Annotated in this window: 66 protein-coding genes and 1 pseudogene (1 of these 67 cut by a window edge); 23 read left to right on the top strand and 44 right to left on the bottom strand. The window is 40.8% G+C overall.

Annotated features, from left to right (window positions below; genetic code table 11):
* Window positions 1-106: 106 nt before the first annotated feature.
* Entirely contained in the window at window positions 107-457 is a 351-nt protein-coding gene (locus ACFPU1_RS10745; protein ID WP_385940919.1) for a YgzB family protein, read from the top strand.
* Window positions 458-483: 26 nt separating this feature from the next.
* On the opposite strand, the gene perR is transcribed toward ACFPU1_RS10745, so the two are convergent.
* The 4 genes from perR to bcp form a co-directional block, all read right to left on the bottom strand.
* Window positions 484-921, bottom strand: a complete 438-nt coding sequence (gene perR, locus ACFPU1_RS10740; RefSeq protein WP_054636803.1) for a peroxide-responsive transcriptional repressor PerR — start codon at window positions 919-921, stop codon at window positions 484-486.
* A 105-nt stretch (window positions 922-1,026) separates the two neighbouring features.
* On the bottom strand, window positions 1,027-1,332 hold the full coding sequence (locus ACFPU1_RS10735; protein WP_054636799.1) for a cyclic-di-AMP receptor: 306 nt from the start codon (window positions 1,330-1,332) through the stop codon (window positions 1,027-1,029).
* A 131-nt stretch (window positions 1,333-1,463) separates the two neighbouring features.
* Entirely contained in the window at window positions 1,464-2,414 is a 951-nt protein-coding gene (locus ACFPU1_RS10730) for a D-2-hydroxyacid dehydrogenase (protein WP_385940916.1), read from the bottom strand.
* A gap of 59 nt (window positions 2,415-2,473) precedes the next feature.
* Window positions 2,474-2,944, bottom strand: a complete 471-nt coding sequence (gene bcp, locus ACFPU1_RS10725) for a thioredoxin-dependent thiol peroxidase (RefSeq protein ID WP_054636797.1) — start codon at window positions 2,942-2,944, stop codon at window positions 2,474-2,476.
* A 127-nt stretch (window positions 2,945-3,071) separates the two neighbouring features.
* On the opposite strand from bcp, the gene ACFPU1_RS10720 reads away from it, so the two are divergent.
* The 3 genes from ACFPU1_RS10720 to ACFPU1_RS10710 all read left to right on the top strand — a co-directional run bounded on the left by ACFPU1_RS10720 (window position 3,072) and on the right by ACFPU1_RS10710 (window position 7,175).
* Window positions 3,072-4,367 carry a glutamate-1-semialdehyde 2,1-aminomutase gene (locus ACFPU1_RS10720; protein ID WP_385940913.1) on the top strand — a complete coding sequence of 432 codons (1,296 nt, stop codon included), beginning with the start codon at window positions 3,072-3,074 and terminating at the stop codon, window positions 4,365-4,367.
* 205 nt (window positions 4,368-4,572) lie between these two features.
* Window positions 4,573-5,901: a GTPase family protein gene (locus ACFPU1_RS10715; RefSeq protein WP_385940910.1), complete on the top strand. Its 1,329-nt coding sequence runs from the start codon at window positions 4,573-4,575 to the stop codon at window positions 5,899-5,901.
* Window positions 5,902-6,095: 194 nt separating this feature from the next.
* Window positions 6,096-7,175, top strand: coding sequence for an FUSC family protein (locus ACFPU1_RS10710; RefSeq protein ID WP_054636792.1), 1,080 nt, complete (start codon window positions 6,096-6,098; stop codon window positions 7,173-7,175).
* A gap of 127 nt (window positions 7,176-7,302) precedes the next feature.
* Here ACFPU1_RS10710 and ACFPU1_RS10705 read toward each other — a convergent pair whose 3' ends face one another.
* From ACFPU1_RS10705 to fabL, 5 genes and pseudogenes are all read right to left on the bottom strand, one after another.
* Complete coding sequence (locus ACFPU1_RS10705; RefSeq protein ID WP_054636791.1) at window positions 7,303-9,048, bottom strand: ABC transporter ATP-binding protein; 1,746 nt, start codon at window positions 9,046-9,048, stop codon at window positions 7,303-7,305.
* 322 nt (window positions 9,049-9,370) lie between these two features.
* Entirely contained in the window at window positions 9,371-9,898 is a 528-nt protein-coding gene (gene ntdP / locus ACFPU1_RS10700) for a nucleoside tri-diphosphate phosphatase (RefSeq protein ID WP_054636790.1), read from the bottom strand.
* 13 nt (window positions 9,899-9,911) lie between these two features.
* On the bottom strand, window positions 9,912-10,334 hold the full coding sequence (locus tag ACFPU1_RS10695; protein ID WP_157842893.1) for a DUF3939 domain-containing protein: 423 nt from the start codon (window positions 10,332-10,334) through the stop codon (window positions 9,912-9,914).
* Window positions 10,335-10,842: 508 nt separating this feature from the next.
* A pseudogene (locus ACFPU1_RS10690) lies at window positions 10,843-11,001 on the bottom strand (gamma-type small acid-soluble spore protein); the annotation flags it as partial.
* Between the two features lie 99 nt (window positions 11,002-11,100).
* The gene (fabL, locus tag ACFPU1_RS10685) at window positions 11,101-11,850 is read right to left on the bottom strand and encodes an enoyl-[acyl-carrier-protein] reductase FabL (RefSeq protein ID WP_054636787.1); all 750 of its coding nucleotides are present in this window, start codon (window positions 11,848-11,850) and stop codon (window positions 11,101-11,103) included.
* Window positions 11,851-11,937: 87 nt separating this feature from the next.
* Between fabL and ACFPU1_RS10680 the strand changes: the two genes are divergently transcribed.
* The 5 genes from ACFPU1_RS10680 to ACFPU1_RS10660 all read left to right on the top strand — a co-directional run bounded on the left by ACFPU1_RS10680 (window position 11,938) and on the right by ACFPU1_RS10660 (window position 15,354).
* The gene (locus ACFPU1_RS10680; protein ID WP_054636786.1) at window positions 11,938-12,162 is read left to right on the top strand and encodes a hypothetical protein; all 225 of its coding nucleotides are present in this window, start codon (window positions 11,938-11,940) and stop codon (window positions 12,160-12,162) included.
* 135 nt (window positions 12,163-12,297) lie between these two features.
* Window positions 12,298-13,449, top strand: coding sequence for an LL-diaminopimelate aminotransferase (locus ACFPU1_RS10675; protein WP_385940905.1), 1,152 nt, complete (start codon window positions 12,298-12,300; stop codon window positions 13,447-13,449).
* A gap of 55 nt (window positions 13,450-13,504) precedes the next feature.
* On the top strand, window positions 13,505-14,470 hold the full coding sequence (locus tag ACFPU1_RS10670; RefSeq protein WP_385940902.1) for an NADPH:quinone reductase: 966 nt from the start codon (window positions 13,505-13,507) through the stop codon (window positions 14,468-14,470).
* Between the two features lie 85 nt (window positions 14,471-14,555).
* Window positions 14,556-14,879 (top strand): hypothetical protein, encoded by a 324-nt coding sequence (locus ACFPU1_RS10665; protein WP_054636784.1) that lies wholly within the window; start codon window positions 14,556-14,558, stop codon window positions 14,877-14,879.
* Window positions 14,880-14,973: 94 nt separating this feature from the next.
* A complete protein-coding gene (locus ACFPU1_RS10660; RefSeq protein WP_100400749.1) occupies window positions 14,974-15,354 on the top strand; it encodes a hypothetical protein in 381 nt (126 codons plus the stop codon).
* 35 nt (window positions 15,355-15,389) lie between these two features.
* Here the strand turns inward: ACFPU1_RS10660 and ACFPU1_RS10655 are convergent, their stop codons facing one another.
* The 4 genes from ACFPU1_RS10655 to ACFPU1_RS10640 form a co-directional block, all read right to left on the bottom strand.
* A complete protein-coding gene (locus ACFPU1_RS10655; RefSeq protein WP_385940898.1) occupies window positions 15,390-17,003 on the bottom strand; it encodes a gamma-glutamyltransferase family protein in 1,614 nt (537 codons plus the stop codon).
* A gap of 71 nt (window positions 17,004-17,074) precedes the next feature.
* The gene (locus ACFPU1_RS10650; protein WP_385940895.1) at window positions 17,075-17,833 is read right to left on the bottom strand and encodes an SDR family NAD(P)-dependent oxidoreductase; all 759 of its coding nucleotides are present in this window, start codon (window positions 17,831-17,833) and stop codon (window positions 17,075-17,077) included.
* Window positions 17,830-18,915 (bottom strand): A/G-specific adenine glycosylase, encoded by a 1,086-nt coding sequence (mutY, locus tag ACFPU1_RS10645; RefSeq protein ID WP_385940892.1) that lies wholly within the window; start codon window positions 18,913-18,915, stop codon window positions 17,830-17,832. The genes ACFPU1_RS10650 and mutY overlap by 4 nt, the downstream gene beginning before the upstream one ends.
* 32 nt (window positions 18,916-18,947) lie before the next feature.
* Window positions 18,948-19,271, bottom strand: a complete 324-nt coding sequence (locus ACFPU1_RS10640; protein ID WP_385940889.1) for a hypothetical protein — start codon at window positions 19,269-19,271, stop codon at window positions 18,948-18,950.
* A 168-nt stretch (window positions 19,272-19,439) separates the two neighbouring features.
* Between ACFPU1_RS10640 and ACFPU1_RS10635 the strand changes: the two genes are divergently transcribed.
* On the top strand, window positions 19,440-20,426 hold the full coding sequence (locus ACFPU1_RS10635; RefSeq protein ID WP_385940886.1) for a metal-dependent hydrolase: 987 nt from the start codon (window positions 19,440-19,442) through the stop codon (window positions 20,424-20,426).
* A 14-nt stretch (window positions 20,427-20,440) separates the two neighbouring features.
* Here the strand turns inward: ACFPU1_RS10635 and ACFPU1_RS10630 are convergent, their stop codons facing one another.
* The gene (locus tag ACFPU1_RS10630) at window positions 20,441-20,707 is read right to left on the bottom strand and encodes a YfhJ family protein (protein WP_385940883.1); all 267 of its coding nucleotides are present in this window, start codon (window positions 20,705-20,707) and stop codon (window positions 20,441-20,443) included.
* Between the two features lie 152 nt (window positions 20,708-20,859).
* Between ACFPU1_RS10630 and sspK the strand changes: the two genes are divergently transcribed.
* Both sspK and ACFPU1_RS10620 read left to right on the top strand, forming a co-directional pair.
* Window positions 20,860-21,012 (top strand): small, acid-soluble spore protein K, encoded by a 153-nt coding sequence (gene sspK / locus ACFPU1_RS10625; protein ID WP_083465471.1) that lies wholly within the window; start codon window positions 20,860-20,862, stop codon window positions 21,010-21,012.
* Between the two features lie 16 nt (window positions 21,013-21,028).
* On the top strand, window positions 21,029-21,178 hold the full coding sequence (locus ACFPU1_RS10620; RefSeq protein ID WP_083465470.1) for a YpzG family protein: 150 nt from the start codon (window positions 21,029-21,031) through the stop codon (window positions 21,176-21,178).
* 54 nt (window positions 21,179-21,232) lie between these two features.
* Here ACFPU1_RS10620 and ACFPU1_RS10615 read toward each other — a convergent pair whose 3' ends face one another.
* Both ACFPU1_RS10615 and recX read right to left on the bottom strand, forming a co-directional pair.
* Window positions 21,233-21,544, bottom strand: a complete 312-nt coding sequence (locus tag ACFPU1_RS10615) for a YfhH family protein (protein ID WP_054636779.1) — start codon at window positions 21,542-21,544, stop codon at window positions 21,233-21,235.
* A 34-nt stretch (window positions 21,545-21,578) separates the two neighbouring features.
* Window positions 21,579-22,391, bottom strand: a complete 813-nt coding sequence (recX, locus tag ACFPU1_RS10610; protein ID WP_385940877.1) for a recombination regulator RecX — start codon at window positions 22,389-22,391, stop codon at window positions 21,579-21,581.
* A 180-nt stretch (window positions 22,392-22,571) separates the two neighbouring features.
* On the opposite strand from recX, the gene ACFPU1_RS10605 reads away from it, so the two are divergent.
* Entirely contained in the window at window positions 22,572-23,477 is a 906-nt protein-coding gene (locus ACFPU1_RS10605; protein WP_054636777.1) for a TIGR01777 family oxidoreductase, read from the top strand.
* 96 nt (window positions 23,478-23,573) lie between these two features.
* On the opposite strand, the gene ACFPU1_RS10600 is transcribed toward ACFPU1_RS10605, so the two are convergent.
* Window positions 23,574-24,980 (bottom strand): Glu/Leu/Phe/Val family dehydrogenase, encoded by a 1,407-nt coding sequence (locus tag ACFPU1_RS10600; RefSeq protein ID WP_385940874.1) that lies wholly within the window; start codon window positions 24,978-24,980, stop codon window positions 23,574-23,576.
* 838 nt (window positions 24,981-25,818) lie between these two features.
* Here ACFPU1_RS10600 and ectA point away from each other — a divergent pair.
* The 4 genes from ectA (at window position 25,819) to ACFPU1_RS10580 (ending at window position 28,548) form a co-directional block, all read left to right on the top strand.
* On the top strand, window positions 25,819-26,340 hold the full coding sequence (ectA, locus tag ACFPU1_RS10595) for a diaminobutyrate acetyltransferase (RefSeq protein WP_385940871.1): 522 nt from the start codon (window positions 25,819-25,821) through the stop codon (window positions 26,338-26,340).
* A gap of 69 nt (window positions 26,341-26,409) precedes the next feature.
* Window positions 26,410-27,690: a diaminobutyrate--2-oxoglutarate transaminase gene (ectB, locus tag ACFPU1_RS10590; protein ID WP_054636775.1), complete on the top strand. Its 1,281-nt coding sequence runs from the start codon at window positions 26,410-26,412 to the stop codon at window positions 27,688-27,690.
* 104 nt (window positions 27,691-27,794) lie between these two features.
* On the top strand, window positions 27,795-28,199 hold the full coding sequence (locus tag ACFPU1_RS10585; RefSeq protein ID WP_054636774.1) for an ectoine synthase: 405 nt from the start codon (window positions 27,795-27,797) through the stop codon (window positions 28,197-28,199).
* Window positions 28,200-28,335: 136 nt separating this feature from the next.
* Complete coding sequence (locus ACFPU1_RS10580) at window positions 28,336-28,548, top strand: PLDc N-terminal domain-containing protein (protein WP_054636773.1); 213 nt, start codon at window positions 28,336-28,338, stop codon at window positions 28,546-28,548.
* Between the two features lie 7 nt (window positions 28,549-28,555).
* Here ACFPU1_RS10580 and ACFPU1_RS10575 read toward each other — a convergent pair whose 3' ends face one another.
* The 6 genes from ACFPU1_RS10575 to ACFPU1_RS10550 all read right to left on the bottom strand — a co-directional run bounded on the left by ACFPU1_RS10575 (window position 28,556) and on the right by ACFPU1_RS10550 (window position 34,972).
* Window positions 28,556-29,182, bottom strand: coding sequence for a hypothetical protein (locus ACFPU1_RS10575; protein ID WP_385940867.1), 627 nt, complete (start codon window positions 29,180-29,182; stop codon window positions 28,556-28,558).
* Window positions 29,183-29,336: 154 nt separating this feature from the next.
* Window positions 29,337-30,458, bottom strand: coding sequence for an alanine dehydrogenase (gene ald, locus ACFPU1_RS10570; protein WP_385940864.1), 1,122 nt, complete (start codon window positions 30,456-30,458; stop codon window positions 29,337-29,339).
* 108 nt (window positions 30,459-30,566) lie between these two features.
* The gene (locus ACFPU1_RS10565; RefSeq protein WP_385940861.1) at window positions 30,567-31,820 is read right to left on the bottom strand and encodes a PucR family transcriptional regulator; all 1,254 of its coding nucleotides are present in this window, start codon (window positions 31,818-31,820) and stop codon (window positions 30,567-30,569) included.
* A 155-nt stretch (window positions 31,821-31,975) separates the two neighbouring features.
* A complete protein-coding gene (locus tag ACFPU1_RS10560; RefSeq protein ID WP_385940859.1) occupies window positions 31,976-32,695 on the bottom strand; it encodes an ATPase in 720 nt (239 codons plus the stop codon).
* Window positions 32,692-34,098: a 23S rRNA (uracil(1939)-C(5))-methyltransferase RlmD gene (rlmD, locus tag ACFPU1_RS10555; RefSeq protein ID WP_385940856.1), complete on the bottom strand. Its 1,407-nt coding sequence runs from the start codon at window positions 34,096-34,098 to the stop codon at window positions 32,692-32,694. Before rlmD ends, ACFPU1_RS10560 begins: the two co-directional genes overlap by 4 nt.
* A complete protein-coding gene (locus tag ACFPU1_RS10550) occupies window positions 34,091-34,972 on the bottom strand; it encodes a DNA-3-methyladenine glycosylase family protein (RefSeq protein WP_385940853.1) in 882 nt (293 codons plus the stop codon). Before ACFPU1_RS10550 ends, rlmD begins: the two co-directional genes overlap by 8 nt.
* Window positions 34,973-35,251: 279 nt before the next feature.
* Between ACFPU1_RS10550 and ACFPU1_RS10545 the strand changes: the two genes are divergently transcribed.
* Entirely contained in the window at window positions 35,252-35,614 is a 363-nt protein-coding gene (locus ACFPU1_RS10545) for a GAF domain-containing protein (protein ID WP_054636768.1), read from the top strand.
* Window positions 35,615-35,663: 49 nt separating this feature from the next.
* On the opposite strand, the gene ACFPU1_RS10540 is transcribed toward ACFPU1_RS10545, so the two are convergent.
* Together ACFPU1_RS10540 and pdaA are read right to left on the bottom strand one after the other, a co-directional pair.
* Window positions 35,664-36,050 (bottom strand): cbb3-type cytochrome c oxidase subunit I, encoded by a 387-nt coding sequence (locus ACFPU1_RS10540; RefSeq protein ID WP_232725387.1) that lies wholly within the window; start codon window positions 36,048-36,050, stop codon window positions 35,664-35,666.
* Window positions 36,051-36,144: 94 nt separating this feature from the next.
* Window positions 36,145-36,957 (bottom strand): delta-lactam-biosynthetic de-N-acetylase, encoded by an 813-nt coding sequence (pdaA, locus tag ACFPU1_RS10535; protein ID WP_385940848.1) that lies wholly within the window; start codon window positions 36,955-36,957, stop codon window positions 36,145-36,147.
* Between the two features lie 135 nt (window positions 36,958-37,092).
* Here pdaA and ACFPU1_RS10530 point away from each other — a divergent pair, with 135 nt between their 5' ends.
* The gene (locus ACFPU1_RS10530; protein ID WP_385940845.1) at window positions 37,093-37,371 is read left to right on the top strand and encodes a hypothetical protein; all 279 of its coding nucleotides are present in this window, start codon (window positions 37,093-37,095) and stop codon (window positions 37,369-37,371) included.
* A gap of 64 nt (window positions 37,372-37,435) precedes the next feature.
* Here ACFPU1_RS10530 and ACFPU1_RS10525 read toward each other — a convergent pair whose 3' ends face one another.
* Window positions 37,436-38,959 (bottom strand): fumarate hydratase, encoded by a 1,524-nt coding sequence (locus ACFPU1_RS10525; RefSeq protein WP_100400747.1) that lies wholly within the window; start codon window positions 38,957-38,959, stop codon window positions 37,436-37,438.
* 288 nt (window positions 38,960-39,247) lie between these two features.
* Here ACFPU1_RS10525 and ACFPU1_RS10520 point away from each other — a divergent pair, with 288 nt between their 5' ends.
* Window positions 39,248-40,780, top strand: coding sequence for an AbgT family transporter (locus ACFPU1_RS10520; RefSeq protein ID WP_385940842.1), 1,533 nt, complete (start codon window positions 39,248-39,250; stop codon window positions 40,778-40,780).
* Between the two features lie 107 nt (window positions 40,781-40,887).
* On the opposite strand, the gene ACFPU1_RS10515 is transcribed toward ACFPU1_RS10520, so the two are convergent.
* Complete coding sequence (locus ACFPU1_RS10515) at window positions 40,888-41,499, bottom strand: histidine phosphatase family protein (RefSeq protein WP_054636767.1); 612 nt, start codon at window positions 41,497-41,499, stop codon at window positions 40,888-40,890.
* Window positions 41,500-41,505: 6 nt separating this feature from the next.
* Complete coding sequence (locus tag ACFPU1_RS10510; protein ID WP_054636766.1) at window positions 41,506-41,691, bottom strand: SE1561 family protein; 186 nt, start codon at window positions 41,689-41,691, stop codon at window positions 41,506-41,508.
* Window positions 41,692-41,862: 171 nt separating this feature from the next.
* Here ACFPU1_RS10510 and yfkAB point away from each other — a divergent pair, with 171 nt between their 5' ends.
* Complete coding sequence (gene yfkAB, locus ACFPU1_RS10505) at window positions 41,863-42,984, top strand: radical SAM/CxCxxxxC motif protein YfkAB (protein WP_385940838.1); 1,122 nt, start codon at window positions 41,863-41,865, stop codon at window positions 42,982-42,984.
* A gap of 58 nt (window positions 42,985-43,042) precedes the next feature.
* Here yfkAB and ACFPU1_RS10500 read toward each other — a convergent pair whose 3' ends face one another.
* The 8 genes from ACFPU1_RS10500 to ACFPU1_RS10465 form a co-directional block, all read right to left on the bottom strand.
* Entirely contained in the window at window positions 43,043-43,834 is a 792-nt protein-coding gene (locus ACFPU1_RS10500; protein ID WP_054636765.1) for a YfkD family protein, read from the bottom strand.
* 174 nt (window positions 43,835-44,008) lie between these two features.
* On the bottom strand, window positions 44,009-45,316 hold the full coding sequence (locus ACFPU1_RS10495) for an MATE family efflux transporter (RefSeq protein ID WP_385940940.1): 1,308 nt from the start codon (window positions 45,314-45,316) through the stop codon (window positions 44,009-44,011).
* Between the two features lie 94 nt (window positions 45,317-45,410).
* Window positions 45,411-46,031, bottom strand: a complete 621-nt coding sequence (locus tag ACFPU1_RS10490; protein ID WP_385940835.1) for a YitT family protein — start codon at window positions 46,029-46,031, stop codon at window positions 45,411-45,413.
* The gene (locus ACFPU1_RS10485) at window positions 46,028-46,408 is read right to left on the bottom strand and encodes an OsmC family protein (RefSeq protein ID WP_054636763.1); all 381 of its coding nucleotides are present in this window, start codon (window positions 46,406-46,408) and stop codon (window positions 46,028-46,030) included. The genes ACFPU1_RS10490 and ACFPU1_RS10485 overlap by 4 nt, the downstream gene beginning before the upstream one ends.
* Window positions 46,409-46,641: 233 nt before the next feature.
* A complete protein-coding gene (locus ACFPU1_RS10480; protein WP_385940831.1) occupies window positions 46,642-47,442 on the bottom strand; it encodes a VLRF1 family aeRF1-type release factor in 801 nt (266 codons plus the stop codon).
* A gap of 210 nt (window positions 47,443-47,652) precedes the next feature.
* Window positions 47,653-48,117: a hypothetical protein gene (locus ACFPU1_RS10475; RefSeq protein WP_385940828.1), complete on the bottom strand. Its 465-nt coding sequence runs from the start codon at window positions 48,115-48,117 to the stop codon at window positions 47,653-47,655.
* Window positions 48,118-48,266: 149 nt separating this feature from the next.
* Window positions 48,267-49,244 (bottom strand): MBL fold metallo-hydrolase, encoded by a 978-nt coding sequence (locus tag ACFPU1_RS10470; protein WP_385940825.1) that lies wholly within the window; start codon window positions 49,242-49,244, stop codon window positions 48,267-48,269.
* A 129-nt stretch (window positions 49,245-49,373) separates the two neighbouring features.
* Window positions 49,374-49,520: a hypothetical protein gene (locus ACFPU1_RS10465; protein ID WP_198153516.1), complete on the bottom strand. Its 147-nt coding sequence runs from the start codon at window positions 49,518-49,520 to the stop codon at window positions 49,374-49,376.
* Between the two features lie 259 nt (window positions 49,521-49,779).
* Here ACFPU1_RS10465 and ACFPU1_RS10460 point away from each other — a divergent pair, with 259 nt between their 5' ends.
* A complete protein-coding gene (locus tag ACFPU1_RS10460) occupies window positions 49,780-49,947 on the top strand; it encodes an FbpB family small basic protein (RefSeq protein ID WP_385940820.1) in 168 nt (55 codons plus the stop codon).
* A gap of 316 nt (window positions 49,948-50,263) precedes the next feature.
* Here ACFPU1_RS10460 and ACFPU1_RS10455 read toward each other — a convergent pair whose 3' ends face one another.
* Both ACFPU1_RS10455 and ACFPU1_RS10450 read right to left on the bottom strand, forming a co-directional pair.
* Window positions 50,264-50,593 carry an SCP2 sterol-binding domain-containing protein gene (locus tag ACFPU1_RS10455; RefSeq protein WP_385940817.1) on the bottom strand — a complete coding sequence of 110 codons (330 nt, stop codon included), beginning with the start codon at window positions 50,591-50,593 and terminating at the stop codon, window positions 50,264-50,266.
* 64 nt (window positions 50,594-50,657) lie between these two features.
* A complete protein-coding gene (locus ACFPU1_RS10450) occupies window positions 50,658-51,581 on the bottom strand; it encodes an alpha/beta hydrolase (protein ID WP_385940814.1) in 924 nt (307 codons plus the stop codon).
* Window positions 51,582-51,721: 140 nt separating this feature from the next.
* On the opposite strand from ACFPU1_RS10450, the gene ACFPU1_RS10445 reads away from it, so the two are divergent.
* Window positions 51,722-51,865, top strand: coding sequence for an aspartyl-phosphate phosphatase Spo0E family protein (locus ACFPU1_RS10445; RefSeq protein WP_100398009.1), 144 nt, complete (start codon window positions 51,722-51,724; stop codon window positions 51,863-51,865).
* 98 nt (window positions 51,866-51,963) lie between these two features.
* Here the strand turns inward: ACFPU1_RS10445 and ACFPU1_RS10440 are convergent, their stop codons facing one another.
* The 6 genes from ACFPU1_RS10440 to ACFPU1_RS10415 form a co-directional block, all read right to left on the bottom strand.
* Window positions 51,964-52,398: a ferritin-like domain-containing protein gene (locus ACFPU1_RS10440; protein WP_054636756.1), complete on the bottom strand. Its 435-nt coding sequence runs from the start codon at window positions 52,396-52,398 to the stop codon at window positions 51,964-51,966.
* Between the two features lie 120 nt (window positions 52,399-52,518).
* Window positions 52,519-52,947, bottom strand: coding sequence for a peptide-methionine (R)-S-oxide reductase MsrB (gene msrB / locus ACFPU1_RS10435; RefSeq protein WP_385940811.1), 429 nt, complete (start codon window positions 52,945-52,947; stop codon window positions 52,519-52,521).
* Window positions 52,937-53,467, bottom strand: coding sequence for a peptide-methionine (S)-S-oxide reductase MsrA (gene msrA / locus ACFPU1_RS10430; RefSeq protein ID WP_385940808.1), 531 nt, complete (start codon window positions 53,465-53,467; stop codon window positions 52,937-52,939). The genes msrB and msrA overlap by 11 nt, the downstream gene beginning before the upstream one ends.
* 148 nt (window positions 53,468-53,615) lie before the next feature.
* Entirely contained in the window at window positions 53,616-54,131 is a 516-nt protein-coding gene (locus ACFPU1_RS10425; RefSeq protein ID WP_054636754.1) for a type 1 glutamine amidotransferase domain-containing protein, read from the bottom strand.
* Window positions 54,132-54,280: 149 nt separating this feature from the next.
* The gene (rnhA, locus tag ACFPU1_RS10420; RefSeq protein WP_385940805.1) at window positions 54,281-54,901 is read right to left on the bottom strand and encodes a ribonuclease H; all 621 of its coding nucleotides are present in this window, start codon (window positions 54,899-54,901) and stop codon (window positions 54,281-54,283) included.
* Window positions 54,902-54,915: 14 nt separating this feature from the next.
* Window positions 54,916-55,066, bottom strand: the final stretch of a protein-coding gene (locus ACFPU1_RS10415) for a hypothetical protein (protein ID WP_054636753.1). 245 nt of this gene lie beyond the right edge of the window; 151 of the gene's 396 nt are visible here — the last part of the coding sequence; the start codon falls outside the window, past its right edge; its stop codon occupies window positions 54,916-54,918.

Raw genomic sequence — 55,066 nt, 5'->3', positions numbered from 1 at the left:
ATTAATCCCTTTTTCGTTATAAAGGAATGTTTGCTGATCTGTCATGTTCTTGTCATTTCTCCCTTTCCCTGATTATGGTATACTAACTTTTCAGGAGGGTATAAATATGGCAGCAAAAACAACCAGTAAGATTAATAAGATAAGGACATTCGCTCTTGTTCTTGTCTTTGTAGGTATACTTGTGATGTATATTGGCATCTTCTTTCGTACCTCACCCGTTATTATGTCTGTAACAATGATCCTTGGTTTTATTTTTATCCTTGCAAGCAGCGGGGTGTACTTTTGGATTGGCATGATGTCCACCAAAACTGTAACAGTCCAATGCCCTAATTGCGGAAAGACCACAAAAATTCTAGGGCGCGTAGATGCCTGTATGTCTTGTAACGAACCATTAACCCTGGACGCAGAGCTTGAAGGCAAAGAATTCGATTTAAAATATAACAGAAAAAAAAGCTGAGCGCTTCCTACAAGCGCCCAGCTTTTTTAATGCTTCTTTTTCTCCAAACATTCATCACATGTACCATAAATCTCCATTCTATGGCTTTCAATCTGGAATCCTGTTACATGCTCAGCCAGAGTTTCCACTTCATCCAGCCCTGGATAATGAAAATCAACTATTTTTTCGCACTCTTCACAAATAACATGGTAATGTTCAGTGGTTACACAGTCAAACCGGCTGGAAGAGTCTCCATAAGTTAATTCCTTTACGATTCCTACATCTTTAAAGACACGAAGGTTATTATACACTGTAGCTACGCTCATATTTGGAAATTTACCTTCAAGAGCTTTATATATTTCGTCAGCTGTTGGGTGACTCATAGATTCAAATAAATATTCCAATATGGCATGACGTTGCGGGGTCATGCGAACCCTGGTAGTCTTTAATGCATTAACCGCTTGTTGAATGCGTTCAGTTGCCATCGTCATGCACCTCACTTCCATAAAGCAATTCTTTCTTAATAATGGTTATAATTTATTGTATAAGAGATAGACATTTATTGTCAACAAGTACGCTCCCCTTTTCTTCTATTTCCCATGCAATGAAGCAAGGAAATGTGCACCTTCTGAAGCATCGAGCAAAAAGGAGGTAAAGCGGTGGGAATCCGGAGAACTCCTGCCTTTTTTCTGTTCATAAGCTGTGCATATATTCTTCAAGGAAGATTTCAGCTCTTCAACTCCGCTGTCTCTTACTCCAAAGAGAAAGGTTGTGTTGCCACGTTTTAAAAATCCCCCGCTGCTTGATAATTCTGTCATTCGGTATCCTTTTTCCTTCATTTTTGTTTCAATCTCATCCCGGTAAAAACTTTCCACAATACAAATAAACAGTTTCAACAAGCATCCCCCCTAAAGCTTACACTCCTCATTTCACAATAACTACGTCTATATTATAACATTTCTAATTAGATGTTTTCCTACATTGTTATAATTATTATATAAGGAAGAGGCGCTGTTCGTAAGGCAGTTTAATACCCTTTAGACGTATCTACACTGTTAATATATTCTTCTCCTCCGGCAAGAAAGACTTCAAGATTTCTTTTAAAAATTTCCAGAGCCCGGGGATGGTATTGAGGCGAAATTCCCGAAAGATGCGGCGTCACTGTAACCTTTTCCATCTCCCAAAACGGATGATCTTCAGGAAGAGGTTCTTCCTTAAAAACGTCAAGGATAGCATGTGCAAGCTCTCCATTATCAAGCGCATGAATTAATTCCTCTTCCTTCACTGTACTGCCTCGTCCAATATTAATAAAAACGCCTGTTTCTTTCATTTTTTGAAAGAATGAACGGTCTGCCATGTTATGTGTTTCCTCTGTAGCCGGCAGAACAGAAACAACGTAATCCGACACCCTTAAAAGCTGGTCCAACTGGTGATCTGAATAGATATGATCCACATGTTCTACAGGACGTCCGCTGCGGTTATATCCCATAGTTTTCATACCAAACGCTTTCGCAAGCCTGGCTATTTCTCCGCCGATTGCTCCGGGACCCAGGATACCAATAGACTGCTGGTTGATCTCGGTCATTGTAACTTTTCGATCCCATCTTCTTCTTTCTTCATTTTCCCTTACAATAGAGGCTTGTCGTGCGTATTGAAGAATCATAGCCATCGTGTATTCTGCCATAGGCTTTTTATGTATCCCCCTGGCATTTGTAACCATAATACCTTTATCCTGAATCGCTTCAAAAGGCATGAGGTCCATTCCTGCTGAAATCACCATAATCCATTTAAGATTCTTTGCTTCTTTAATTTCCCTGGCAGTAAGATCTTCCCCATAGGTTATGAGTACATCTGCTTCCGGCAATGAAGACCTGGCTTCATCTATATTACCGAAAAAACGAAATTCTGCATGTTGAAAGGACTCTTCAAGATCCTCCCGCAATGCTGTTTTTATCTTTGCTGAAGAAACGATTCTCACGATGAAAATCCTCCTTGCCGATTTTTATCTTAAACTAGATGAGAATTTTTCATTCAATCTCACGCCAGATTTTCTTTAACGTAATTCAGCACTTCCTCAACATGCTCCTTGACTCTCACCTTTCGCCATTCTTTCACTATTTTCCCTTGTTTATCAATCACAAAGGTTGAACGTTCAATTCCCATGTATTCTTTACCAAAATTCTTTTTTAACTTCCAGACTTCATATGCTTCCGCGGCCTTTTTGTCTTCATCAGCTAAAAGTAAAAAGGATAGTCCGTGCTTTTCAATAAATTTCTTGTGCCTCTCCATAGGATCCGGACTAATTCCAAGGACTACAGTATCTGTCTTGTCAAATTCTTCACTGAAGTCTCTAAAGTCACAGGCTTGTGTGGTGCATCCCGGTGTCATGTCTTTAGGGTAAAAATATAACACTACATTCTTCCCTTGAAATTCTGAAAGAGAAACGGTTTCTCCATTACTTGCCGGAAGAGAAAAATCCGGTGCCTGCTGCCCTTCTTTTACAGTCATGATCACATTCCCCCTGTTTCATTTTCTTACGTATTAGAGTAACCAAAGCAAGGAAATTTCACAACTTAAAAGGCCCCCTGCCTTTTATGCTAGAATGTACAAAGAGTATACATAAGGAGTGACATAAATGAATTTCACTAACTCAGAAAACCTATATAAAGAAGCCTGCGAACATATTGTCGGCGGGGTAAACAGCCCCTCTCGTTCTTTTAAAGGTGTTGGCGGCGGCATACCTGTATTTATGGAAAAAGGAAAAGGAGCTTATTTTTATGATGTGGACGGAAACCGGTACATAGATTATTTAGGCGCCTACGGACCTATTATTACCGGACACGCTCACCCTCACATCACGCAAGCCATCACAAAGGCCGCCGAAAACGGGACTTTATACGGGACACCTACAAAGCTTGAAAACCAGTTTGCCAAAATGCTTAAAGAGGCGATTCCTTCTCTTGAAAAAGTACGTTTTGTAAATTCGGGAACAGAGGCAGTCATGACCACGATAAGGGTTGCCAGAGCCTATACAGGAAGAGATAAGATTATTAAGTTTGCAGGATGCTACCACGGGCATTCTGACCTGGTGCTTGTTGCTGCCGGCTCCGGTCCTTCTACTCTGGGTTCACCTGATTCGGCGGGTGTGACAAAGAACATTGCAGAAGAAGTGATCACAGTTCCTTTTAACGATATCGAAGCTTACAAAGAGGCTTTACAGCACTGGGGAGACGAGATCGCGGCTGTGCTTGTAGAGCCAATCGTCGGCAACTTTGGAATTGTTGAACCGAAAGAAGGCTTTCTTCAACAGGTAAATGACCTCACTCACGAAGCAGGGGGGCTCGTTATCTATGATGAAGTTATAACCGCCTTCCGTTTCATGTACGGGGGAGCTCAAAATTATCTTGGAATAGAACCGGACATGACAGCTATGGGCAAAATTATCGGCGGCGGGCTTCCTATCGGGGCATACGGCGGTCGTGTTGATATTATGGAGGAAGTAGCACCACTTGGACCGGCTTATCAGGCTGGGACCATGTCTGGAAACCCGGCTTCTATGAGCGCTGGTATTGCCTGCTTAGAGGTACTCCGCGAGGAGGGAATTTACGAGCGGCTCGACAAGCTTGGCTCCCTGTTGGAAGAAGGGATTCTAAAGGCGGCTGAAAAGCACAATATATCTATACAAATTAACCGGTTAAAGGGCGCCTTAACGGTGTATTTCACAGACAAAAAAGTAACAAACTATGAAGGTGCAGAAAACAGCGACGGGGAATTGTTTGCTTCCTTCTTCAAAGCATTACTCAACCAGGGCATAAACCTTGCACCATCAAAGTATGAAGCATGGTTCCTGACAACAGAACATACAAAAGAGGATATAGAAGAAACAATAGCAGCGGTAGATCAAGCTTTTGAAAAACTCTCTGCCCTATGAGAGCAATCTATTCTTTAATCTTTGCTGCTCTGCCCTCCTAAGCAGAGCAGTTTTTTTTGTAACGTAAATGAAAGTCCTTTAAATATGCTTTCAAGTATCCTTTTAGGGTTGGTTGCCCCTCATCCTCTTTTTTCCTAATAGAACAATACATATTTCTTACCTAAAAAGGGAAAGGGTAAGGAGCATTCTAAAAAGGAGGAGAAATATGCCCTCTATTGAAAGAGAAAATTTAGAACAGCCCATTGAGCTGATTAAAGAAAAATTAATGCCCAGGCTTCCCGGGCCTTTACGTAATAAAGTAGACGAAGAAGTATATCGGCTGGAAGAGCTTTTTCTGCGCTCACGCCCTCCCAGGTTTGCAGTTGTAGGCCGGAGAGGGTCAGGAAAATCGACGCTGCTAAATGCGGTATTCAGTTCCCCAGTAGCAGAGATCGGATCCGTTAAAGCTCAGACAGGCCAAGGAAGCTGGCATATGTACCATCATGAAGAGAAGGATTCAGAAATGGAGGTCCTCGATACAAGAGGGCTTGGGGAAGGATCTGCCCCTGTGGAAGGCGTGCAGGAGGAAGATGCACTCGAAGAAGTCAAATACTCTCTTTTAGAAAAATATCCAGATGCCTTTCTCTTTTTAGTAAAAGCAAAAGAAGTAGACGCAAGAATCCAAGAGGATATTGCCCAGCTGGAAGAGCTAAGAAACTTTGTCCATGCCCATCATGATTACTCTCCCCCTATTATTGGGATTGTAACTCAGGTCGATGAATTAGACCCTATATATGATGCTGAACCTCCTTTCGGTGAAGAAAAGGAAGAACATATCCAAGAGGCTGTAACTCATTTAGACAATCATCTAAAAAACTCCCTTCCACAGATTGCGGGCACCATTCCGGTATGCGCCTATCTTGCCTTTAAGGATGAAGAGATAGTATATGACCGGCGATGGAATATAGATCTGCTGCTTGATTTTTTATTGGATCATTTACCTGACAGCACTTGGATGTCCTGGGCAAAAATTACCCAGGCAGCTGAAATCCAAAAAAAAATTGCTCGTTCTATAGGCAAAAGTGCCTCTGCACTGACTGGTGGAATAGGAGCACAGCCTATCCCCTGGGGGGACCTCCCTATCATAACCAGCATTCAGATATCTATGATTTCTGCAATCGCTTATGTTTCTGGAAGGGATTTAAGCAGAAAAACAATTGTTGAATTCCTGACAGCAATCGGTGTAAATATCGGTTCAGCTTTAGCACTCCGTCAAATGGCCCGCTCCCTGAGTAAATACGTCTTTCCTGCTGTAGGACATGCTATTTCCGGGACCATTGCTGCTACCGCAACGTGGGGTCTTTGCCAGGCTTCAATAGCTTACTTTATTGAAAACAAAAGTGCAGAAGAAGCCAAAGAAATTTACGAACAAGGAAATGCAGAAGCTGTAAAGGAACAAATCGATGAAAACATTGAAAACGAAATGGCCGAGGAAGAAATTGATTATCATGGACTTGAGGAAGACAATGAGCAAGATATAGCTGAAGAACAATAAATGTAAAAGGAGGGTTTCGTTAATAATGTTAGCGGAGCCCTTTGTTAGTGGCTCTTTGTCTTCTTTCCCTCCTTTTTTGTTCTTGATGAAACCTTCCAAAAGGTGTATAGTACCGAATTGGACATAACTGCTGCAAAGAAATCTTTATCTACAATATGGTTTTTAAACCACCAAGAAAGGACTCGTTACACTAGATGAAACTAGGGGCAAGAATTTTCAAGACAGGTCTGGCCATTGTTCTCGCTCTATATACAGCCTCCTGGCTGGGGCTTGAGCCGGCAATGTACGGAGCACTTGCTGCCACATTTGCGATTCAGCCTTCTATTTACAGGACGTATCAAACAATTCTCGATCAGGTGCAAGGAAATATAATTGGTGCCGTTCTTGCTGTGGCTTTTGCCATGACCTTTGGCCATGAACCAGTGATTATCGGTGTCACTGTTGTAGTTGCGATTGCTATCCTGATTAAGCTAAAACTGGATGAATCAACTATCCCTCTTGCACTTGTCACAATTATTATTATTATGGGGAATCCGACAGATGATTTTATTGCCTTTGCCGCTTCTAGATTCTTCCTTATTATGGTAGGGGTTTTTGCTGCCTTTATAGTAAATTTATTGTTTATTCCGCCTAAGTATGAAACACGCCTTTATCGAAAGCTTGTGTACAACACAGAAGAAGTTATTCGCTGGATCCGCCTGGTTACAAGACATGAAACCAACCAGCAGTCGTTAAAGAAAGACATCCCAAGAATTAACGAAAATATCATTAAAATGGATAACCTCTATCTTTTATACAAAGAAGAAAGAACATACTTTACCAAAAGCAAGCTCGGAAAAGCAAGAAAGATTGTGCTTTTTAAACAAATGCTTTTCACCTTGAAAAAATCATTTATGATTCTTCGGACACTCGATAAATATGGAAATGACCTTCAACACATGCCCGATCGGCTTCAAAAACTGGTAAGAGACCAGCTCGACCACTTAACAAATTACCACGACCGGATTCTTTTGCGGTATGTCGGCAAAGTCAATACAAAGCTCACTGATGAGATGGCTGAGGAAGTAGACGAAGGAAAAGAGTCACTTACTGATTTATTTATGGATTTATATGATCACCATGAGATTAATCGTGATGAGTGGCTCCACATTCTCCCTATCGTCTCGCATATTGTTGAATACAACGAGCAGCTGGAGCATTTAGATCGCCTTGTCGAAAGCTTCTTTAACTATCACACCAATGTGAACCAAGTCGAAATAAGGGATGAGGATTGAGAGTAAGACAGGGGGAAACTGGCCGTCTGGTCAAGCATTGATTCTCCTTGTCTTTACTGCAGCTTAAGGATAAATCTGTCTCCATAAAAAGAACCTCGCTCGACGGAGCAAGGTTCTTTTTATTCATTCAGGAAAGCTGCTGCACATTAAACAGTTTTTGATAAGCGCCCTTCTTTTGGATGAGCTCATGATGGCTCCCGCTTTCAATTACTTTTCCATTTTCTATGACTACGATCCGGTCAGAGTGAGTGATGGTAGAAAGACGATGCGCCACTATAAAAGTAGTACGGTCCTTGGCCAGTTCTTGCATCGCTTCTTGAATTAAATGCTCACTTTCTAAATCCAAGGCTGACGTAGCTTCATCAAAAATAAGCAAAGGAGGGTTCTTTAAAAAGACTCTTGCAATTGCAATACGCTGCTTTTGTCCTCCTGAAAGTTTCACTCCTCTTTCTCCTACCTCTGTATCATACCCATCCGGCAGGTTCAGGATAAAATCGTGAGCATTTGCTGCTTTGGCAGCTCGAATGACTTCCTCTTCACTAGCTTCAGGATTTCCCATCAAGATGTTCAACCGAACCGAATCACTAAACAAAATATTATCCTGCAAAACCATGCCAATATTATCACGCAGACTTCTGACCTGATACTCTCTAATATCTCTCCCATCGAGCAGTATTCTGCCATGGGTCACGTCATAAAATCTTGGGATTAAGCTTACAAGTGTACTTTTCCCCCCGCCGCTCATTCCCACAAGTGCTACCGTTTCTCCCGGCCGCACATCAAGGTTAATATCATTCAGGACCCATTCATTCTCGTCAGAATATTGAAAGCTGACATGGTCAAAGTAAACAGAGCCTTGAGCATTTTTTACAGGGACTGCTCCCTTTTGATCCTCAATATCATATTTCTCATCTACAAATTCAAACACCCTGTCCATAGAAGCAATAGACTGAGTTAAAGTGGTTGAAGAATTAATTAACCGCCGTAAAGGATTATAAAGCCGTTCCATGTATGCAACAAAGGCTACCATTTCCCCAACCTGCAGCCCTGCCGTTAAAACAAAATATCCAGCGGCTAATATCACTATTAAAGGAGCTATATCAGTAATGGTGTTAACAACTGCAAATGTTTTGGCATTCCATTTCGTATGGTCAATTGCTTTATTTAAAAAATGGCTGTTTCTTCTGTCAAACTGCTTCTGTTCATATTCCTCCAAAGCAAAACTTCGAATAACGCTCATTCCCTGAACCCTTTCATGAAGGTGACCCTGTACTTCTGCGAGTGCTTGCGACCGCACACGAGTAAGCATACGAAGCCTGCTGTAAAAGTACTTAATTGATATAACGTAAAGAGGGAATAACGCTATAGCCACTAAAGTCAGCCAGGCATTCATGGTGAGCATAATGACAAGAACAATAAGTATCGTAAACATATCCAGCCATATATTCATCAATCCAGTGATCACAAAATTCTTTGTCTGTTCAACATCATGAATAACCCGGGATATAATCTCCCCTGCTTTTCTATTTGAATAAAAGCGCAGACTCAGTTTTTGGATGTGGCTAAACAATTGGTCGCGGATGTCATACAATACTTTGCTTCCCGTCCACTGGGCAAAATATTGTCTATAATACTCCACGGGCGGCCTGATAACAAGAAATGCAGCAATCGCGATTCCTAACAGCCAAAATAACGTGCTCACCCTCTCAGAAGTGGGAATTCCTTCAGCCAATATAATATCATCAATTACATAAGCCAGAATGAGCGGTGTAAGCAATGGTATTCCGAATTTGAGCAATCCTATTAAAATCGTAAAGAAAATTATCTTTTTGTATGGCATTACAAATTTCAGGTATCTCTTTATACTGTCCAGATTTCTCCCCCCTTTTTCAATACATATTTTGTTTATGTTCAAACAAGAAGCCGTTATTTATGTTCTATATGAAAGTCAGGAGTACCACCCTGCGGGATCTTCTTTCTTGCGATCACCGAAACCGCACATTTATCATGTAGCCGGAAGACTTTTATATAACAATATTACCCTTTAACAGAAACCTGAAGCCAAAAAGAAAAAGACAAGGACCTATAAGGTAACCACCCTCCAGGTCCTTCTCACTGACTTTTTTGAACTTGGGAAACTCCATTCCGCTACATCAGGACATGTTGTTTCTCCCTTAATTTCTCACACGAAGACATTATCGATATGATAAATACCTCTCATACCACTGTTCAACGAATTGTGGGGCAAAAGGCCCTTTACGTTGATGAATCCAGCTCTGCAGTTCTTTGACCCCGTGCCTTATTTTCCGGTCAACTTTTCTGGGGTATTCCATTTCCCTTTTGTGCTGGAGATATTCATCCTCATCTAACAGTGTATAGGTCATATCAGGAAAGATCTTAATATCCAAGTCGTAGTCAATATATTTCAATGCTTCTTCATCCCATAGAAAAGGAGTGCCCAGGTTACAATAATAATAGATCCCGTCTGCTCTTACCATGCCAATAACATTGAACCACTTATCACCGTGAAAATAGCAAATGGCGGGTTCTCTCGTTCTCCATTTTCTTCCGTCTGCTTCTTGAACAAGAATGCGGTCATTTCCACCGATAATTTCTTTAGACGTGCCTTTTAAAACTAGTGTTTCTTCCCACACTCGATGAAGTGTTCCGTTGTGCTTATAACTTTGCACTTCAATCGTGCTGCCTGTCTGCGGAAATTCCATAACTGACTCCTTCCTACTTTTCACCATTTGGCTCTAACATTACCAGGTGATCCTTTTCATCAAGGTATAAATCAAAGGATGGTTTCACCCGCAGGTAATCTTTAATGAGAAAGTAGGAGACTTTGTGGGTTGGATCTCCCTGAACCACAGGCAACTCTCCATTTGCCTTAATATATTGGTCCACTGCCAGTTGTACTTGATCCATTGTCTTTGGTGTTTCAGCATCCTCAAATACTTCAAATGTTTCTTTGGACATGTAGAACTTTCTGTCTGGAACAGCCTTTAATACTGGCTTTAACAACTCAAAGTCAACAGAATGATCATGTTTAATAAAGGATCGGATACTGACTCCCATTGGAAGACTGTTTGCCAGGTTCTGTATTCCCCGGCGGACTTCCTCTACAGACACAGGCCGAACTGGATATTCCTCCTCCACTTTATTCTCCTTGTTTCCCTTAAAAAGCTTCTGCAACTTCCCTGAGAGGTTGTCCATAATGATCAACCTTTCTTATTCCTTTTTATCTTCTCTCTTCTATTATACAACTTGTGTGTTTATTTTGAAACGAAGGAGAATGGACTTTCGGATAAACATACATAAGGTTATGGAAATATGTACATAGATGAAAAGAACTGACGGTTGACCTTTACCATTCGAATGCTTCATAAGGACTGTCTTTAAACTGAGAAATACACCTTTCTCTTTACAGCGATAAAAGAGGCCTGTTTGCATTTAAAGGTTCAAGTTCTTCACCCATTTTTGCTTCATTACAGTCGCATTCAATGTCCCTTTTTCAGTCTCGGGTCTTACCTTAGGCCATGCCATTAGACTCGTGCCAATATGGTGTCTCCCACGTTTCTCTACAACCTAACTTGTAATAAATCAACTTTGGGAGCTCATAGAAAAGAGGAACCTCTGACTGGAGAGGTTCCTCTGTGAAGGGCGGTTATTGCTGTTGGTTTTGCTGCTTGCGCTGCTGAGACTGCTGGTTTTGCTGACGTACTTCTTGAGCGTTTGTTTCACTCGCAAATTCAGTTTTAAAACCTTGGTTTTGGGCAGCTTGAGCATTTTGTTTTCTTACTTGCTGAGCGTTAGTTTTAGACGCTTGGTTTTGTTGTTGGTTTTTCATCTTATTTCACCTCCACATGGCTTAAGATGCCCGTGAAGGGTAGAGGTTATTCGACAGATACACTGCCTAATTTTGTTAGGTTAGAAGGGAAATACCACCATCAATAATTAGCGTTTGTCCCCTGACCATATACGCTTCTTCTGACAATAAAAACATCACGCCATTTGCAAGGTCTTCTGTTTCCACCATTCTTCCAGCCGGAGTTCTGTTTGCTGCATCCTCCAGTAATTCCTCCCTGTTAGGGAAATGGGTCAGTGCATCCGTGTCTACTGCTCCTCCTGAAACAGCGTTAACCACAATATTCTTAGAGGCCAATTCAACAGCTAAATAACGAGTAAGCGCCTCAACGGCGGCTTTTGAAACCCCGACGGCTGTATAGTTTGGAAGAACACGCTGGGAGCCAAGTGAGCTCAAACTGACTATTTTTCCTCCATCGTTCTTCTCCATGAGCTTTGCTGCTTCTTGAGCACAAAATAACAAGGCCTTGCTGTTGATGTCCATCGTCCAGTTCCAATGGCTTTCTTCAAGTTCCATGGCTGGACGCAGGACGCCTGAAGCGGCGTTGTTCACAAAAACATCCAGGCGTCCAAATGTGTCATTAATTTCCTGGAACATTTCTTTGATTTTTTCAGGCTTTCCAACATTAGCCTTAATGGTAAGAGCCTTAACCCCTCTTTCTTCTATCTCCGCAGCTGTTTGTTCTGCAGCTTTTTTGCTCCGAGCATAATTAATGACTACATGATAACCTTGATCAGCTAATTTAAGGGCAATATTTTTGCCAATCCCTCTGCTGCTTCCAGTGACCAGAGCAACCTTTTCATTCATATGTATTCCCTCCATCGTAATACGTCTCGTCTCATTATAACGTATAGAAAGTCTCCTTCACAGAAAAACTAAAGGTGAGGTGAGAGCATGTATGTAGGCAGAGATTTCACTGAACTTTCCATGACTCCTAAAACAAAGTGGAGTAACAAAGAACTTCTTCACTTTCATCACAGCTTCCAGCAAATCATGCCTTACTTAAATCCGGAAGGCGCAACTATTTACCGCGAAATATTAGAGGAAATAGGTAACAGGGATGATATCAAAAGGAATGAAGCGAGCTGGGAGCACGGAACACGAATTAACTATGATTAAACTAGGATGGCGGCTGTCCCCCACTGGGACGGCCGCTTTCTTCTTTACCTCTCTTTATGGATAGTGATAAGGTAAAAGAAAGATTGCCTTTGTTATAATACATACCCATTATTTTCTGAGAAAGGATGAACCCACTTGATACAGCCTGCAACCAGGATGAATGACCTTACTGCCAGTGTATTTAGTGAATTAGCAGCCAAGAAGGCTGAAAAAGCAGCCCAGGGTCATGACATTATTGACTTAAGTATAGGAAGCCCGGATCTTCCTCCTCCCCAGGAAATTCGTGACAGCCTTGCAGAAAACGCCAGGGAGGAAGGCCAGTACGGCTATACCTTAAAAGGAACATCTGATTTCCAAGAAGCTGTCTGCCACTATTACAAAGAGAGATTCGGCGTGTCTATTCTCCCTGATGAAGTGCTTCAGTTAATGGGGTCCCAGGATGGATTGGCTCACTTGGCACTGGCTTATTTAGACCCTGGTGACATTATTATTGCTCCTGATCCTGGGTATCCAATCTATTCAGCATGTGCCCGACTCGCCGGTGCTGACTTATACACTGTGCCTGTCAATGAAGATAATAATTTTATGCCTGATTTATCCTTGATACCTCTTGATATATTGCGAAGAGCTAAAATGATGATTTTTAACTACCCTGGTAACCCTACAGCAGCCTTAGCTACTAAAGAATATTTTAAAGAAATGATTTCCTTCGGCTTAAAGCACAACATACTAATTGTCCATGACTTTGCTTATTCTGAACTTATCTTTGCCAACAATGAACCCATCAGTATCTTTCACATCCCTGATGCCAAGAAAATAGCAGTGGAGTTTAATTCTCTTTCTAAGAGCTTTAACATGGCGGGAGCAAGAATTGGCTACCTCATTGGCTATCCATCACTACTTAAGCCATTGGCTTCATTGAAATCTCACATAGATTACGGAGTGTTCCTTCCGATCCAAAACGCTGCTGTAAAAGCTTTAACAAGTGACTACTCTTTTTTGCAAGAACACAAAGAAACATACCAGGCAAGAAGAGATGTATTGTTTGACTCACTCACTGAAAATGGCTGGAATGTACGAAAGCCTGATGGCGGCATGTTTATCTGGGCAAGGATCCCACCTCATTACACCTCTTTGTCCTTTTCATTAGAGGCTATTGAGCAGGGGGTAGTAGTTACGCCAGGAAATGCTTTTGGAATGGGAGGAGAAGGATATGTCCGCATCGCTCTAGTACAATCAGATGAACGTTTACGAGAGGCAGGCTTGCGCTTAACTTCTCTTATATAAAATTCGCTTATATAAAAATTCGCTTTTTCACTAAGCATTCTAAGGAGGAATAACCATGAAAGCAGCAGCTTTTAGAGAATACGGAGGACCTGAAGTATTAAAGCTGGAAGATCTGAACCGTCCTGAAATAAAGGAAGATAACGAAATACTGATCAAAGTAGAAGCAAGTGGCGTAAATCCTGTGGACACCTATTTTAGAGCAGGCATTCGCGAAGTCCCACAGTTTCCTCACATTCCTCATTTTGATCTGGCCGGAACCATTGAGGAAACAGGAGAAGGGGTTTCTTCTTTTAAGAAAGGAGACCGTGTGTGGGGTACAAATGTATCTGGGACGGCTGCAGAATATGCTGTTGCCAGTGAGGACCACATTTTCCCACTTCCGGATAACATCAGTTTTGAAGAAGGGGCTTCACTAGGTATCCCGGTGTTAACAGCACACTTGTCCCTGTTTCACCGTGCCGGGCTTAAAGAGGGAGAAACCGTGCTGATTTACGGAGCTTCCGGAGCCGTAGGGCACGCGGCTGTCCAAATGGCTCGCTTAAAAAATGCAAAGGTCATTGCTACAGCCGGAAATGAAGAAAAGGAACAATTCGTAAGGCAGATCGGTGCAGACCATGTAGTGAATTATAAAGATCCAGCTTTTCCAGAAAAGATTAAAGAAATGACAGATAATCAGGGTGTCGACGTGATCCTGGATGTTTCCTTGAGTGAAAACATAGAAAATGATTTAGAAATCATAAAAGTTGGAGGCAGAATTGTAACAATCGGTTCACCAAAAAACAATACACCTGAGCTTCCCTGGCGTCTCCTAAACCAAAAACAGGCATCTCTTCTTGGCATTCTTCTCTTCACAACGCCTGTTGAGTCCATACAAAAAGCCGGACAGGAAGTAACTAAAATGCTTAAAGAAGAAACGTTAGTTCCACACTTAGGAAAGACTTTTCCCCTTTCAGAAGCGAGCAAAGCCCATCAGGAGCTTGAAGAAAATAAAGTCATGGGGAACATTGTTCTTACTCTTTAACCCCTTCTTCCTTTTTATATGTGTGAAGATCTTCTCCTAAGGGTATATCACTCAATAAAAGAAGCCAGTCAAAGGAGAGGATCTCATGGAAAAAGAAACTTATTATGTTGCACTTGACCAGGCCATGCTCGGCCTTTACAACGTTAAAACCGATGAAAATACAATTCAATATGAGGTAAGAGTGACGCCTGATGAAAGAAAAGAACTGGAAGACCTCCTTTCTACGTTAAAAGACCATGATGTCGAGCCTCACCAAATCGGTCAGCCCTTTCATGAAACAAAAGCAGACAATGAGAAAAAGGAATTTCAAGAAAGAGACGCCAAGCTTTATCAAAAGATTTACGATTATGGTACAGAGGAAACCAAACAGGTTATCGGAGAACTTCGAGAGGACATTATTAAAAAGTAAAGAGCATAAAATTGCTCTTTACTTTTTTTGTATACACTCTTCGCTTCATACACAAGCTATGGCTAGGACGTATTACAGTATGGAGTTGAGAAATATGGAAAAGCAAAAGTATTATGTAAATCTAAACCCTATCAGTATGGATGATATCAGCCCTGTTAAAATTGAGGATTCTGATTTAATACAATATGAAGTGGAATGTACGCCTGATGAATTACAAGATTTGCAAAAGCTGTTATCAGAAACCCAGTCTCATGATTTTGATACGAAGAATTTAATGCCTAACCGCAGTTTAAACGAAAAGATACCTGAAAGTGACCGGAAGGAATTTCAACATGACCTGGATAAAGTATTTGAAGTGATTTATCAATATGGATCACCAATTACGAGGCAGCAGATTGAGGAAATCCACCTTGTAAACGATGAGCCTAAACGAAACATGCGCCATGGAACCAAGACTCAATTTCAACAAAAATAACAGCCCAACATTCTGGGCTGTTATTTTTTATATTTTTACCAGGCTGCAACAGAGCCGTCAGTTCTTGCTTCGGTTCCTGCTGAGTATACTCCTGTTTTCTGGTTTCTCCATATAATCTGTCCTCTTCCAAATACACCAGGATGAGAAGCGACCTGCACCTCATGACCTCTTCTTGCAAGCGCCTGAACCAGATGATTAGGAAAAGAATGCTCTAACACTATTTTTTTCCCGGACATCCACTGCCACCTCGGAGCATCCAGAGCTGCCTGTGGATTTAAACCGAGATCTATTGTGTTTAAGACTACCTGCAAATGACCTTGAGGCTGCATAAATGCTCCCATCACACCAAATGGTCCTACTGCTTGTCCATCCTTGGTCATAAACCCTGGAATAATGGTGTGGAACGTTCTTTTTCCTCCTGCAAGTGAATTATCATGTGCTGGATCCATTGAGAAGTTATGACCTCTGTTTTGAAGAGCAATTCCTGTATCAGGAACGACCAGTCCAGAACCAAATCCCATATAATTACTTTGAATGAAAGACACCATATTTCCCTCTTCATCGGCGGCAGCCAAATACACCGTTCCTCCTTTTGGAGGCTCCCCTGCTGCCGGAGTAAGGGCTTTCTCTCCTATCAATTGACTTCTTTCCTTTGCATAATTCTCACTTAATAAGTCCTTAGCAGATGCTTTCATCTCACTCTCTTCTGTAATGTACTGAAGGCCGTCTGAAAAAGCGAGCTTCATTGCTTCAATCTGGTTATGAAGCCCTTTTTCTTCCTCCCGATGAACAGAAGGTAAATTCTTGGCGATATTCAGAGCTTCAAGAGCAATCAATCCTTGTCCATTGGGTGGTATTTCCCATACGTCATAGCCTTTATAATTGACACTTATAGGTTCTACCCACTCTGGTGTAAAGTCTTGTAAATCCTCTTTTCGAAGAAAGCCTCCATACTTTTTGGCGAAGGCATCCATTTTATCTGCCAGTTCTCCTTCATAAAAATCCTTTGATTTCGTTTCTGCAATTCTTCTGAGAGTATCTGCATGGTTCTGTGACTTCCATACATCGCCTGCCTTTGGCACGCGGCCTCCAGGGGTAAACGTGTCAAACCATGCGGTAAATTCCTCACCCTTTAATGAACTTTGATAGACAGACGCCCCTCGTTCCCAAAAGTAAGCAAGCACTGGAGAAAGGGGGTAGCCCTCTTCTGCATACTTGATTGCTGGTTCCATTAATTCTTTAAAAGGAAGCTTCCCAAACCTTTCAGATAGTTCCGCCCATGCTGCCGGAACGCCGGGAACGGTAACAGGAATAAAACCAAACTTCGGGATCTCCTCATGGCCTTGCTCCTTTACTTTTTCAATAGAAATAGAAGCCGGTGAAGGACCGCTAGCGTTTAAGCCATGGAGCTTATCCTTCACCCACACAAGGGCAAAAGCGTCACCGCCTATACCATTTGATGTCGGTTCTACCACAGTCAGACACGCAGCCGTTGCAATCGCTGCATCAACGGCATTCCCCCCTTTTTTCAATATCTCAAGGCCAGCTTGGGCAGCCAGAGGCTGAGAAGTTGCAACCACTCCCTTTTTAGCGTATGTCGTCATCCTTTGGGATTGGTAAGGGTAAAAATGAGGGTCAAATGATAACATAATAACAATCCTCCAATGTTGTTTTCTAAGTTATAAGAAAAGACGTACTTAAAAATTTTCATTTACATATGCTACATATTCATTCTCGATTGTCCGCCATCTACATTTAAACTGGCTCCTACCACCCATGACGCTTTGTCACTGGCTAAAAAGACAACCACATTAGCTACTTCCTCCACATTCCCAAAGCGGCCTCCTGGAATTTCATCCTTTATAAACTTGTTGATTTTATCCGGGTTTTCTTCAAGTCTTTTTTGCCAGTTTCCTGTAGGATGCAAAATGGATCCTGGGGCTACACTGTTTACACGTATACCATCTTTAATGGCCTCGTTGGCAAACGATTTTGTAAAAGAGATCATGGCCGCCTTAGCATTGTTATATGTAACCTTACCCCCACTTTCCCGGCCAAAAATGGAAGAAATATTAATAATACTGCCTGAGTAATTTTTTTTCATTTCTGCATGGGCAAGCTTGGATAAATGGACCGCTGAAAAATGGTTCAGCTGCATTGCCTGCTCAAATTCGGCTATTTCAGTTTCAGCAGTGGTTGAACCTTGGGAGCCTCCTGCATTATTAACTAATACGTCTATTCGTTTATGGTCACTAATAAATTCTTGGAATATTCTTCTTCTGTCTTCTTCCTTTGACACATCCCCCTGGTAAATAAACACATTCCCCAGTTCTCTTTTAGCCTGATCTAACGCCTCTATGCCTCTTCCAACAATCCCTACTTCTGCACCTTCTTCAAGAAAAGCTTTGGCAATCCCTTTTCCAATCCCTTTGGAACCGCCGGTTATTAACACTTTATTATTTTCAAGCCCAAGGTTCATGCCTCTTCCTCCTCTATTGTTTTTAGTATTTTTTGATGTGATACAGGAAAAGCCAGCTTCCTTGCTTCCTCCATAGTAACCCACTTGCAGTTACCTTTTATTTCGTCTGCATTTTTTAATGTGCCTTCGTATACTGTAATATCCCAGACGAGGTGGGAAAAGACATGCTGCACGTTTTGAACAGAATCTCCTGCTGCCGCTTCCACGCCATATTCTTCCTTTAAGAAAGTTTCTAAATCAACTTTCTGGCTGGAAGTCGCTTCAGCTTCTGTGTTTGGAAACTCCCATAACCTGGCCAGCAGGCCTTTGCTGCCCCGTTGGTGTATGAGAAATTTCCCCTTTGAGTCTTTAATAATAATAGCTGCCATTTCTTTTAAAGCGGGGGCCTTCTTTTTACCTTTAACGGGAAGTTCCTGCTGCACTCCCTGTTTTCTCGCCTCACATTGACTTTGGACCGGACACAACAAACAACCCGGGGATTTAGGAGTACAGACAAGGGCTCCTAATTCCATCAATGCTTGATTAAATTCCGAAGGGGGAGTGCCTCCCATTAAAGTAGGTATCACTTCCTCAAACTGCTTTCGTGTCTTTCCTTTAGAAATGTCATCTGTCACAAGCAGCACTCGGGAAAGCACTCTCATTACGTTTCCATCAACAGCTGGCTCCGGCTGTTCATAGGCTATGCTGAGTACTGCACCAGCTGTATAGGGTCCTACTCCTTTTAATGAAGAAAAATCTTTTTTGTTATCTGGCACCTTTCCGCCATAGCTTTCTACTACTTCTTTTACTGCAGTATGTAAATTTCTTACACGAGAATAATACCCAAGACCTTCCCATGCTTTCATCACTTTTTCTTCTTCTGCCTTTGCAAAATCCTCCGGCGTAGGAAACCATTCCATAAAGCGCTCATAGTAGGGAATGACCGTTTCTACTCTTGTTTGCTGGAGCATGACCTCTGAAACCCAAACCCGGTAAGGATCCTGGTTTATCCGCCAAGGCAGCTCTCTTTGATTTTCCCTATACCAGGCAAGCAGGTTATCTTGAAATGCATTCTCATCAACGCCCTCATGGTAATAACTCACACCTGCACCTCCTTTCTTCTCATGTCAAACGCTTACTCCTTCAGCTCATCTGTACGTGCTTGAAAGGCCCAGCAATTAAGCTTTTCCAGCCCTCCATCAATGACAGGATCCAACTTTCCAAACAAAGGGTGTTCTTTAGATTTCCGCCATTTTTTTAATGTATGATAATGAGATTTAGTTGGCACTTTAAAAAGCTCTACATATAAATTGGGCTGGTCTTCAGCAGCATACCACTGAAACTTCTCAGCTCCATATTCTGATAGGGAAGCGGCAATATCTTCAATTAAAGCTTCATATTCTTGAACGTGCTCCTCTTTAATCCGATATTCAATAAAAATATGAAGAGTTGCTTCCATATTATTTTCCCCCTTTTTAATCTTTCCTTTATCGGGTATAACTAAAATATACATACAGGACTTTGTCTGTGAAAACAGTCTTTTTCTTATTATATAAGGCTCCCTCTATAACAGGTGAGCTGGATGAAAACATTAGGCAGACCTATCGTTTGAAGGAGGACAAGCAGTATGGATACCGGTACCCACGTAGTAATGGGAGTCGGTCTTGGCGGTTTAGCCACATTGGACCCAAATGTCACACAGGACCCTGTCATGATGCAGGCTGTGATGATAGCTACTATCGTTGGCTCCCAGGCTCCAGACTTTGATACAGTCCTAAAATTTAAAAATAACGCCGTTTATATCCGGAACCACCGGGGACCCACCCATTCCATACCAGCAGTGTTAATGTGGCCTATTTTAATTTCAGCTGTCATATACGGATTTGTACCGGATATTAACTTACTCCACCTTTGGCTGTGGACTTTTTTGGCAGTTTTTCTCCATGTGTTTGTCGATATATTCAACGCTTATGGGACACAGGCGCTTTCCCCTTTTAACAAACGGTGGATCGCCCTGGGGGTTATTAACATATTTGACCCGCTAATTTTCCTAAGCCATATCGCTGCATTCATACTATGGAGATACGGAGCTCACCCAGGCTGGACCTTCTTGATTCTTTATATCCTTCTGATCTTTTACTATGTGTGGAGGATTAGAGCGAGAAACAAAGTGGTAACGCATGCCCGGAGGCTCCATCCTTCAACAACGCACGTTTTTATTTCTCCGACCTTCCAATGGAACAAATGGCACCTGGTTATCCGGACACCAGAAATGCTTCACGTAGCTGAATCCAAAGATCATCAAATTCGTTATTTTGAAAGCTACGAATTTGAACCTATACCTGGCGACGAGATAACTCAGGCTGCCATAAAAGACGATAATTTATCGGCTTTTCTATCCTTTTCTCCTACCTATCGGTGGATCATGAGGAAAACGGAGGACGGATACGAAGTGAAATTCATTGATTTAAGATACCGCACCAAAGGTTATTATCCTTTTGTGGCTGTGGTACGACTGAATCAGGACTTAGAAATTCTCACCTCGTATACTGGCTGGATCTACAGCGATGAAACCTTGGAAAAAAAATTAAAACAAGGAAGGGTTTCCACCTAAAAGTGGGAACCCTTTTAGTGTTTTAGATGATCATCTTCTGTTAAATGATTAAATTTCTGATTTGTCGCTTCGTATTTATGAAGATAGGCTCCGTATTGATCAAGCCATTTCATAACAATCTGCTCCGTCATTTCTTTTCCCTGATATTTCCGACCCGCTCTTGCTCTAGTCGTTTCAAAATCCTCCCACAAGTGTTCCACCCATGTTCTTGCCTGTGCAGAAGAAATGTTCTCATTTTTTTCCAGCAAATAATTCGTTAATCGTTCATATGTCTCATTCATAATCCTTTCCTCCTTTACCACTTTTATCTCAGCATATTGACGCTTCTTTAACACAAAATAGTAAAGAGCTGGACTGACAATTCAGTTTCCGGCCTCGTCTCTTTCATTGTTAATAAAGGGGCGGCTTTGCTTTCCGGAAGGAGTGCTTTTTCATGAGAAATAAAGAAAAAGGTTTCCCGCCGCGGATATCCTTAGACGGAGAACCAAGAGCAAAACCTGAGTATTCTTCCAAGAGAGCTGACGGCACAATCAAAGACCACCCACAAGAAAGAATGTTTAAAAGCAACCAGGATCGGGACCGCTAGAAAGGAGCCAGTGAGAATGAAGCATAAAAACATGCAGACTCATTATCAAAGCCCATTTCAATCTCCACGGTCAAATCCAAAGCACGCTTTTAACCAGGTTAATGGAGAAACTGAACAAAGTCTTCATAACAAAGTATTAGAAATACAGGCTAGGAAGAGAGCTTAACTGCAGAAGAAGAGAAGTGATCCGCTTCTCTTCTTCTTTCCAATCTCGAGGCTATTAGTCAGTTGTTTTTAATAAAGAAATAGGCAGCGCTTCCAACTCATCATTGCCATCTCTGTATCCCCAGGCAAAGACTCCATTCATATAAGAAATGACAAACACACCGCCTTCACCTTTGATATTGTATCTTTCTTCAGGCTTGTAATCCTGTGGGTTTAATAAATAGGCCTCTGCCATAACCTTCTTTCTTTCATACACTGCAAACTCACTGACCATACCCATTTGTTCTGCCTTTTTTGCTTTTTCATTTAAATTTGCAATCTCTTGTCTGATCTCATGTTCGCTCATTTCACTGAATCGTCTTTCCATATTTTTCCCACCCTGTCTGGTAATAGTTAGACTACTATTTCTCTTCTTCCGTATTCTTTATATACTGCTCAATTAAAGAAAGAGAAAATCCCTTTCGATATAAGTTTTCCTTCAGCTTCATCCGGAAAGTACTGCCTTCATACTTTTTATTCAGCTTCCTCCTTGCCTTTTCACCTTGGCTGCATAATGCCAGCCATTCATCTTCCTCATTGTGGCTCAGGTCAGCTTCCTTCAAAGCTGTGTCGATGATAGAAAGAGAGTAGCCTTTGCGGAGAAGTCCTTCTGTCAGTCTTTTTTTCACTAAAGAAGCAGATTCATTTTTCTTTCTTTTTCCCTTCTTTTCAATAATACGTATAGCCTGAGCCAGTTGCTTATCCTCGCTATACTGCTGAAGAGCCAGATCGGCAATAGAAAGATGAACTCCTTTATTTTTTAATTCCTCTTTAATGACTGCCGGGCCTTTGTCGGAGGTGTTCATTTTAGTTCTTACAAAGGCATCAGCAAACTCTTTATCATTAATGTATCCAAACGACCTGATTTTTTCTACAGCATCATGAATCGCATCTTCTGGAAAGTCCTTTTGAAATAAATAGTCTTTAATCTGGTACTCTGTCTTCATTCCATGTGCTAAGTACTGAAGTCCCTTATTTAAAGCGTCCTTTTTAAAATCACTAGCTTTAATTTCTTCTTCCTGCTCCTGAGTAAGAAACATCCCTTTTTTTAGCTGCCATTCTATTAGAACCCCTTCATCTACACTAAAAGCATATTCTTCCCCATTCCCTCGGTCGAGAAAAATGTTATATCTATCTTTTCTTTTTTTCTGTACAGTAATCTTAGTTATTTTCATAGGGTTCACCATAATTTATATTTATTTGCCATTCAAGGCGTGATTATTTCCCTCTCTTACAGGGTAAAGCGGAATAACACTACTTTGGGTTTCGTTTTCATATGTTAGAAACATGAGTAATCATGTAACAAAAACTATAATAAGCTTCCACCCTTCAAAAGCTAGAAAGGAGCGATAGATGTGAATATAGCCATCACTGGCGGTACTGGTTTTTTAGGATCATTATTAACAGAGCATTTATTAAGTAAAGGGCATTATGTATATATTTTAACAAGAAATAGTGAAGGCAGACAGAATAAAGATCGGCTTGAGCATGTTGAATGGCTGACGGAAAATGCTCATCCTGAAAAAGAACTTCAAAATATAGACGCATTTATAAACTTAGCCGGTGCATCGATCAACCAAAGGTGGACGCCCTCTGCAAAAAGAAAGATTCTTCAAAGCAGAATTGAGGCTACTCAGGAAACATACCGTATAATGAAAGCCCTGGATCCAACGCCTTCTGTCTTGATAAATGCATCAGCCGTTGGCTATTATGGCACCTCAAAAACTGAGGTTTTCACAGAAGAGAACGGTCCTGCAGAGCAAAATTTTTTACAGAAAGTATGTGACCGCTGGGAACAAGAAGCAATAAAAGCAGAGGATTTAGGGGTTAGAACCGTCAGGGCTCGATTCGGGATTATTCTATCAACAGAAGAAGGAGCTCTTCCTCGGATGATGCTTCCCTATAAACTTTTTGCCGGTGGTCCCGTTGGTTCAGGGAAACAATGGTTCTCCTGGATACACGTAAAGGATGTTATTAACATGATTGAGTTTGCTCTTGAAAACAATCATGCGTCGGGTCCTATGAACGTGACAGCCCCCCATCCTTATCGCATGAAAGATTTCGGAAAAGAGCTTGGCAAAGTAATGAACCGTCCCCACTGGGCCCCGGCTCCTGCTTTTGCCTTAAAAACTGCATTAGGAGAAATGAGTGTTTTGATTTTAGAAGGGCAAAAGGTACTCCCAAAGCAAGCTGAAGCATGGGGCTATTCCTTTTCGTACCCTGAACTTCGCCCTGCCCTCGAGGATATAGTAGGAAAATAACCTGAATCTCAATACAGTTCCTTTCACTCTCACATTCGAGCCCCCTCCGGTATCAAGAACGGTGGGGGCTCTATTAGATGAATCAATTTTATCATCTTAAAATAGCTTTCCATGCCTGTATAAAAGTAAAGTCATTCTTTGTACAGCAAGCATATAACAGGAAAAACGCATGGTATTTTGCTCTGAGGTGAAATATGTGTCATACACTTTTTGGAAGGTTTGTTTCATTTGTCCGGCCATCTCTGCCAGTATCTCTTCCTTCGTAAACACTTCTGTAATTTGGCTTTGCTTCCATTCAAGGTAGGACACAAGAACCCCGCCCGCATTGGCCAGTATATCCGGGATAATTATGACTCCTTTATCCTGAAGAAAATAATCTGCTTCCGCTGTTACTGGAGCATTCGCCCCTTCGACGAGTACATCTGCTTTCACTTTCTTCATATTTTCCTTTGTAATCTGATTTCCTATCGCCGCAAAAATTAATACATTTGTTTCATAATGTAAAATGTCTTCTGGAGGATGAATAGCGGCTTCAACTTTTAAGTCTTTCAATTCTTTTTCTTTTTGCGGAAGCTCTCTGTGCTTTTTTACATATTCTATGAGCTTATCAATATTCAGGCCGTGTTTGTTTTCCAGCATGACATGCTGATCAGAGACAGCAGTTACAATATGCTTCATGTCTCTTTGATTATATGCTTCTAATGCTGCCACTCCGCCTACATTTCCAAAGCCTTGTACACTTACTTCAATGGGATCCGCATTCTTGTGTTTTTCATATAACTTCTGCAGTGTCTTCCACTGAGCACCTCTTGTTGATACTTCCCCTGTTTCCTTTCGATTGTCTTCGGCCGGATACCATTCATCCAGCAAGTAATAATAGCTCAGAAAAGTCCCCACACCTGTTGACTCTCTCCTGCCTTCTGCTCCCCCGTTTTCCTTGCTTTTTCCAGTGAAAGAACCAAGGTAGGACTTTCCAGGGTTAATCGTTTTGTATTCCCCTACCATCCAATCTATGATACGTGCGTCTGTCCCTAAATCAGGAGCCGGCACATCATGAGTTGGACCCAGATCAGGTGAAAACCTTTGAACATATTTTTTGCTGATTAAATTGAGTTCCCTGTCCGTGAAGTCTTTAGGGTTAATGTGAACTCCGCCCTTTGCCCCTCCAAAAGGGAGCTCGTGAAGCGCATTTTTAATACTCATTAATATTGCCAGATTCTCCACTTCTTCTTCACTAACATCTTCACTAAATCTAATCCCGCCCTTATAGACACCACTGATGTTATTATGCTGAATCCGGTATGCTGGAATTCTTTTAATACCATTTCTTTCAGTGGATACTCGGATATAGCTTTTAATAATCTTATCAGTTGTTTTTAGTATTTCCTCTGACGATTGAAGTATTTTTGTCCGCTCGCTTTGTTCATCAGGCAGGAACGTATTGTCTTTAACCAGCTCCTGAAAAACTTCTGCTATCAATTGTTTTGTATGCTTACTGCCCATAGTAGCCTCCTTTATCATTTTCATAGATTTTTATAGTATCTATTCTGCCTGTTCCCTGCTTCCTTAACGTTTAGGCATACTATTTAGTAAATCCTGCTTTTTCAATGAAAGTAATAACCTTGCTTTCCTACAGCTATGCTATCGTTTCTTATCGTTTAATAAATGAAAAGACTCATTACCTTTTGTTGTTGGGTTTTCATTAATAAGTGATCGCTACCACCTGAAGATGCTGATGCGACATCCATTCATCTTCGCTTTTGTTCGTATTTACGAGGTCTTCTATGTCACTGCCTGTTCTCAGCTTTCTTTAGTGCTTTCCTGCTGTTTTTCCCTTTGCCTCAGGTGATTCTCCAAGCACGTTCAATCAAATGACTTATAAAAAATCAGCATCCCCCTTAGGCAAAAAAAAAGCACCTATAGGCGCCTGGATACTCTTACGGAATATTCCTAAAATTAAATCACCCTTTTTTCTCTTCCAGCCTCTTTTTTTCTTCACCTTACAAAAACCTTGTCACCAAGCAGTTTATCAGACTTTTTAGTCTATTTAGTTTTCACTGTTTTTTTCAAATCCTTTGCATTCGTCACTATTTGGAAGCATTCTGTAAGTGGGGCGTTCGTTAGTGGAGACTATCCTTATTAAGAACTATTAACTGGAATTAATCAGTAAAAAGCACATTTGATCTTTATACAGGCGCACCGTATGATAATCTTATGATCATCTGGTAACAACTTCAGGAGAGCAGAAAGCAGAAATTCATTTAAATTGTGGTTTAAGTTTGGAAATGGGGAGGAATAGGTTATTAAGACCCTTATAAAAAAAAATGAAGGTGATGTAAGCATGAACCCTGACACTACGGCAACAAAGGCGCAATCAGTCGACACTTTAACGTTCGAGAAGCCATCAGTTGAAGATGGAGCAGCTATGTATGAGCTAGTAAAAAACTCAACCTTGGATTTAAATTCATCTTACAAATATATAATGATGTGCGAGTTTTTTGCGGAGACATGTATTGTAGTTAAAGAAGATGAGAAAGTCGTCGGATTTGTCACTGCGTTCATTCCGCCGGAAAAACAGGACACTGTTTTCGTGTGGCAAATTGGAGTGGATCCATCCCAGCGCGGGAAAGGTCTTGCTTCCAGAATATTAAACAACCTGATGGAAAGAGAAGCTTGTAAAGATGTACGTTATTTGGAGGCTACAGTTACCCCTTCAAATGAAGCATCCCAGGCACTATTCCGCAAAATTGCACGTTCACATGATACTGAGTGCACTGTGTCTGAGTGTTTTGCTGAAGATCTCTTCCCTGGTGAAGGGCATGAAGCTGAACTTACTTTCCGAATTGGACCATTTAAAAAATAATAATTTAAAAGCGAAATTATTAATTAAAAATTAAAAAGGATTGTTACTTAAGGAGGAGCTATTTAAAGCATGCAAAACGACTTAAAGGTATTTGACCAACATGAATCAGAAGTTCGGAGTTATGTCCGGGGCTTCCCTACCGTTTTTCATAAAGCAAAAGGCCATAAGATCTGGGATCTCGATGGTAAAGAATATATCGACTTCTTCGCAGGGGCCGGTGCTTTGAATTATGGTCACAATGATGAAAAAATGAAGCAAAAGCTTATTGATTATATAACTGAAGATGGGATTACCCACTCTCTAGATAAAGCAACTAAAGCTAAAGGTGAATTTCTTGAAAAGTTTCATGAAGTTATTCTAAAACCACGAAACCTTGACTACAAAGTGATGTTCCCAGGACCGACTGGAACAAACACAGTAGAAAGTGCCCTGAAACTTGCCCGTAAAGTAACTGGAAGAACAAACGTAGTAAGCTTTACAAATGGCTTTCATGGTATGACAATTGGTGCTCTAGCCGTAACGGGGAACGCATTCAAACGTAAAGGGGCCGGCATGCCACTGACAAATACCGTTACTATGCCTTTTGATAACTTCCTTGACAATACTTCAAGTGACCTTGAATACATTGAGCGTTTCCTTGATAATAACGGAAGCGGAGTCGATACCCCAGCTGCCTTTATTCTTGAAACAGTTCAAGGTGAGGGCGGATTGAATGCTGCCCGTATGGAATGGCTAAAAGGCATTGAAAAAATCTGTCGTGACCGTGGAATCCTGCTTATCGTTGATGACGTTCAAGCTGGCGTTGGTCGTACTGGCACATTCTTTAGCTTTGAGCCGGCTGGTATTAAACCAGATATCGTTTGCCTTTCTAAATCAATTGGCGGATACGGTTCTCCATTAGCACTTACGTTGATCGCTCCTAAGTACGACACCTTTGCTCCTGGGGAACATAATGGTACATTCCGTGGAAATAACCATGCATTTGTCACTGCTACTGAAGCATTAAATTATTGGACAGACGACGCTCTTGAGAAGAGTGTACAAGAAAAATCTAAAAAAATCACTAGTTTTCTTGAAGATTTATTAAAAAAGTTTCCTGAACTTAAAGGAAGCCTGCGAGGCCGCGGCTTCATGCAAGGTATTTCTTCAGAAATCGAAGGTTTAGCTGATGAAATTGCCGGAAAATGTTTCGAAAATGGCTTGATTATGGAAACAGCCGGTCCAGACGATGAAGTATTTAAGCTCTTCCCTCCTATTACTATTGATGACGAGGGGTTAGAGAAAGGACTTTCCATTATTGAGAAATCAGTAACACAGGTTCTTGAAGCAAAAGAACTAGTTACTTCCTAAATAATATTCTTTGGGGTGTCCCAAACTAATGGTGACCGACACCAATTGGGACACCCCTTTTTGTTATAAAATACTACAACATACTGATATGGAGGATTACTACTATGAAAGTTGTGAAACTTGAAGACATCATTGGAACAGAACAAGAGGTTGATAACGGGAACTGGGTTAGCCGCCGTCTTGTTTTAAAGAAAGACAATATGGGTTATTCTGTGCATGATACAATTATTCGTGCTGGTACAGAAACTCATATCCACTATAAAAATCACCTTGAAACTGTATATTGTATTGAAGGAAAAGGTGAAGTGGAAACATTAGCTGATAATAAAATCTGGCCAATAGAAGCAGGCAGTGTATACGTTCTTGACAAGCACGATGAGCACCTTCTTCGTGCCGAGCAGGACATGAGAATGGTTTGCGTGTTTAATCCGCCAATCAGCGGCAGAGAAGTACACGACGAAAATGGTGTATATCCTGCTGATATTGATACTGTAGATTACGCAGATTAATAAACCAAATAAAAAAGCTTCCACATTTATAAAATGTGGAAGCTTTTTTATGCGAAACTCTATACAGTGATCTTCCTATAGAATAATATAGATAATAAAGTTTCAATGATGATATATAAAAAGGAGTACACTTACTATGGAAATTATAGGTGCTTTCAGTGCTGTCTTTCTAGTATTCTTGTTTTTTACTGTCGGCGTTTTTTTACTTAATATTTTAACAAGCGTATGGGCTTATCGTGATGCTGTCCGTAAAGGGAACAGCAAGGAATATGCTTTGCTTGTTCTAATAGGAACGCTTTTCTTCCCTGTCATTGGCCTTCTCGTTTATCTTCTTATACGAAATGCATAATGCCGTCCTACTCAGACCTGAAAATTTCATGTTCCCAGAAATAATCAGCTATGTCCTCGAAATCTTCTACTTCAAATTCTTCCCAGTTCACTGAAGCTGCTGTTTCTTCATCCATTATAATGTGATAGACCTGCTCGAAATCTTCTTCAGCAGCATCTTCTTCTATGGGAAAATACCAATGCATGTTTACTTCTCTGATCTCATCACCTTTTAAAAGTTCATTAAATAATTTAGCTGAATCAGTAAGAATACCTGTTTGGATTAAACTTGTAGTAATATTATCACTTGCATTTAAGCTTGTCTCCAGGATGCCTTCCTCTATAGAGAGCTCCCTTATCACTTCATCATAAAAAGAGCTTCTTTCCCCTGCCACAGTATGGATGACCCATTCAGCCTCTTCCTCTGCTGTCGCAAATGTTGGACGATCCGCTGTTTCTAAATCACTCCCTGCCGGCTCTCCTACTGCTAGAAAAAACAGGAATGAGCAAACAGTAACTATTATGGCTGCTCCTGTAACTTTAGCCTGTTTGTAGCCGTTTTCTTTCTGCTGTCGCCATGTGATCAGGAGTAAAAAAGTCGAAATAACTGACAACACACCAGCTACAAAAAATATGGATAGGGCGATCATAGCCATAACTGTCCGCTCCTCCTTTCTGTATAAGTTTCTCTTCACCATATTACAGTTTACACTATTTCTTTTCTAAACCATAGTGTTTGCTTAGTGACGGCTTTTTTACGTTTTTCAGGCAAATAAAAACCGCTGCAGACAGACAGCGGTTTCTGTGTATTTAAATGGATGCTAATACTTTTTGGGCCGGTACATAATCGTAACCGAGATCTCTTGCTACAGCTTCATAGGTAACCTTCCCCCCCGCAGCGTTTAACCCCTTTTGTAATGACATGTTTTCGCTAAGGGCTGTTTTCACACCCTTATTTGCAATTTGCAGAGCAAATGGAATCGTCACATTTGTTAAAGCAATCGTTGATGTCCGAGGGACTGCGCCTGGCATGTTCGCAACTGCATAGTGAACGACATCATGCTTAATATACGTCGGCTGGTCGTGAGTCGTAATCCTATCTGCCGTAGCAATTATACCACCCTGATCAACCGCTACATCAACTACTACTGAACCCGGTGACATCCCTTCGATCATTTCTTCTGTGACAAGCTTAGGAGCTCTTGCGCCCGGTATAAGAACAGCCCCTATCACAAGGTCTGACTCTTTTACGGCTTCAGATATATTCATCGGGTTTGACATGAGAGTATTAATCTCACTCCCAAAGATATCATCTAACTGTCTTAGCCTGTCTGGGCTTAAATCGATAATAGTGACATCTGCGCCGAGTCCAATAGCTATTTTTGCAGCATTGGTCCCTACTACACCGCCTCCTATAATTGTTACTTTTCCACGCTTAACCCCTGGAACCCCTGAGAGGAGAATTCCTTTCCCTTCCTTCGGTTTTTCAAGGAACTGTGCACCAATCTGAGAAGCCATTCTGCCTGCTACCTCGCTCATTGGTGTCAACAAAGGAAGAGCCCCATTCACTTCTACTGTTTCATAGGCAAGCGCTGTTACACCTTTCTCAGTCAAAGCCTTAGCCAATTCAGGCTCGGCAGCCAAATGAAGATACGTAAATAAAATTAACCCTTCCCGAAAGTATTTATACTCACTTTCCAGTGGCTCCTTTACTTTCATTACCATTTCAGCTGAGTTCCACACTTCTTCCGCACTAGGAAAAATTTCGGCCCCGGCTTCTTTATAGGCTTCATCTTCAAATCCGCTTCCTACGCCAGCATTACTTTCCACAATCACTTCATGTCCTGCTTTTGTTAAGGAAAGGACGCCAGCTGGAGTGATGGCTACACGATTCTCATTATTTTTCACTTCTGTCGGGATTCCAATTTTCATGACTTTTCCCTCCTGCGCTCTTTTATAAGGTATTTTCATTATAAATCACCAATCATAATGAAAGCTTCGTGGAAGAAAAACAAATAACCATTAGTGATTTGTAGAATTTCACAAGTTATGCTTTGGGTCCAGTCTCTCCAGTTTTATTTCCAGATATAAAGAAAGCTTATAATGAGGATTTTTCACATCAATTTGGGCTATCTCACAAATTCGTTTCACCCTATAGTTTAAGGTATTCACGTGCACATGAAGATCCTTGGCTGCTTCATTTATATTTCCATCTCTATTTAAATACGTTTCTAACGTATCGTAGAGTTCAGTATTGTTTTTAGAATCATATTCCCTCAGTTTCCTTAAACCGGGATGCGTATGGTTTTCATCTCTTCTTTGTTCTAAAAGACCATTTAAATACCTAAATACCCCTAAATCATGGTAAAAAACTATATCATTAGTTTCTTCGGGAAATTGCTGTTTTATACTTAATGCGGAAAGAGCTTCCTGATAGGCAAAAGCGGTTTTCGTCAAATCTCCTTCTTGTATGGAACTACAGGCAGCTCTCACGTTCTCTATCCTAAATCGTTCTTTGAGCTGCTTTAAAAATAGTAAGGCAAAGTTATTTATTGAAGAGAGGGAATTGCTTTCCTCAGAAGTCGATGCCAAAAGAAGGAGCAAGCGGTCATCTAGTGTGTGGAGCAGGACCTTTACTTGCTGCTGAGTATTTATTAAATACGTAATTTTTTTATGTATAGAGTCATCCAGCTTTCCTTGGATTTGAAAAGCCATCACCGAAAAACATGGGGGTACACTGGGGGTTATGCTGCTGAGCCTGTCAACTGCTTCATCATGGGAATGAATATTTCCAGTAAGCAGTTCCCAAAAAAGTTCTTGGTAATCCTTTTCCCGTTTAACTTTTTGTCTGCTCACATGAAGGAGGAGTTTCTTAGCTTTTTCAGAAGCCAAAGTAAGCAAGTTACGATCGACCTGATCCCCCTTGTGTGCTGCTTCCACAATCCAAATGTACCCAAGGACCTCAGACCCCTTGCGTATGGCCACAGCTACTCTATCTCCCAATCCAATATCGTCGATTTCAGGTATAATAACCGGCTCGTCCTGCTTATTTAACGCAGGGATGACTCCATCTTTCCAAAGTCTGTTAATCACTTTTTCTGGAACTCTTCTGCCAATGATGGTAGCTACCCGTGCAGCGTCTGTTTTATTGTCATGGGAACTGTACGCAAGCAAACGATGATTTGCATCCTCTATTGTTACCGGACAGTGAATAATCTCACTCAAAAAATCAGCAAACTGTTCTAAGTTATCAAACTTTCTTTGAAAAGGGTTCGCTTTATTTAATGAATTCATCCCTATCGCCCCTTCCTTTTGCATATTTCTGCCAATGTAGCGGCCACCTGCTTTTTAATATATATTTTATCATTATTATTATATTGCCTGTACTTTGACTCCTGCTTATCCCAAATAAAAAAGCAGCAGGATTTATTTATCACCTGCTGCCAAGTTTATTGTCTACTAAAAAATGTAATATAAGGACTGCTCATTTGCTTTAACTCTTCTTTTATCTTCATGTCAAAGGAGATTATTACACAGGTGGCGGGTCCTGCTGACGAAAACTGGTCAAATGGGCTGTCAGAAACTGATAAAGGCTTCAAAGAGTTCATTTGACATAAGGTGTCTAGTTCAAATTTAATTCCCTTGGAACCTACAGGTACTATTTCATAAACCCCTGGGTGGTCGACTAGAGAACGAAAAAGAGAAAGAGGAAGAACTTTATCCTTTTTCGCTAACACACTGTCCCCCCACAGTGGTGTGCCTACGACAGCAAACCCGGCATTTTCGGGAGTTTTTTCTGTCTTCTTTGCTTCAGGTGAAACGGTGCCGATTGCGGTCACGCCAAAGGCAGACTGGACCATATTCATGTTGCTCTCAGTACTTCCTGTTAAGGGAAGGTGAGGATACCCTGTCTCAGTCAAAACTTCTTGTACGCCCTTTACCAGCCTCGGCCATTCCTCTTGTCCGCAAAAATTGTGAAGAGAGATCCCTGTTAGAGAAGCTCCGACACTCAACGCTTCCATGACTGCTACTCTGGCGCTATACTTCCCTACGAGTTCATAAGACGCCTCTACCTCATCAGATGCTTTCTCACCAACTCCTCCGCTGCAATCGGCTGCTATGACCAGTTCTTTGTCCTCGCTTAAAGGGTAATAAGCCACATCTCTCATTTAGAACCCCTCTGCTTTTTCACAAAGCTTGCGACTGCCTCTACCTGGGCTGTTTGAGGAAACATATCAACCGGCTGTACATATTCAATGTCATAGCCATTTCTCAAAAGAAAGGATGAATCCTTTGCCAAAGTAGAAGGGTTGCAGGAAACATATACGAATCTGCGGGGAGAGATTTTCTTTATTGTATGAAGGAGAGCCTGATCACATCCGCTTCTCGGCGGGTCCACTATGATCACATCCGGCCCCCATCCTTCCTTTACCCACCGGGGAAGAACCTCTTCTGCTTTTCCTGTTTCAAAACTTGCATGACTGTATCCATGATCAGCTGCATTTTGGTTTGCATCCTCTACACTTGCCTTGATTGTATCCATACCTCGAACCTCTTGGGCATGATCAGCCATCCAAAGTCCAATCGTTCCTGTCCCGCAATAAGCATCTACTACTTTTTCTTTCCCTGTTAAATGTGCTGCCTTTTTTGCTTCATCATAAAGAACAGCTGCCTGAATAGGATTAAGCTGAAAAAAAGCTTGCGGTGATAAATGAAACGACTTTCCTTTAAGCTCTTCAAGCAGTGTTTCTTTCCCCCATAAGTGGATAGTTTTCTTTCCAAAAACGGCTGAAGAAGAGGTTGGCTGGATATTTTGGTATACAGAATTCACTTCTGGGAGCCTTCTATTTATTTCATTTATTATAATTTTTTCCCTAGGAAGCTCAGGCTTTGCTGTAATAAGCGTTACTTGCACCTCACCGCTTGAAAACCCTGTGCGAACAACGATAGTACGTACCACGCCGGTTTTCTTTTTCTCATTGTAAATTGGCACATTAAAGTCCCTGAAGATACGTGTTATTTCAATACTAACTTTATTTAACACAGGATGCTGCACCATGCATCCCGGCTTTGTTAAATCGATCAAACGATGGGAATCCATAGCATATAGTCCTGCAATAACCTCGCCCTTTTCAGTGCCCAGCTGCCATTGACTTTTATTTCGGTAATGCCAGGGGTCATCCATGCCTAACGTATCTTTCACCTTGATGTCCAGTCCTTTATTATATTTTTCGAATGCTTGAACAACAAGGTCCTTCTTCTCTGTTAACTGCCTTTCATAAGCAAGGTGCTGTATTTGGCATCCCCCACATTTTTCGAAAACAGGACAGGGTGCGTCCGTTCGGTGTGGAGAGGCCTTGCGGATTGAACGGACAACAGCTTCTGCGTGGTTGCGATGAACCTTTTTCACTTCACATACTACCTCTTCACCAGGCAGTGCTCCTTCAACAAATACTACTTGTCTTTTAAAGAATCCGACACCCTCTCCGTTTATCCCTAACCGTTTTATAGTAAGTGGAAAACGCTGGCCTTTTTTAATGCTGATTTGAGAGGCTGATTTTTGTTTATTCATTGATTTTCACTCTACTTTCATTTTCAATGCTTAACCACAGGTATAATGCCGCGTAGCTTTTATATGGAGACCATGCTGCACTCCATTCAATCACTTCTTCTTTGGATGGCTTATTAGGAAGTTCCAGCAATTTTTTTAACGCATTTTGAATTCCGATGTCTGCAGCAGGGAGGAGGTCCGCTCTCCCTAAACCGAAAAGGAGAAAGCACTCAGCTGTCCAGGGCCCTACTCCCCGAATGGCGGTTAATATACTAATGATCTCGTTATCTTCCTTTGCCCGCAAACCTTCTAAGTCAAGCTTTCCATCCGCTATTAATCGTGAGGTATCAATCACATACTCTGCTTTTCTTCTGCTAAACTGAAGGCATGTTAAGTCCTCTGTCTCTAGTTCTGCAATCATCTCCGGAGAAGGATAAAACCAGGCCCCATTTACTTTCTCACCGAACTGGAAAACAAATCGAGATGAAAGCTGATAGGCAAATGTCATATTTAATTGCTGGTGAATAATGGTTTTTATTAAACATCCATATAAATCAAAATCACACACAAGCGGGACACCTTTGAAGCGCTCTACAATGGGATCCAGCATTGTTGATTTCAAAAAAGCTGATATTTCACCAGCATCCCTATGCCATAAAAATATATTGTTAAGATGTGGCAGCGCAACTTCTTTTTCTATCTGGCTCCCTTTAACAGCAACTTTGTCATCGCTGACAAAGTGAACGAGAAGACTCTCTTTAGCGTGACCTTTTTCTATGGGGACCCTTACTGTTCTTTTTTCTTCATCAACTGAATGCACGGGATCTACGTGCAGCCGTTTAAGCATTACAGGTACACTAATAGGAGCAGGAAGCATGATTTCTTCTTTCCACATGGTTTCTCCTCTCTTTCCAGAAAAGGGAATTCTATAACAACTTATCTTACCATGTTTTCTTCCACTTCCTAAACTTTCTAGAACAGTAACGGCTTGTCCTTTGCTAAAATGGATGTGACTAAACAAAAAGCAGCTATGGCTTTTTTTGTTTTATTTATTCAGCTCTGGCAAACTCTTACAATACAGCTGGCCCTTTGAAGGTGAAACGAATGCCGGCTGCATGTGAAGATAAATAAAAAAAATTAACAGAGCTGCCAATTTAAAAGGGGGATCATTGATTTGTCAATTGCCACGGATGTTGCTTCCATACATATTATGGCGGCTGTGTACAAAAAAGACAAACCGGCCGAAATCTTTAAAGAAACCGTTGAACGTCTCGTAGAACATGTGCCTTACATTGACTGGTGCGGGGTTTATGTAGGAGAGAACGAACAATGGCGACTGATGGCCAGTGCTTCAGAGGAAAATAATAACAGCTGGGAGCATAACGGACAGCTCAGCTTTTCGCTTAAAGATCTGAACGGAAAAGAAGTAGGTATACTTGTAGTAAAAAGCAAAGAACCAATCGCCTTTGATGTGACTGACGTTTCTACCCTGGAGACGGTTGCGGACGCTTTAAGCCAGCAAATCACTATGAATTAACAGAAGGAGCTCATTCTGGTTATCCAATAACCAGAGTGAGCTCCTTTTTTCACTTTACATTTCGAAACACATTAATGACAAACAACACGACCCCTATGGCTAATGTAATTCCCCCAATACCTATAATCGGGCCAAATGCTTCATATCCGCGGATGACCATAAATAAAGAACCAAGCATAATAGGGAGGGAAATATTATGCAGCCAGAAATGCCATTTTCCCAGATTACTCTTTTCTGCCCGCGGAAAAAGGTGGTAAATAAGACCGGCAAGCGTCATTGAAGTCCATCCCAGCAGCGCTAAATGGGCATGAACTCCGGTGTACTGAAATTCATAAGTCATTGACATAAATAGACCAAACAATACTGCGGCAAAGAAATAAATAACAGATATTTTAATCAGCTTAACCCCTATAACAACCCACTCCCTTCTCTTCATTGCATATTTATGCTCATTCTCTTTCCTATATGTAGAAATAGTAAAAAAGCTGTCTCAGCAGCCCAAAGGGAGGCAGAAACAGCTTTATCATGGATTAGGGGTGAAACTTCCTCATTGTTTTTTTCATCATTAAATCGTCCAGACTCTTAAATTCATAGCCCTGCTTTCTGCATTCATCAATGACACGTCCTAAGGCTTCCGCATTGTCTTTGGAAACGGAATGAAGCAGCATAATAGACCCTGGGTGGATACGATTCATAATTTGTTCATAGGCATAATCTGCCCCTTTTTGGTTATCTGTTTCCCAATCTTTATAAGCAAGTGACCAGAACACGTTTATATATCCTAAGTCCCTGCTTAACGAAAGGCTCTCTTCACTGAACTTACCTTGCGGGGGACGCAAGTAAGGCATGTATTCCTCACCAGTTATTTCTTTGTATTCTTCTTTTAGTTTCGTCAGCTCTCTCTTTACTCTTTCTTCACTTACTTCCGGCAAACTGGGATGATGGTATGAATGATTGCCAACAATATGCCCTTCTTTAATCATTCTATTAATTAAGTCTGTTTCTGTCGTTAAGTAATGTCCCGTAATAAAAAAGGCTGCAGGCACTTCTTTCTCTTTGAGTACGTCTAACACCTGCTTTGTATACCCATTTTCATACCCGTTATCAAAAGTAAGGTACAAGCTTTTATCCTGAGGACACCCCATAAATACCCCATCGTATTCCTTTAATAATTCTTTATAATGAGGATCAGCATCAGCTGGCTGCTGATCTTTTGCCGGTTTGAAATTCCAGTTTAATACTTCACTGCTGATTTGTTTTGCATCTGTCACTGAGTGTTGAATAAAAAACAATCCTGTTCCTAGCAGCACTACTGCCATAACCCATACTGCCCAATGCCTCATAAGCCCATGGCCCCTTTTTTTACCTTAGTGTGGCTCAGTACGTATAAATTATCCCGCCTCCACAAAAAGGAAATGATTAGGAATTCAGTTTTAGCCGAAACCATGAAAGCAGAGCTTGAGGAGTTTAACGTACAGGTGGCAACAATAAACCCAGGACCTTTTGAAACAGGCTTTAATGACCGCATGTTTGAAGAAAAATGGAAATGGTCTCATCAAAATGAATATTTCACCAGCAGAGATTCTATCGCAGAAACGGAAAAAGTACTTGAAGAGCAGTACGATCCGGAAGATATGATTGCAAAAATGGTTGAAGTCATAGAGGCAGATTCTCACCACTTCCGTACTGCCTTCCCACAAGAAACGGAAAATAATATGAAAAGCTTTGAACAGGAAACGTGGGAAGAAAAAGTATAACAGAAATGAGGGTATCCCAAGTCTGCAATTGGGATACCCTCATTTTACATTTATTAAATCTATTTTAGCTGAACACAGGTTCTTTAAATTGGCCAAGTTTTTCAAGAGAAGACTTGTCCACATCGGCATGAAGACTGTTTCCATGAGAGTCCATCGTAACAATTGCAGCAAAGCCTTCCACTTCCAAATGCCACATTGCTTCAGGTATGCCGAATTCCATTAAATCTACTCCTTTTACATCTTTAATACAGTCAGCATAGTACTGAGCAGCACCTCCGATGGCATTGAGGTACACACCTCCATGTTCTTCAAGAGCTTTCAACGTTTTTGGTCCCATGCCGCCTTTACCAATTACTGCACGAATACCGAATTTCTTCATAATGTCACCTTGGTATGGTTCTTCCCGGATACTCGTGGTCGGGCCCGCTGCTTTGACCTGCCAGCCCTTTTCTTTATCGTTTAGCATAACCGGGCCGCAATGATAGATGATTTGGCCATTAAGGTCTATTGGAGCATCATGGCTCATCAAATGGTGGTGAATAGCATCTCTTCCGGTATGAAGATCTCCGTTAATAACGACAACGTCTCCTACCTTAAGCTCGCGAATTTGTTCTTCAGTTACAGGAGCTTGCAATACTACTTGCTTTACTTCCTCTTCTCCAGTAGCTTCCTGTGCTTCTTTTTTCGCCTCTTCGGCGAAATCAATTTTTTCACCCTCCTGGTAGTACCAGTCAGTAATTTCACCATTTTGAGGATCAATGGCTACTCCAAGACGGCGGAAAGCCCAGCAGTTATAGGCTACAGAAACGAAAAAGCTTGCAGGTAAACGGTTCATAGTACCCACTTTACAGCCAAGAAGAGTGGCTTCCCCTCCAAATCCCATTGTTCCAATCCCAAGCTTGTTCGCATTTTCAAGGACATACTCTTCAAGCTTCTTTAATTCCTGATTTGGATTTACATCGTCTACTGAACGAAACAGCTGATCTTTTGCCAATGAATAACTGGACGTACGGTCACCGCCGATGCCGACACCAATAAAACCTGCACTGCAGCCTTGTCCTTGCGCTTGGTAGACTGAATGCATAATACACTTTCTTATGCCGTCCAAATCACGTCCCGCTCTTCCCAGTCCTTCAAGCTCAGCGGGCAGACTGTATTGAATATTTTTGTTTTCACAGCCGCCGCCTTTTAAGACTAACCTTACATCTATGTAATCTTTTTCCCACTGTTCAAAGTACATGGCAGGAGTACCAGGGCCAAGATTATCTCCACTGTTTTTTCCAGTCAATGAATCAACGGAGTTAGGACGAAGCTTACCATCTTCCGTGGCCTGTACAAGAGCCTCTTCAATTTCCCTTTTTATTTCAATTTGGTTTGCTCCTATAGGAACTTTAATCTTAAATGTCGGCATGCCGGTATCCTGACAGATTGGAGAAACTTCTTCATCAGCCATTGATATGTTTTCCGTAATCGTTGACAATGACAAAGCTGCTCTGGTTCCTGCATTTTCCTGTGCCTTTGCCTGCTTTATCGCTTTCCGCACATCATACGGCAGGTTCGTAGAAGTTTCTACAATTAACTGGTACATACTTTCTTTGAATTTGTTCACAATCTCCCTCTCCTTTATTATCTTTTCCCTTTCATTATAAGCGTTTTCACAACATTTAGAAAGAAGCACATAAAAAGGTGTTTAACTAACAGATCCAAGGGGTATAATCATTTGTTTGATTTATTGATATTTTACCAAGATTAAGACTTTGCCTAAAACTCTTTTAAAAATCTTATCCTATACTTATAATGTTACTTTGTTCGAATTGATGTCTGCCGTAAAAGCCTGTGGTATAAATTTTTACATTATTTAGAAAGGAGTCTACTTATGGCTAAAAACAGAAAATTTACACAAGCAGCTCTCGACAGGGTTGAGGTTGTCGGGAACAAACTCCCTCATCCTATAACACTCTTCGCTATTTTAGCTGTTGTCGTTATCTTTGTATCAGCCATTCTTTCTGCAGTAGGTATCACTGTAGATGATCCTGCTGAGCCGGGGGAGACAGTAGAAGTCACTAACCTGTTATCAGCTGACGGCATCGAGTATTTATTTACCAGCATGGTTGATAACTTTATTGGGTTTGCTCCTCTCGGCGTGGTACTTGCCACGATGATCGGGATTGGGGTTGCTGAAAGGTCAGGACTAATTAGTGCGGCTCTTAGGGGCTTCGTACTTTCGGTTCCAAAAAGTCTGATCACTTTCGGCCTCGTGTTTGCCGGTATTATGTCCAGCGTAGCATCAGATGCTGGATACGTAGTTCTTCCTCCATTAGGAGCAGTAATATTTGCGGCATTAGGACGTCACCCATTAGCTGGGCTGGCTGCTGCATTTGCTGGTGTTTCTGCAGGGTTCAGTGCGAACTTGTTCTTGTCTGCAACAGATCCAATGCTCGGTGAATTAACTATTCAGGCTGCTGCAACCATAGACCCTGCTTACGCAGAGACTATGAATATTGCAATGAACTACTACTTTATTTTTGCCTCAGTATTTGTTCTTTCTATAGTAGGAAGTATAGTTACTGAAAAAGTCGTAGAACCACGTTTAGGAGAATACAAAGGGGAATACAGAGAATCACTTAATGGCCTTGAAGCTTCAGAAAAGAAAGGACTCTTATGGGCTGTCATTTCCTTTGTCATCACTAGTATCCTAATGGCACTTCTAATTGTACCTGAGTGGGGACCTATGCGCGGAGAAGATCCTCAGCCTATTATCCAGTCGCCATTTATGCAGTCGTTAGTACCTGTTATTCTTATTCTGTTCCTTGTTCCAGGTCTTGTGTATGGCATGGTAACAAGAACCATTAAAAATGATAAAGACGTAGCAAATCAAATGTCTGACACAATGGCTGCAATGGGAATGTTCATTGTCCTTGCCTTTACAGCCGGTCAATTTGTTGCTTACTTTAATGAAACAAACATGGGGCTAGTCCTGGGAGTGTACGGCGCTGAGTTCCTTCAAAGTGTAAACTTTACGGGAATCCCTCTGGTAATAGCCTTCATTATTGTAGCGGGCTTTATCAACTTATTTATAGGAAGCGCCTCTGCAAAATGGGCAATTATGGCTCCTGTCTTTGTCCCAATCATGATGCAGCTAGGCTATTCTCCAGAGCTCACACAAATGGCCTATCGTATTGCTGATTCAACAACTAACATCATTACGCCATTAATGACGTACTTTGCAATTATTATTGCGTTTGCTCAAAAATATGATAAGAAAATGGGAATCGGAACCCTTGTTTCAGTTATGCTTCCATATTCCATCATATTTACGATTGTTTGGACCATTATGCTGATCGTATGGATGCTCTTTGGAATTGACCTTGGACCAGGATCTCCTATCGAGTATGCACCAGCTGACTAATAACTAATAGACTGAAACCAATCAGTCTTAAAAAAACACCCCACATGTTAGAGCAAAATTCTAACATGTGGGGTGTTTGTCTTTTGTGGAATATAGTGCCCCTGGAATCAGTATTTAGAAGCCAGGTGCGTATCCCGATTAATATAATGAATCACTGGATTCCCTTCTTGTTTTACTGTGATCTTTGTTACACCAGTGTTTCCAAGACGAAAAGGTCTGTGGAATTGGTACCAGTCATCACCAAGCATCAGAAACATTAAAAAGATGGAAAGAAACCCTCCGTGAGAAACAAGTGCAATTGTTTTCTCCTGGTGCTTTTCACTCAGCCCGTTTATGAGCTGCTTACATCTTTCAGTTATTACTCCTACCTGTTCTGTTCCTTCTATTCCTGATGTCAGAAGGTTTTTGTTTCTCATATCAGGAAATTCCTTGTAAATTTCTTCTCTTGTTTTTCCTTCAAAAGGTCCCAGGTGAATTTCCCGGTAGGCTTCTGAAGCTATAAGCGGTACGTGCTGATACTTTTCAATTGCTTTTGCTGTTTCATAAGCCCTTGACAGGTCACTGCTGTATAAAGCATCAAGTTTTGTTGACTTAAGAAACTGTCCAAGCAGCAAAGCTTGCTTTTTCCCTTCAACCGACAGGGGGAAGTCCTGGCATCCTTGTAATTTCCCCGCTCTGTTCCCTTCTGATTCTCCGTGTCGTATTAAAAATAAATCCATGTCTCTCTACTCCCAGTTCTTTTGAAATTGGTTGGTCTTAATTTTAACCTGATCAAGCATTTCTTGAAACCTGTTTAAGTCATTAATATCAGCTTCAGCTGGATCCAGCGCCTCAAGCATATGACTCATTAACTCAACTCTTTTCTGCAAATATTCCAATTGCCTTACTTTGTCGTAAACAGGACTTCCCATACACAACAATCCTTCTTTTTGGAGTTACCATACCAAAGGCCAAACGAAAGAACAAGAGAGGAGCCTTATTACGTCTTTCTCTTTTCCTTGTTTTAAGGTAAGATAAGGGTTGTCTTATTCAGGAATGACCATTTGGAAAGAACGGAACTATGAAGAAAAGGAGCATCTTTGATGCGTACAAATACTTATGAACCACAGGCCCCAGCAACGGATGCATGGGAAGCCTATAAGGATATAGAAGAGTTTGGTTCTCTCCAGCTATCTAATATAGAATTTACGACAACCACTTTATGTAACATGCGATGTGAGCATTGTGCTGTAGGCTATATGCTCCAGCCCAAAGACCCTGAACCCCTGCCGCTGGATATACTCATCAAACGCCTGGACGAAATTCCAAATTTGAGAGCTTTCAGCATTACAGGCGGGGAGCCTATGCTATCTATGAAATCTGTAAAAGATTATGTAGTGCCTTTGCTGAAATATGCCCATGAGCGAGGGGTCAAGACACAGATAAATTCAAATCTCACGCTTGATATTAATCGTTATGAACTGATCATCCCTTATTTGGATGTCCTTCATATTTCGCATAATTATGGAAGTAAAGATGACTTTGTTGACATCGGATTTTCCATGATGAACAAAAAACCATCTCAAAAGCAAGCTGAAGCTTATTTTGACCGGATGGTTGAAAATGCTAAAATTCTCTCATCTCAAGGTGTGATGGTCTCTGCTGAAACCATGCTCAATAAACGAACTCTTCCTCATCTCGAGGACATTCATGATCAAATTATTTCGATGGGATGCGGACGCCATGAAGTTCACCCAATGTACCCAAGTGATTTTGCGAGCTCCCTCAAGCCTGCTTCCTTGCAAGAGATTCGTGAAGGAATTCATCGTTTGCTTGACCACCGAAATAAGGATACATGGATGCTTTTTGGTACACTTCCATTTTACGCCTGCAGCTCTAGTGATGAAGATTTGGAATTACTTACACGTTTATACAATGAAGAATGTGTAACGGTAAGAAACGATCCTGACGGGCGGTCACGCCTAAACGTTAACATATTTGACGGTGAAATTATTGTTACTGACTTTGGGGATGAGCCTTCTTTAGGCAATATTAAGCACACCAGCTTACCTGATGCTTATAATTCCTGGTTAAATAGTAACCTTGCTCGCTCTTTAAATTGTCATTGCCCTGCAGTGAAATGCCTAGGCCCCAATGTTCTTGTAAAAAACGCCTATTACAAAAACAAAGATTTCACAAAGCTGTCCTCTAATATTACCTTGTAACAAAATTAAGGTGCCTCCAACACCGTGCTGCTCTTTTACGCTGATGGGGGCACCTTTTTTAATTTCCTGGGATAAACTTTAATGAAAGATGGTTTTGGACAGGGAGCCAGGCCTGCACATCCTGCTGCGTCACATTTTTAACTTCAATCATTTGCTTTCCGCCTCTTAGGACTAAATATACTTCCCCATAGGTGACGCTTCCTTTTTCTTTTACAGCTGGAACATACCCATGCAATGACCCTGACTGCCCCCCGTTTACACGGTAAGCATGATCAAGCTCTGTTCCATTCCCAATTGTTGTCTCCATTGCGACAGGAAGCTTTGTTTCTTTAGCCGCATGGAGGACCATCATTTTTTTTACTTCATCTCCATCAGGAATGTCCGCTGTAATTTCCCCTTTTACTCGTTTTGCCTGGTCTTGTTTATACTTTAAAGCAAAGGTTTCGTTCCCGCCCCGATTATCAAAGGAATTCGTGTTTACCTTTTCATACTCCCAATTTGCTTCAGAGCTTTCCCCTTCGTAGCATAACGCCCACTCGCCAAGGAATATGGAGGCTTTAAAGCCAAAAGCAAACTTTGAACCATCAATGGTTGTTTCATTTAAAATTCGTATTAACTCCGGGTTCATTACAGGAACATTTGATGTTTCAATTAACTCCTTGGAAAGAGAGCTTGGATGCAGAAACGGCTCATCTTTTGTACTGCTTGAAAATGTATTCTCTTTTGAAATATCAAAGACATAATCTGGTTTATCGTCTGCTTTTTCACTTTCTTCAGCTAACGCTGCTCCAGAAACCGGAAGTATTAGTATTAGCAAAACGACGATTAATCGCAGCACCCATATTTTCATCGGAGATATCCTCCTTCTTTGTTTTTTTCTATTGTTTTCAGGGAGTAGGAAAAATATCCGACAATTAGAGAAATATTCTAGAAATGAATATTTCATAGAAAAGAGCCCCTCCTTAAGTCATATATGGCTTACTTCCCGCCTTAAGACTTTTGGAAGGACTCTTTTTTTCACTAATTATGATCTTTGTTCAAAGAGATCTATTTTTCTCCATTTACCAAACCTGTAATACCCAACGGCGAAGAGGCTGCTTATAATAAAGCTTACGCCTATTCCTAACGCAATCCCTTCTGCTCCAAGCCAGGATGAAAAAAACCAGGCCAGGGGAAAACGCAGGATCCAAAAGGAAAGGATATTTAACACCAGTACTTGAAACATTGCTCCAGCCGCTCTTACAATACCGTTCAGAACAAAGTTTATGCCTAGAAATGGATAGAAAAAAGCAACCCACTGTAGATAAACCGTACCAAATTCTATGGTTGCCTGATCATCCACAAACATTCTCATTAAGTATTCTGCCGATAGAAAGACAAACAAGCTTATCGTGATGGTTACTACAAGAATTAGAATCATTCCGCTTTTTGCAATGTCTCCTACACGCTCCCACTTCCTTGCACCAATGTTCTGTCCTGCCATGCTGTTAATGGCCGATCCAAGAGTTAAAGCTGGAAGCATAATAAGGCTGTCTATTCGCTGGGCTGCACCATATCCCGCTACGACGGTATCACCAAATGCTGTCACTACCGTCATAATTGCAAGAACCCCTGCGGAAATGGCCATCATTGAAAGACCGGATGGAAGGCCGAGCTTAAAGACTCGTTTAAACTCTTCCAAAGGGGGCAAGAAGGGTATTGAAAAGGGCACTCCTCTTTTAAGAATGGAATACAGGAGGCCAAATATGAAAGCAGATCCCTGAGAAACAATCGTTGCATACGCAGCACCATTGATCCCTAAATCCAGGACATAAATAAACAAAGGATCCAATACAGCATTTAAAGCGACCGCCATCATGATAAAACGAAGGGGGGTTTTACTATCGCCCAGAGCTCTTAAAACCGTTCCGATAAAATTGTATCCAAACAAGAGAACAATGCCGATCAAATTGATTTGCAAATAAGATAGAGCCATCGGCATAATGGTGTCTGGGGTACCCATAAAACGTAAAATATAGGGTGCTAAGAAAAAACCAACAATACCCATAATTATCGCGAGACTTCCTAATACAAAGACAAAGGTGTTTAATGAAGCCTTAAGTCCTTCTTCGTCTTTTTGACCTTTTCGCTGAGAAAGCACTGTTAACGTAGCGCCATTAATTCCAATAATAAAAGAAAGGACCGTAAAAATTACGGTACTGGATATGGCGATGGCTCCAAGTGCTTCAGCACCAAGCAAGTTTCCTACCCATAAGCTGTCTATGATCTGATACGAGCTTTGTAGTAAATTACCGAAGAAAATAGGCCATGAGAAAAAAATCATTTTCTTCATAATGCTTCCTTCGGTAAAATCCAGTTCATGTGTTTTTTGCTTCTCCTTCAACCTCTTCACCCTCATTTCTTGCCAGAGCCCGCTCTCTCATATCCTATGTTGGAAGGTAATCATTATTATACTTTTCCTTACTTGACTTCTCATAAGTTCTTACAGTCACATTTATTAAAGAGGTGCTAATCCACTGGGTAAGCAAAGCTACGAAAAACACCCATACATCGATCACAATAGCTAATAGTAAAAATATAGACATATTCATCCAGAACAATGGACGTCCCGGCAGCACGCCGCTAAGACGATAAATGATATGAGCCAGTATTGCGAACCCACCGGAAGAAGCTCCTTTGCAATACAATAAGCCTACTCCTAAGCCAAAAAGTAAAGCTCCAGCCGGAATAGAGATCATTCCCGGGTAAGAGTCAAACCTTACATAGGAAGATAAAAGAAATATAGAGAAGGAAGCAGCTGAGACGGTATACAAAGTTTTAAGAGCACTTTTTACACCTATCCAGCGACAAGCACCAGCCAGCATAACCGCATTCAATCCCCATAACGTATATTCATGAGGAAAAGAAAACCAGTGGTGAAATAGTATTGTCACGCCCGCTGCTCCTCCTGACGGAATATCATAGGGAAACAAAAATAAAGCCATGGCTGTCCCCTGCAAAACTGCCCCTCCTGTCAGCCATAAAGCTGTGACAAGGAGAGATTTCATACTAGTTCAAATGATTCTGTAATATGTATACTTTCTTGAACAGATTGGACCATAGAACAATTCTTTCTTGTCACTTCCAGGCTTTTCTTTATTTGCTCATCGTTTGCATTAGGAGCATTAATGACGAAATGCAGGTGTACTTTTTGAATCTCTTGAGCCCCTTCATTATTACGCGTAACGTCAGCATCGACTGTAATATCTCTTACTTCTATACGTTTTTTTTCAAGTACCTTTCTTAGTACGCCGCCGCTGCAGACCGCAATCGAAGAAACGAGCAGCTGATACGGACGGAAACCATATTTTTCGTTTCCTGAAATTTGTAAAGAACCAAACTCAGTCTCTGTGCTAAAACCCTGCTCCTGCATAATAAATTTCACTCTTGCCCTCTCCTTTTTTGACTGTATTTCTTACTTATTGTAAAGCGTGATATAAGGAAAGTCGAATGGTTGGATTCTTCCTTCTCTTCACGTAAAGAAGCCAGGCAGGGAGAGGGACTTTTTACAGACAGAATGCAAATGTCTGAGTATCAAGAAAGAAAAAGAAGGAAAGATCCCTTGAATCTGAAAAAACGATGAAACAAGCTCCCAACAGATTGGGAGCTTGTCTATATTTATCGAACTGATTCGCCGTACACCTCATTTAAGATCTCATGTGCTGGCTTGGAGTACAGGTTTTTTGGAATAACATCTAATATTTCTTTATTCAAGTGTTGTTCTAGGTCTTTGACGTATTCTTTATTTCCTATTAAATAAACCCCTTTTAAATTTCTATTTTTCACTTGCTTATCAATGATTGGTCCAAGCTGTTTATACCACCGTAGACGATTTTCTTCAAATCTATGCTGGAACTCATCCACCTGGGTTGAGCCAGATGCCAGCCTGTCACTTGATGCATTCCCTTTATATTCTCTCCAGTCTTCTGTCTCAAATTCCCAGCTGTATTTCACTTCATCTCTTATCTCACCCATTGCAGAGTCGATCAAGATAACATCTCTTTGTTGGATAAGAAGAAGCCCTGCTGGAGGATAGGTAGACTCCAGTTTTTCTAAGGGCTCGACCACCGGGGATTTCTCCCAATGAAACTCGCTCTCAAGGGATACCTGCACCTTTGTTTCTTCCCAAAAACCGCCATCAGCAGAAGCGAAAACAACAATGCCTTTTTGCATATCTGTCTGCTGTGACAGGATGTGCTCGTGAACCTTTTTGCTGATATTTTTAAATGCTTTTAGTTCTTCGTCAGAACCGCTTTTTTCAACATATTCCTGAAGCCTCTTCATCCCGTTTTTCAGACGGATTTTCCACTCTCCATTGTGCTGTGTCCCTTCACCAAAATCGGTATTCAGATAAACTGAAAGAACTCCATGATCATCTTTCTTTTCTTTATATTTTAGTAATTCTTCTGCTAGTGCCATGTGCAATTCTCCTTTCTAAGTGACGATAACCTAACTGTTTCGTTATAGGATATATTGCCTTTACGCTTTAGCAGTAAACATATAAAATCCTCCACTGTAACAGAACAGGAATCGACAGCGCTTTTGAGACGTAAAAAAGAGAGCTCTCACCGGTGGTGAGGGCTCTTCTCAATAGCTGAGTTTTGTACCAGCCTCTTAACATTGTCTGGATTAATGTGTTCGGTCCAGTGGTTCTTCTCCTTCTTCAGGAAGCTTTTCTACCGCTTCTACGTCACCAGGAATTGTTCCTGCTATTTTGTTTTGCTCAAATTCTTTTTCCACTTCACTTTTGAGCTCACGGATTTCTTGGGCTGATTCCTTTGTCACTTCTTTAAATTCAACTGTTGTTTCTTTTAAATCCAACGCCTTATCAGAAATATACTGTAAATCTTCACTGGCTTTTTTCATTAATTCTGAAAATCTCTGGGATGTATTTTTCAACTGCTGCATAATTTCATCTCGATTTTGAGAGACAAAACGCGTAGCCTCGTTTACAGTACTAACGGTTTGTTTAGTTGCACTAAACACATTTTCTCTGGTTTTTTTATTTGCCACTACGAGTCCAATACCAATGATTCCACCGAGAGCCATACCAATTTGAAGACCCGATTTCCCCTTCTTTTCTTGAGGTTCCATAATTATCCGCCTTCCTTTCAGAGTATAGACAGTTTGCTTGTTATCATCTTACCATAACGTCTGCACTGTAATGTACTCTATACCCATCTAAAGAGGTTTTTTTAACCTGAAAATATCCTTCAGCAAGGCTTCTAATTATGAGTGAATACTCATTCATAATTAGAATAAATAATTTGATCTCCAAAACAATCTTCTTTGATTCTTCCATGCACAAGAAGCAGGTCAAGATGTCCAATAACCTCAGATAGCGTAAGGTCAGGCTGCTTTTGGTATACCCTTGGAAAAAGCTCTTTTGAAACAGCAAAAGCAGTTTTTCCGGGGTTGTCCTTAATCATATGGTATATATACTCAGCTCTGTTGTTTTGTTCGTTTAGTCGTTTCTCTATCAAAGCATGTGGTTTATCAAAAGAGTCCCCGTGGCCGGGATATACCATCGAAACAGGGAGTTCAGTACAAAGCAATAAAGACTCCCGGTACTGAAGCAAGGTTCTTGGTCTTGAATCTTTATTATTGTAAGGGGCTTCTATAATAGCGTTTGAAGAGATGTGAGCCAACAAATGATCCCCACCAATTATTATACCAGTCTGTTCTTCATACAGAATAATATGACTCTGAGCATGTCCTGGTACTTCATAGGATCTCCACCCTGGCAATCCAGGAACACTGTCTCCATTATTTAGACGGTAAGTAAGAGATGCCGTGCTTATATATTTTTGGTAAGCTGCCTGATTTTGAATGATCTTTTCAGTCAATACATCCGGCACTCCAGCTGTCCGGGATAAAGATTGAAAGAAACTTCTCACCTCTGCCAAAAAATGCTGATCTTTTTGCAGCCAGGGTTCATTTTTCCAGTGACCGAGAATTCTTGCCTTCCGAAAGAATTTGTGGACCATTCCAGTATGATCAGGATGGTGATGAGTGATGATTACCTGTTCGATATCTTCCGGATCTATACCAAGGCTGGTTAGCTCTTTTTTCAGGACGGCCCAGGCTTCATCAGTGCCCGGGCCCGTATCCACCAAAGTCAGTGTGTCGCCTTTAATAATATACACGTTAACAGGGCCGACAAGAAATGGGGTTGGTAATGTGATCCTGTAGATCCCTTTTTCAGAAGCAAGTTTAACCATACCAATCTCCCCTCTTTTATAAAGAGTCGCATTGCTGTCTGAGCACTTGTTCACTTTTGAGAAAAAAAATAAAACCTTTCTTCATTACCGATTGATTTATCTGGAATTTCAAAAACAAACGAATGTATATTAGTTATATACTTCAGTTAAAAAGCTGTCAGTATCTAGATTCTCAAAATCATTTCTGTTGTGATACTTCAGCTCTCTTAACTCTACAGTTAATTCCTCAATTTTCCTTTGCATATCTTCCATAGCTTTCTTTTCTGATACAGTCATTCCTCTCTCCTCCTAATAAAATTAATTTATATATAAATGTATTCACTAACTCTTTAACTTTATCAATTTAAAGTTGTAAATATTCTATCAATTTAATACACCTTTGTAAATCCTTTTTTCATTATAAAATAATTTGACAATATTCAAAAAAAATTAACATTTTTCTTATACTTTATTGCATTTATGCGGTAAAATAAGGGTACATAACTGTATATACATGTTCCTGTCATTGACAATTTTAAATAAAGGATGATTATCTGTGAGAAAACCTCTTAGACACACATTCGAAGAACTTGTTGCTGAAAACAAACGTGAACTGCTGGAAGATATGTCTGCATTAGACAAAATTGAAGAGCGTTTGGAAGAACGGCAGTCCAGAGAAGTGCAAGTAAAAATTAATCCTCGGGAGAAGCAAGCACAGAATTAATAAAAAGGGAAAAAAGAACGTTGCCCTTTAAGATTGCAGGACTCCCTTATTTTTCAAAAACATGGGAGTCTCTTTCTTATATTCTTTTTGATGCTTACGTTAAAGAAAATCGCCTTCCTCACCATATGGCGAGGAAGGCGATTTTCTTTATACCCTGTTCAGTGTATTGCCTTTTAAGTCTCTTGTACAACGGCAACCCATGTTGACAATTTGACTTGCAAACTACACACAGCCGGCCACTACTTCGCTCACTGTTAGATGGTCTAGCCACAGCTGTGTATCTCTTAAAAGATAGAGTAAATGAATGACCACTCATTCAATTGTAGGTCTCAAGAATTTTTTGCAGCTTCAGTGCATTTCCCATCCCGCCCTCAATCTTCAACTTCCCTGTCATAAATGCTGTCGCAGGATTCAACTCTCCCTGAACCAGTTTCAGAAAATTATTGTCTTTCATTTTTAGCGTGCAATCTGGGGCATGAAGCTTTCCCTTTTGATAATGGACCTGCCCATCGGTAAATTGAATCTGAAAAACCCCTTCTTCTTCCCCCGTTATATCAAATTGATATGTTTTTTCAACCCCTTCAATTTCTTTCGGATCTTCATTCATTTTTCTGGATAGGTTTTCCAATTCCTCCATCACTCTCATAACTGTCTTCTCCTTTTATTTCTTTTTTACCTGCAAAGAGGTATGCAGCCCTGCTGTTCTCCTTTTATTTATTTGACATGTTGTTTGTTAAATCCTCTGCTTTGCAGATTATTTTTTTTGTTATAAGTGAAAAAACCATATGCTTAATACTGCCTCTTTCATTTAGCAAGTGGTGTCCTCCCTGGTCCACTAAGTAAAAAAAAGCATTAGGAAATTTTTTTTCTAAAAACCTAAGGTTGTATTTCCAATCCACCGTTTTGTCCATATTACCCTGAATAATATGAACAGGAAATTGACTTGGCTCTAGAGCCCTCATTTCTTTTTCCCACTCAAACATTGCTTCGAGCCAGCATAGAGGAATGGAAGGGCCATGCAAGGGGTCCTCTTTAATCCTTTCAGATAGCTCTGGATTTTCTTTATCGGTCCGTATTTTCCTTGGCACCTCTTTGACTAAAGGAGATATTAACGAATGCCCTGCTTTCGATAAATGCCATTTACTGGACCGTGCCAGTGGAGCAATAAGAGTAAGACTTTCAAACTGATGATCTGGTTTGGTGAGTACATGCTGGACACTGATCCCGCCTCCCGTACTATGGCCGATAACATGGTATTTTTCTGCACCGTATTGTTTCATTTGCTGATCCATCACATACAGGACCTTTTGGTAATATGTAAAATCCTCAATCACGTATTGCTCCCCGGTTGACAACCCGTGTCCCGGCAGGTCAATAATAAACACGCGCCCTTTATTTTCTGTCAGGTAACGAATAAATTCTGAAAGCATTCCTGCATGGTCGAAATATCCATGCAAAATCAGTATATTATATTGGTAAGATTCCGGAGTAAAGCATTGAAAAAAAAGAAAATCATTATTTACAGGCAAGAATTCATAATCTGCTTTTACCCGTTCTTTTTCTCCAGGAAAGTTATATATTCCATGGTACTTTTTAATTTTAGCTTTTAGTTTATCTTTGCGAAACTTGCCCATGTCCTATGTCCTCCAGTCCTTGAAAACGCTTATTCTAAAGGCTTTTTATGTAAGTTTATGACTTCTTCTGTCAAAAGGGTAGAGAAAAATCCAATTGTTGTTATACTTTTTGATAACTATATTATAAGGAAGGGAAAACTATGTCCTTATTAGAAAATATTGAGGAAAAGCGCACAGAAATGTTAGAGACTGCTGAAAAATTTGGGCTTAGTTCTGAAGAAACTCTCTCCTGTAGTCAAGAGCTGGATCATTTAATTTCCGAAGTCCAGCATTGGCAAACCTGATCAAATCATAAACCATAGCTCATTCATTATCTGCTTTAGGGATAGTCTTAAAAGCTCCCTGTCACATTGACAGGGAGCTTTTAGTGGTTTATCTACTGTTACTGAAGCCGAGGATCGTCTAACAGGCGGTCTAGTTCTTCCATATGGCCTGTTTCATCAGCAATTAAATCTTCCAGTTTAATTTGCAGTTCTACAAATCCAAGCTCTTCTGCCAGCTTAACTCTTTTCTTATATCGTTCAATAGTATCAATCTCAGACTGACGTGCATGTTGGAGCATTTCATAAACGTCAGTTGTTTGTTTTACTTCTGCAGCTCTCGTAGTTGGGGTACCGCCCAAAGTTTTGATTTTTTCTGCCAGATAAAGAGCATGACCTTGTTCATCTGATATTTCACTTTCAAAAAACGGCTTCAACACTTGGCGGTATAAACCTGAAACCACTGCTGCATAGTTAGAGTACATAATAGAAGCTGCATACTCGTTAGCCAAATCCTCATTCAAACCGTCAATTAATTCCTGTAGCTTCGGATCCATATAATCTCCTCCTTAAACGATCAACATGATTTTAAGCTATTTTCTGCTAGGGATCTTGTTGTAGTGTCATTATTATTTTACCCATTTTTCTGCTCCACTTAAACTTTTCCCTTTCCTCCATCAATTAAACAGATTCTTATATTCTTCATAGCCATACTCTTCCAATTGATCCTTTGGAATAAAATTAATTGCCGCAGAATTAATACAATAACGAAGCCCTGTCGGTTTTGGACCGTCAGTAAAAACGTGACCCAAATGAGAATCGGCGTCTTTGCTTCTTACCTCCACTCTTCTCATACCAAAACTAAAATCCGCTTTTTCTACTATCTGTTCCTCATTTAGAGGTTTTGTAAAACTAGGCCAGCCACAATTAGAATCGAATTTATCATGAGAGCTAAAAAGCGGCGTTCCTGAAACAATGTCAACATATAAACCCTCTTCTTTATGGTCCCAATATTCATTGTCAAATGGCCGCTCTGTTCCATTGTTTTGTGTCACTTCAAATTGTATAGGAGTGAGCTTTTTTTTTAACTCTTCTTTATTTTTCATTTCCGTCCCCCCAGTGTGCTTTAATAAAATCTTCTCTTCCTGATCCTTTTTTATATAAAAGATAGTGAAAACGATTCTTTTCATGATAGTCCTGATGATGCTCTTCAGCTTTATAGAATGGCTTTGCCCGTAAAATCTTTGTAACAATAGGAGCGTTAAACGGTCCGTGAGCGTTCAGGTCCCTCCTTGATTCTTTTGCTACTTCAAGCTGGTAATCATTATGCACAAAGATTGCAGTTTGATAAGACTCTCCCCGGTCATTAAACTGTCCTCCCGGATCAGTGGGATCAATTTGTCTCCAAAAAATATCCAGTAATTCTTTATAGGAGATTATTTCAGAGTCGTACTCTATTTGAACGGCTTCTACGTGGCCTGTTGTATTGGAGCATACCTCTTCATAGCTAGGATTTTCTGTTTCACCGCCTGTATAGCCAGATGTCACGGTAATTACGCCTTCTCTTTCTGCAAATGGTCCGACCATACACCAAAAGCATCCTCCCGCAAAAGTTGCTAGTGCCATTCTATTCTCTCCTTTTTTCTTCGATTCTCATAAAGTATCTTTATATAATATGTACCACGAATAATGACTTTTTTCATTGATTTTGCTTATTGTTAAGTGAAGATATAGAAAAGGCTCCCGATTTCGGGAGCACTTTTTTCGTTGTAAACTACGATTGAAGCTGCTTTAAGGATTCTCTATTAAACGCCGGTAGGTCATCTGGTTCCCGGCTTGTTACAAGGTTATGGCAAACAACTACCTCTTCATCATGAACTTTCGCTTTGGCGTATTCAAGGTCTACCTGGATAGATTTAAAACCTGTCACATTGCGGCCTTCTAGTGCTTTAGCGGTTATCAATAACTGAGGTCCATGGCATATAGCAAAAACCGGTTTGTTTTCATCGATAAAGTGTTTTGAAAACGTAACAAACCGTTCGTCAGCACGAAGTAAATCTGGTGAAAATCCTCCTGGGATAAACAAAGCATCAAAATCAGAAGGGCTTACTTCATCAACAGCTGCATCAACGGTTACTTTTGCCTCTCCCTGCTTTCCTTCAAGGGTTTTTCCTTTTTCCTTTTCTATAACTGTGAGTTCGTGACCTTCTTTTTCAAACTCCTTTTTAGGGTCAGTGTACTCCACGTCTTCAAACATACTTGTCATTAGGACAGCAACTTTCTTACTCATAAGAGAAACACTCCTTTAAAGAAATGTAAGTATATTACATCGTATGTGTACCCTTTGAGTTATCATTTTTAAACCTTCTTTCGAATGATCCACTGCCTTATACAAACTGTCTGATGAGACGTTTGCAGCATTTTTCTTACCTATCCGTCTTAAGATTTCCTTCCATAATCTGCTTTAATCTCGCCCCATTCTTTTGTGTTCCATTTTAAAATAGGGTTTGTATACGTATTTTGTTTCAACCATGATTCTGCTCTTTCGACCAGGGACCACATTTCTTCCGTTTCCTTCTCTCTTTTTAATGTAGATTTTACCTTTTTTTCTTTCACCCACTTCATGGCCGTTTGGGAATCAGAATAAACAGGGATATTGCTCTCTTTATCCTTTAAAAAAGCAAGGGCATGAACAATAGCCAAGAATTCCCCCATGTTGTTTGTTCCTTTTTCAATTCCTTCATGAATGAAAACTACCTCACCAGTTTTTGTATGTACCCCTTTGTATTCTACTAAACCAGGGTTCCCATGGGATCCGACATCTACTGATATACTATCTTCTATATAGGGATGGGAGGTATTCCCCTTTTCCGAGATTACAGCTCTATTACCGGTACTGCTTTTTTCTTCCCCAAATGCTTTTTGTGCTTCTCCCTTTGAAGGATAGGACTTAAATCTGGCACCCGAAAACCCTTGTACTTGTTTTTGGCAATCAGCCCAGGACTCATAAATCCCTGGCTTCCGCCCTTCCCAAACTACATAATATTTTTTCTTTGCCACTGGTAAAACTCCTTTCATCCCTTGTCTGTCCTGTTACCTTTATATAGTCTTTTCTTCAGGTAAACAATGTTACTATCTTCACTTTCAATATAAGGTCGCATATACTTTTCAAACATTGGAGCTATCAGCATGTACGTAATAATAAGAAATGGGAGTGGGAACACG

This window comes from Thalassorhabdus alkalitolerans (genome assembly GCF_042656525.1).
GTDB classification, from domain to species: Bacteria; Bacillota; Bacilli; order Bacillales; family Marinococcaceae; genus Thalassorhabdus; species Thalassorhabdus alkalitolerans.
This window is presented reverse-complemented; position numbering and strand designations above follow the sequence as displayed.

Bases quoted from the DNA above. Each gene is read 5' to 3' on its own strand.
- ACFPU1_RS10745 (WP_385940919.1), top strand. From the start codon at position 107: ATGGCAGCAAAAACAACCAGTAAGATTAATAAGATAAGGACATTCGCT.
- perR (WP_054636803.1), bottom strand. From the start codon at position 921: ATGGCAACTGAACGCATTCAACAAGCGGTTAATGCATTAAAGACTACC.
- bcp (WP_054636797.1), bottom strand. From the start codon at position 2,944: ATGACTGTAAAAGAAGGGCAGCAGGCACCGGATTTTTCTCTTCCGGCA.
- ACFPU1_RS10720 (WP_385940913.1), top strand. From the start codon at position 3,072: ATGAATTTCACTAACTCAGAAAACCTATATAAAGAAGCCTGCGAACAT.
- ACFPU1_RS10715 (WP_385940910.1), top strand. From the start codon at position 4,573: ATGCCCTCTATTGAAAGAGAAAATTTAGAACAGCCCATTGAGCTGATT.
- ACFPU1_RS10710 (WP_054636792.1), top strand. From the start codon at position 6,096: ATGAAACTAGGGGCAAGAATTTTCAAGACAGGTCTGGCCATTGTTCTC.
- ntdP (WP_054636790.1), bottom strand. From the start codon at position 9,898: ATGGAATTTCCGCAGACAGGCAGCACGATTGAAGTGCAAAGTTATAAG.
- fabL (WP_054636787.1), bottom strand. From the start codon at position 11,850: ATGAATGAAAAGGTTGCTCTGGTCACTGGAAGCAGCAGAGGGATTGGC.
- ACFPU1_RS10680 (WP_054636786.1), top strand. From the start codon at position 11,938: ATGTATGTAGGCAGAGATTTCACTGAACTTTCCATGACTCCTAAAACA.
- ACFPU1_RS10670 (WP_385940902.1), top strand. From the start codon at position 13,505: ATGAAAGCAGCAGCTTTTAGAGAATACGGAGGACCTGAAGTATTAAAG.
- ACFPU1_RS10665 (WP_054636784.1), top strand. From the start codon at position 14,556: ATGGAAAAAGAAACTTATTATGTTGCACTTGACCAGGCCATGCTCGGC.
- ACFPU1_RS10660 (WP_100400749.1), top strand. From the start codon at position 14,974: ATGGAAAAGCAAAAGTATTATGTAAATCTAAACCCTATCAGTATGGAT.
- ACFPU1_RS10655 (WP_385940898.1), bottom strand. From the start codon at position 17,003: ATGTTATCATTTGACCCTCATTTTTACCCTTACCAATCCCAAAGGATG.
- ACFPU1_RS10650 (WP_385940895.1), bottom strand. From the start codon at position 17,833: ATGAACCTTGGGCTTGAAAATAATAAAGTGTTAATAACCGGCGGTTCC.
- ACFPU1_RS10640 (WP_385940889.1), bottom strand. From the start codon at position 19,271: ATGGAAGCAACTCTTCATATTTTTATTGAATATCGGATTAAAGAGGAG.
- ACFPU1_RS10635 (WP_385940886.1), top strand. From the start codon at position 19,440: ATGGATACCGGTACCCACGTAGTAATGGGAGTCGGTCTTGGCGGTTTA.
- ACFPU1_RS10630 (WP_385940883.1), bottom strand. From the start codon at position 20,707: ATGAATGAGACATATGAACGATTAACGAATTATTTGCTGGAAAAAAAT.
- sspK (WP_083465471.1), top strand. From the start codon at position 20,860: ATGAGAAATAAAGAAAAAGGTTTCCCGCCGCGGATATCCTTAGACGGA.
- ACFPU1_RS10620 (WP_083465470.1), top strand. From the start codon at position 21,029: ATGAAGCATAAAAACATGCAGACTCATTATCAAAGCCCATTTCAATCT.
- ACFPU1_RS10615 (WP_054636779.1), bottom strand. From the start codon at position 21,544: ATGGAAAGACGATTCAGTGAAATGAGCGAACATGAGATCAGACAAGAG.
- recX (WP_385940877.1), bottom strand. From the start codon at position 22,391: ATGAAAATAACTAAGATTACTGTACAGAAAAAAAGAAAAGATAGATAT.
- ACFPU1_RS10600 (WP_385940874.1), bottom strand. From the start codon at position 24,980: ATGGGCAGTAAGCATACAAAACAATTGATAGCAGAAGTTTTTCAGGAG.
- ectA (WP_385940871.1), top strand. From the start codon at position 25,819: ATGAACCCTGACACTACGGCAACAAAGGCGCAATCAGTCGACACTTTA.
- ectB (WP_054636775.1), top strand. From the start codon at position 26,410: ATGCAAAACGACTTAAAGGTATTTGACCAACATGAATCAGAAGTTCGG.
- ACFPU1_RS10585 (WP_054636774.1), top strand. From the start codon at position 27,795: ATGAAAGTTGTGAAACTTGAAGACATCATTGGAACAGAACAAGAGGTT.
- ACFPU1_RS10580 (WP_054636773.1), top strand. From the start codon at position 28,336: ATGGAAATTATAGGTGCTTTCAGTGCTGTCTTTCTAGTATTCTTGTTT.
- ACFPU1_RS10575 (WP_385940867.1), bottom strand. From the start codon at position 29,182: ATGGCTATGATCGCCCTATCCATATTTTTTGTAGCTGGTGTGTTGTCA.
- ald (WP_385940864.1), bottom strand. From the start codon at position 30,458: ATGAAAATTGGAATCCCGACAGAAGTGAAAAATAATGAGAATCGTGTA.
- ACFPU1_RS10565 (WP_385940861.1), bottom strand. From the start codon at position 31,820: ATGAATTCATTAAATAAAGCGAACCCTTTTCAAAGAAAGTTTGATAAC.
- ACFPU1_RS10560 (WP_385940859.1), bottom strand. From the start codon at position 32,695: ATGAGAGATGTGGCTTATTACCCTTTAAGCGAGGACAAAGAACTGGTC.
- rlmD (WP_385940856.1), bottom strand. From the start codon at position 34,098: ATGAATAAACAAAAATCAGCCTCTCAAATCAGCATTAAAAAAGGCCAG.
- ACFPU1_RS10550 (WP_385940853.1), bottom strand. From the start codon at position 34,972: ATGTGGAAAGAAGAAATCATGCTTCCTGCTCCTATTAGTGTACCTGTA.
- ACFPU1_RS10540 (WP_232725387.1), bottom strand. From the start codon at position 36,050: ATGAAGAGAAGGGAGTGGGTTGTTATAGGGGTTAAGCTGATTAAAATA.
- pdaA (WP_385940848.1), bottom strand. From the start codon at position 36,957: ATGAGGCATTGGGCAGTATGGGTTATGGCAGTAGTGCTGCTAGGAACA.
- ACFPU1_RS10525 (WP_100400747.1), bottom strand. From the start codon at position 38,959: ATGTACCAGTTAATTGTAGAAACTTCTACGAACCTGCCGTATGATGTG.
- ACFPU1_RS10520 (WP_385940842.1), top strand. From the start codon at position 39,248: ATGGCTAAAAACAGAAAATTTACACAAGCAGCTCTCGACAGGGTTGAG.
- ACFPU1_RS10515 (WP_054636767.1), bottom strand. From the start codon at position 41,499: ATGGATTTATTTTTAATACGACACGGAGAATCAGAAGGGAACAGAGCG.
- ACFPU1_RS10510 (WP_054636766.1), bottom strand. From the start codon at position 41,691: ATGGGAAGTCCTGTTTACGACAAAGTAAGGCAATTGGAATATTTGCAG.
- yfkAB (WP_385940838.1), top strand. From the start codon at position 41,863: ATGCGTACAAATACTTATGAACCACAGGCCCCAGCAACGGATGCATGG.
- ACFPU1_RS10500 (WP_054636765.1), bottom strand. From the start codon at position 43,834: ATGAAAATATGGGTGCTGCGATTAATCGTCGTTTTGCTAATACTAATA.
- ACFPU1_RS10495 (WP_385940940.1), bottom strand. From the start codon at position 45,316: ATGAAGAAAATGATTTTTTTCTCATGGCCTATTTTCTTCGGTAATTTA.
- ACFPU1_RS10490 (WP_385940835.1), bottom strand. From the start codon at position 46,031: ATGAAATCTCTCCTTGTCACAGCTTTATGGCTGACAGGAGGGGCAGTT.
- ACFPU1_RS10480 (WP_385940831.1), bottom strand. From the start codon at position 47,442: ATGGCACTAGCAGAAGAATTACTAAAATATAAAGAAAAGAAAGATGAT.
- ACFPU1_RS10475 (WP_385940828.1), bottom strand. From the start codon at position 48,117: ATGGAACCTCAAGAAAAGAAGGGGAAATCGGGTCTTCAAATTGGTATG.
- ACFPU1_RS10470 (WP_385940825.1), bottom strand. From the start codon at position 49,244: ATGGTTAAACTTGCTTCTGAAAAAGGGATCTACAGGATCACATTACCA.
- ACFPU1_RS10465 (WP_198153516.1), bottom strand. From the start codon at position 49,520: ATGACTGTATCAGAAAAGAAAGCTATGGAAGATATGCAAAGGAAAATT.
- ACFPU1_RS10455 (WP_385940817.1), bottom strand. From the start codon at position 50,593: ATGAGAGTGATGGAGGAATTGGAAAACCTATCCAGAAAAATGAATGAA.
- ACFPU1_RS10450 (WP_385940814.1), bottom strand. From the start codon at position 51,581: ATGGGCAAGTTTCGCAAAGATAAACTAAAAGCTAAAATTAAAAAGTAC.
- ACFPU1_RS10445 (WP_100398009.1), top strand. From the start codon at position 51,722: ATGTCCTTATTAGAAAATATTGAGGAAAAGCGCACAGAAATGTTAGAG.
- ACFPU1_RS10440 (WP_054636756.1), bottom strand. From the start codon at position 52,398: ATGGATCCGAAGCTACAGGAATTAATTGACGGTTTGAATGAGGATTTG.
- msrB (WP_385940811.1), bottom strand. From the start codon at position 52,947: ATGAAAAATAAAGAAGAGTTAAAAAAAAAGCTCACTCCTATACAATTT.
- msrA (WP_385940808.1), bottom strand. From the start codon at position 53,467: ATGGCACTAGCAACTTTTGCGGGAGGATGCTTTTGGTGTATGGTCGGA.
- ACFPU1_RS10425 (WP_054636754.1), bottom strand. From the start codon at position 54,131: ATGAGTAAGAAAGTTGCTGTCCTAATGACAAGTATGTTTGAAGACGTG.